General features: G+C 69.1%; 52 protein-coding genes, 1 tRNA gene and 5 pseudogenes (1 of these 58 only partly in view). 46 read left to right on the top strand and 12 right to left on the bottom strand.

The annotated features are described in order from the left end of the window. Window positions 1–75 precede the first annotated feature (75 nt). Window positions 76–729, top strand: a pseudogene (snpA, locus tag C4B68_RS12630) (snapalysin); the annotation flags it as partial. Window positions 730–1,309: 580 nt separating this feature from the next. On the opposite strand, the pseudogene C4B68_RS43190 reads toward snpA, so the two are convergent. Together C4B68_RS43190 and C4B68_RS12620 are read right to left on the bottom strand one after the other, a co-directional pair. Then, window positions 1,310–1,465, bottom strand: a pseudogene (locus C4B68_RS43190) (IS3 family transposase); the annotation flags it as partial. A gap of 409 nt (window positions 1,466–1,874) precedes the next feature. Next, a complete protein-coding gene (locus C4B68_RS12620; protein WP_099499915.1) occupies window positions 1,875–2,273 on the bottom strand; it encodes a hypothetical protein in 399 nt (132 codons plus the stop codon). Between the two features lie 323 nt (window positions 2,274–2,596). Between C4B68_RS12620 and C4B68_RS12615 the strand changes: the two genes are divergently transcribed. Beyond that, on the top strand, window positions 2,597–2,950 hold the full coding sequence (locus tag C4B68_RS12615) for a hypothetical protein (protein WP_099500036.1): 354 nt from the start codon (window positions 2,597–2,599) through the stop codon (window positions 2,948–2,950). Window positions 2,951–3,207: 257 nt separating this feature from the next. Here the strand turns inward: C4B68_RS12615 and C4B68_RS41850 are convergent, their stop codons facing one another. Beyond that, window positions 3,208–3,372: a hypothetical protein gene (locus C4B68_RS41850; protein WP_167459079.1), complete on the bottom strand. Its 165-nt coding sequence runs from the start codon at window positions 3,370–3,372 to the stop codon at window positions 3,208–3,210. A 402-nt stretch (window positions 3,373–3,774) separates the two neighbouring features. Between C4B68_RS41850 and C4B68_RS12610 the strand changes: the two genes are divergently transcribed. The 4 genes from C4B68_RS12610 (at window position 3,775) to C4B68_RS41315 (ending at window position 5,853) form a co-directional block, all read left to right on the top strand. Further along, window positions 3,775–4,314 (top strand): YdbT family protein, encoded by a 540-nt coding sequence (locus C4B68_RS12610; protein WP_099499916.1) that lies wholly within the window; start codon window positions 3,775–3,777, stop codon window positions 4,312–4,314. Window positions 4,315–4,721: 407 nt separating this feature from the next. Continuing rightward, window positions 4,722–5,054, top strand: a complete 333-nt coding sequence (locus tag C4B68_RS12605; RefSeq protein WP_099499917.1) for a hypothetical protein — start codon at window positions 4,722–4,724, stop codon at window positions 5,052–5,054. Further along, complete coding sequence (locus C4B68_RS12600; protein WP_143674275.1) at window positions 5,051–5,383, top strand: hypothetical protein; 333 nt, start codon at window positions 5,051–5,053, stop codon at window positions 5,381–5,383. The genes C4B68_RS12605 and C4B68_RS12600 overlap by 4 nt, the downstream gene beginning before the upstream one ends. Next, the gene (locus tag C4B68_RS41315) at window positions 5,380–5,853 is read left to right on the top strand and encodes a hypothetical protein (RefSeq protein ID WP_143674277.1); all 474 of its coding nucleotides are present in this window, start codon (window positions 5,380–5,382) and stop codon (window positions 5,851–5,853) included. The genes C4B68_RS12600 and C4B68_RS41315 overlap by 4 nt, the downstream gene beginning before the upstream one ends. 475 nt (window positions 5,854–6,328) lie before the next feature. Here C4B68_RS41315 and C4B68_RS12590 read toward each other — a convergent pair whose 3' ends face one another. Beyond that, on the bottom strand, window positions 6,329–7,069 hold the full coding sequence (locus tag C4B68_RS12590; RefSeq protein WP_099499920.1) for a GntR family transcriptional regulator: 741 nt from the start codon (window positions 7,067–7,069) through the stop codon (window positions 6,329–6,331). Between the two features lie 204 nt (window positions 7,070–7,273). Here C4B68_RS12590 and C4B68_RS12585 point away from each other — a divergent pair, with 204 nt between their 5' ends. Both C4B68_RS12585 and C4B68_RS12580 read left to right on the top strand, forming a co-directional pair. After that, window positions 7,274–7,621, top strand: a complete 348-nt coding sequence (locus C4B68_RS12585) for an SCO3933 family regulatory protein (RefSeq protein WP_099499921.1) — start codon at window positions 7,274–7,276, stop codon at window positions 7,619–7,621. Then, a pseudogene (locus C4B68_RS12580) lies at window positions 7,621–8,762 on the top strand (FtsK/SpoIIIE domain-containing protein); the annotation flags it as partial. The gene C4B68_RS12585 and the pseudogene C4B68_RS12580, both read left to right, overlap by 1 nt. A gap of 662 nt (window positions 8,763–9,424) precedes the next feature. Here the strand turns inward: C4B68_RS12580 and C4B68_RS12575 are convergent. Continuing rightward, entirely contained in the window at window positions 9,425–9,829 is a 405-nt protein-coding gene (locus C4B68_RS12575) for a RidA family protein (protein WP_099499922.1), read from the bottom strand. A gap of 173 nt (window positions 9,830–10,002) precedes the next feature. Between C4B68_RS12575 and C4B68_RS12570 the strand changes: the two are divergent. Further along, window positions 10,003–10,586: pseudogene (locus tag C4B68_RS12570) on the top strand (malonic semialdehyde reductase). 77 nt (window positions 10,587–10,663) lie between these two features. After that, the gene (locus tag C4B68_RS12565; RefSeq protein WP_099499923.1) at window positions 10,664–11,158 is read left to right on the top strand and encodes a cupin domain-containing protein; all 495 of its coding nucleotides are present in this window, start codon (window positions 10,664–10,666) and stop codon (window positions 11,156–11,158) included. Between the two features lie 144 nt (window positions 11,159–11,302). Here C4B68_RS12565 and C4B68_RS12560 read toward each other — a convergent pair whose 3' ends face one another. From C4B68_RS12560 to C4B68_RS12555, 3 genes and pseudogenes are all read right to left on the bottom strand, one after another. After that, window positions 11,303–12,772 (bottom strand): SpoIIE family protein phosphatase, encoded by a 1,470-nt coding sequence (locus C4B68_RS12560; protein ID WP_240634318.1) that lies wholly within the window; start codon window positions 12,770–12,772, stop codon window positions 11,303–11,305. A gap of 230 nt (window positions 12,773–13,002) precedes the next feature. Beyond that, window positions 13,003–13,356, bottom strand: a pseudogene (locus C4B68_RS43180) (PAS domain-containing protein); the annotation flags it as partial. A gap of 289 nt (window positions 13,357–13,645) precedes the next feature. Then, window positions 13,646–13,717, bottom strand: a tRNA-Arg gene (locus C4B68_RS12555). A gap of 200 nt (window positions 13,718–13,917) precedes the next feature. Between C4B68_RS12555 and C4B68_RS12550 the strand changes: the two genes are divergently transcribed. From C4B68_RS12550 to C4B68_RS12425, 26 genes are all read left to right on the top strand, one after another. Continuing rightward, a complete protein-coding gene (locus C4B68_RS12550) occupies window positions 13,918–14,415 on the top strand; it encodes a response regulator (protein ID WP_373682189.1) in 498 nt (165 codons plus the stop codon). Between the two features lie 334 nt (window positions 14,416–14,749). Beyond that, a complete protein-coding gene (gene nrtL, locus C4B68_RS12545; RefSeq protein WP_099499924.1) occupies window positions 14,750–15,727 on the top strand; it encodes an ArgS-related anticodon-binding protein NrtL in 978 nt (325 codons plus the stop codon). A gap of 16 nt (window positions 15,728–15,743) precedes the next feature. Continuing rightward, the gene (lysA, locus tag C4B68_RS12540; RefSeq protein WP_099499925.1) at window positions 15,744–17,135 is read left to right on the top strand and encodes a diaminopimelate decarboxylase; all 1,392 of its coding nucleotides are present in this window, start codon (window positions 15,744–15,746) and stop codon (window positions 17,133–17,135) included. A 135-nt stretch (window positions 17,136–17,270) separates the two neighbouring features. Beyond that, a complete protein-coding gene (locus C4B68_RS12535; RefSeq protein ID WP_099499926.1) occupies window positions 17,271–18,563 on the top strand; it encodes a homoserine dehydrogenase in 1,293 nt (430 codons plus the stop codon). 6 nt (window positions 18,564–18,569) lie between these two features. Next, window positions 18,570–19,628 carry a threonine synthase gene (thrC, locus tag C4B68_RS12530; protein WP_099499927.1) on the top strand — a complete coding sequence of 353 codons (1,059 nt, stop codon included), beginning with the start codon at window positions 18,570–18,572 and terminating at the stop codon, window positions 19,626–19,628. A gap of 402 nt (window positions 19,629–20,030) precedes the next feature. Beyond that, window positions 20,031–20,960 carry a homoserine kinase gene (gene thrB, locus C4B68_RS12525; protein WP_099499928.1) on the top strand — a complete coding sequence of 310 codons (930 nt, stop codon included), beginning with the start codon at window positions 20,031–20,033 and terminating at the stop codon, window positions 20,958–20,960. A 388-nt stretch (window positions 20,961–21,348) separates the two neighbouring features. Continuing rightward, window positions 21,349–23,460, top strand: coding sequence for a transcription termination factor Rho (rho, locus tag C4B68_RS12520; RefSeq protein WP_099499929.1), 2,112 nt, complete (start codon window positions 21,349–21,351; stop codon window positions 23,458–23,460). Window positions 23,461–23,627: 167 nt separating this feature from the next. Further along, entirely contained in the window at window positions 23,628–25,439 is a 1,812-nt protein-coding gene (locus C4B68_RS12515; protein ID WP_099499930.1) for a trypsin-like serine protease, read from the top strand. A gap of 208 nt (window positions 25,440–25,647) precedes the next feature. Further along, window positions 25,648–26,787 (top strand): LCP family protein, encoded by a 1,140-nt coding sequence (locus C4B68_RS12510; protein WP_099500038.1) that lies wholly within the window; start codon window positions 25,648–25,650, stop codon window positions 26,785–26,787. Window positions 26,788–26,944: 157 nt separating this feature from the next. Continuing rightward, the gene (rpmE, locus tag C4B68_RS12505) at window positions 26,945–27,166 is read left to right on the top strand and encodes a 50S ribosomal protein L31 (protein ID WP_059130001.1); all 222 of its coding nucleotides are present in this window, start codon (window positions 26,945–26,947) and stop codon (window positions 27,164–27,166) included. Between the two features lie 202 nt (window positions 27,167–27,368). After that, window positions 27,369–28,445 (top strand): peptide chain release factor 1, encoded by a 1,077-nt coding sequence (gene prfA, locus C4B68_RS12500; RefSeq protein ID WP_099499931.1) that lies wholly within the window; start codon window positions 27,369–27,371, stop codon window positions 28,443–28,445. A 46-nt stretch (window positions 28,446–28,491) separates the two neighbouring features. Beyond that, window positions 28,492–29,337 carry a peptide chain release factor N(5)-glutamine methyltransferase gene (gene prmC, locus C4B68_RS12495; protein ID WP_099499932.1) on the top strand — a complete coding sequence of 282 codons (846 nt, stop codon included), beginning with the start codon at window positions 28,492–28,494 and terminating at the stop codon, window positions 29,335–29,337. 56 nt (window positions 29,338–29,393) lie between these two features. After that, complete coding sequence (locus C4B68_RS12490) at window positions 29,394–30,041, top strand: L-threonylcarbamoyladenylate synthase (RefSeq protein ID WP_099499933.1); 648 nt, start codon at window positions 29,394–29,396, stop codon at window positions 30,039–30,041. Continuing rightward, window positions 30,038–30,703, top strand: coding sequence for an arsenate reductase/protein-tyrosine-phosphatase family protein (locus tag C4B68_RS12485; protein WP_099499934.1), 666 nt, complete (start codon window positions 30,038–30,040; stop codon window positions 30,701–30,703). The genes C4B68_RS12490 and C4B68_RS12485 overlap by 4 nt, the downstream gene beginning before the upstream one ends. Window positions 30,704–30,975: 272 nt before the next feature. After that, the gene (locus tag C4B68_RS12480) at window positions 30,976–32,214 is read left to right on the top strand and encodes a serine hydroxymethyltransferase (protein ID WP_099499935.1); all 1,239 of its coding nucleotides are present in this window, start codon (window positions 30,976–30,978) and stop codon (window positions 32,212–32,214) included. A gap of 129 nt (window positions 32,215–32,343) precedes the next feature. Further along, the gene (locus C4B68_RS12475) at window positions 32,344–33,708 is read left to right on the top strand and encodes an MraY family glycosyltransferase (RefSeq protein WP_099499936.1); all 1,365 of its coding nucleotides are present in this window, start codon (window positions 32,344–32,346) and stop codon (window positions 33,706–33,708) included. A gap of 295 nt (window positions 33,709–34,003) precedes the next feature. Continuing rightward, complete coding sequence (locus C4B68_RS12470; RefSeq protein ID WP_099499937.1) at window positions 34,004–34,441, top strand: Cg1360 family ATP-synthase-associated protein; 438 nt, start codon at window positions 34,004–34,006, stop codon at window positions 34,439–34,441. A 210-nt stretch (window positions 34,442–34,651) separates the two neighbouring features. Then, window positions 34,652–35,488: a F0F1 ATP synthase subunit A gene (gene atpB, locus C4B68_RS12465; RefSeq protein WP_167459303.1), complete on the top strand. Its 837-nt coding sequence runs from the start codon at window positions 34,652–34,654 to the stop codon at window positions 35,486–35,488. Between the two features lie 74 nt (window positions 35,489–35,562). Beyond that, entirely contained in the window at window positions 35,563–35,793 is a 231-nt protein-coding gene (gene atpE / locus C4B68_RS12460; RefSeq protein WP_031039373.1) for an ATP synthase F0 subunit C, read from the top strand. 41 nt (window positions 35,794–35,834) lie between these two features. Next, the gene (locus tag C4B68_RS12455; protein WP_099499939.1) at window positions 35,835–36,380 is read left to right on the top strand and encodes a F0F1 ATP synthase subunit B; all 546 of its coding nucleotides are present in this window, start codon (window positions 35,835–35,837) and stop codon (window positions 36,378–36,380) included. Continuing rightward, on the top strand, window positions 36,377–37,192 hold the full coding sequence (locus C4B68_RS12450; protein WP_099499940.1) for a F0F1 ATP synthase subunit delta: 816 nt from the start codon (window positions 36,377–36,379) through the stop codon (window positions 37,190–37,192). Before C4B68_RS12455 ends, C4B68_RS12450 begins: the two co-directional genes overlap by 4 nt. A 130-nt stretch (window positions 37,193–37,322) precedes the next feature. Beyond that, on the top strand, window positions 37,323–38,912 hold the full coding sequence (atpA, locus tag C4B68_RS12445; RefSeq protein WP_099499941.1) for a F0F1 ATP synthase subunit alpha: 1,590 nt from the start codon (window positions 37,323–37,325) through the stop codon (window positions 38,910–38,912). A 21-nt stretch (window positions 38,913–38,933) separates the two neighbouring features. Further along, a complete protein-coding gene (locus C4B68_RS12440) occupies window positions 38,934–39,848 on the top strand; it encodes a F0F1 ATP synthase subunit gamma (RefSeq protein WP_099499942.1) in 915 nt (304 codons plus the stop codon). Further along, window positions 39,848–41,284 carry a F0F1 ATP synthase subunit beta gene (gene atpD, locus C4B68_RS12435; RefSeq protein ID WP_099499943.1) on the top strand — a complete coding sequence of 479 codons (1,437 nt, stop codon included), beginning with the start codon at window positions 39,848–39,850 and terminating at the stop codon, window positions 41,282–41,284. The genes C4B68_RS12440 and atpD overlap by 1 nt, the downstream gene beginning before the upstream one ends. A 192-nt stretch (window positions 41,285–41,476) precedes the next feature. Then, the gene (locus C4B68_RS12430; protein ID WP_099499944.1) at window positions 41,477–41,851 is read left to right on the top strand and encodes a F0F1 ATP synthase subunit epsilon; all 375 of its coding nucleotides are present in this window, start codon (window positions 41,477–41,479) and stop codon (window positions 41,849–41,851) included. Window positions 41,852–42,012: 161 nt separating this feature from the next. After that, window positions 42,013–42,459 (top strand): DUF2550 domain-containing protein, encoded by a 447-nt coding sequence (locus C4B68_RS12425; protein WP_099499945.1) that lies wholly within the window; start codon window positions 42,013–42,015, stop codon window positions 42,457–42,459. A 46-nt stretch (window positions 42,460–42,505) separates the two neighbouring features. Here C4B68_RS12425 and C4B68_RS12420 read toward each other — a convergent pair whose 3' ends face one another. Further along, window positions 42,506–44,341, bottom strand: coding sequence for a glycoside hydrolase family 18 chitinase (locus C4B68_RS12420; RefSeq protein WP_099499946.1), 1,836 nt, complete (start codon window positions 44,339–44,341; stop codon window positions 42,506–42,508). A gap of 178 nt (window positions 44,342–44,519) precedes the next feature. On the opposite strand from C4B68_RS12420, the gene C4B68_RS12410 reads away from it, so the two are divergent. The 5 genes from C4B68_RS12410 (at window position 44,520) to C4B68_RS12390 (ending at window position 48,058) form a co-directional block, all read left to right on the top strand. After that, window positions 44,520–45,023 carry a hypothetical protein gene (locus C4B68_RS12410; protein ID WP_240634316.1) on the top strand — a complete coding sequence of 168 codons (504 nt, stop codon included), beginning with the start codon at window positions 44,520–44,522 and terminating at the stop codon, window positions 45,021–45,023. Between the two features lie 80 nt (window positions 45,024–45,103). Further along, the gene (locus C4B68_RS12405) at window positions 45,104–45,871 is read left to right on the top strand and encodes a response regulator transcription factor (RefSeq protein ID WP_099499947.1); all 768 of its coding nucleotides are present in this window, start codon (window positions 45,104–45,106) and stop codon (window positions 45,869–45,871) included. Then, complete coding sequence (locus tag C4B68_RS12400; RefSeq protein ID WP_099499948.1) at window positions 45,868–47,355, top strand: sensor histidine kinase; 1,488 nt, start codon at window positions 45,868–45,870, stop codon at window positions 47,353–47,355. The genes C4B68_RS12405 and C4B68_RS12400 overlap by 4 nt, the downstream gene beginning before the upstream one ends. 77 nt (window positions 47,356–47,432) lie before the next feature. Further along, entirely contained in the window at window positions 47,433–47,834 is a 402-nt protein-coding gene (locus C4B68_RS12395; RefSeq protein WP_099499949.1) for a hypothetical protein, read from the top strand. Then, window positions 47,834–48,058 carry a hypothetical protein gene (locus tag C4B68_RS12390; RefSeq protein WP_099499950.1) on the top strand — a complete coding sequence of 75 codons (225 nt, stop codon included), beginning with the start codon at window positions 47,834–47,836 and terminating at the stop codon, window positions 48,056–48,058. The genes C4B68_RS12395 and C4B68_RS12390 overlap by 1 nt, the downstream gene beginning before the upstream one ends. A 184-nt stretch (window positions 48,059–48,242) precedes the next feature. On the opposite strand, the gene C4B68_RS12385 is transcribed toward C4B68_RS12390, so the two are convergent. Next, window positions 48,243–48,815: a cob(I)yrinic acid a,c-diamide adenosyltransferase gene (locus C4B68_RS12385; RefSeq protein ID WP_099499951.1), complete on the bottom strand. Its 573-nt coding sequence runs from the start codon at window positions 48,813–48,815 to the stop codon at window positions 48,243–48,245. Window positions 48,816–49,024: 209 nt separating this feature from the next. Here C4B68_RS12385 and C4B68_RS12380 point away from each other — a divergent pair, with 209 nt between their 5' ends. From C4B68_RS12380 to C4B68_RS12370, 3 genes are all read left to right on the top strand, one after another. Then, window positions 49,025–49,873, top strand: coding sequence for a 3-hydroxyacyl-CoA dehydrogenase family protein (locus tag C4B68_RS12380; protein WP_099499952.1), 849 nt, complete (start codon window positions 49,025–49,027; stop codon window positions 49,871–49,873). Between the two features lie 190 nt (window positions 49,874–50,063). Continuing rightward, window positions 50,064–50,387, top strand: a complete 324-nt coding sequence (locus tag C4B68_RS12375; protein ID WP_031040714.1) for an STAS domain-containing protein — start codon at window positions 50,064–50,066, stop codon at window positions 50,385–50,387. 439 nt (window positions 50,388–50,826) lie between these two features. Then, a complete protein-coding gene (locus C4B68_RS12370; protein ID WP_099499953.1) occupies window positions 50,827–53,373 on the top strand; it encodes an ATP-binding protein in 2,547 nt (848 codons plus the stop codon). A 63-nt stretch (window positions 53,374–53,436) separates the two neighbouring features. Here the strand turns inward: C4B68_RS12370 and nucS are convergent, their stop codons facing one another. Further along, window positions 53,437–54,108: an endonuclease NucS gene (gene nucS, locus C4B68_RS12365; protein WP_099499954.1), complete on the bottom strand. Its 672-nt coding sequence runs from the start codon at window positions 54,106–54,108 to the stop codon at window positions 53,437–53,439. 290 nt (window positions 54,109–54,398) lie between these two features. Between nucS and C4B68_RS12360 the strand changes: the two genes are divergently transcribed. Then, on the top strand, window positions 54,399–54,791 hold the full coding sequence (locus tag C4B68_RS12360) for an SCO5389 family protein (RefSeq protein WP_099499955.1): 393 nt from the start codon (window positions 54,399–54,401) through the stop codon (window positions 54,789–54,791). A 123-nt stretch (window positions 54,792–54,914) separates the two neighbouring features. On the opposite strand, the gene C4B68_RS12355 is transcribed toward C4B68_RS12360, so the two are convergent. After that, window positions 54,915–55,943, bottom strand: coding sequence for an LLM class flavin-dependent oxidoreductase (locus C4B68_RS12355; RefSeq protein ID WP_099499956.1), 1,029 nt, complete (start codon window positions 55,941–55,943; stop codon window positions 54,915–54,917). A 454-nt stretch (window positions 55,944–56,397) separates the two neighbouring features. On the opposite strand from C4B68_RS12355, the gene C4B68_RS12350 reads away from it, so the two are divergent. Next, window positions 56,398–56,542, top strand: partial view of an ATP/GTP-binding protein gene (locus C4B68_RS12350; protein ID WP_099499957.1) — the 5' end (the start) only. Its footprint extends 188 nt past the window's final position; only the first 145 of its 333 coding nucleotides appear in the window; it begins with the start codon at window positions 56,398–56,400; its stop codon lies off the right edge, out of view.

The raw sequence follows: 56,542 nt of genomic DNA, 5'->3' as shown, positions 1-56,542 counted from the left end.
TCACGCAGAGTCGACCGCGCAGTGTCGACCGCGCACCGGGCGCTCGGCGTCACCGAGTGAGTAGGAGCCCCCCACATGAAGTCGTCCCGAACGTCCCCGAGACTCTTCGCCCTCGCTCTCGGCCTGGGTCTGGCCTCTAGCGCGCTGGGCGCGGCGGTGCCGGCGAGCGCCCAGACGGCCGCCACCCCGTCCGCTTCCGCCGGTACCTCCGTGGCGCGGTACGACGGGTCGGTTGAGGAGGCCGCGAACAACAAGGCGTTCTTCGAGGCTGTGCTCAAGTCGGTCGCCGAGAAGCGCGCCGCCCAGCCCAGCGCGCAGGCGGTGACCCTCTACTACGACGCCTCCAAGGCGCCGAGCTTCCGTTCGCAGATATCGAGCTCGGCCTCGGTCTGGAACAGCTCCGAGTCCAACGTCAAGCTCGAGGAGGCTTCGAGCGGTGCCGACTTCTCCTACTACGAGGGCAACGACCCCCGCGGGTCCCACGCCTCCACCAACGGCCACGGAAGCGGCCAGATCTTCCTCGACTACACCCAGATCCAGCAGAACGACTCGATCCGCGTCGTCACCCACGAGACCGGGCACGTGCTGGGCCTGCCGGACAACTACAGCGGGCCGTGCAGTGAGCTGATGTCGGGCGGCGGCGCCGGCCCGTCCTGCACCAACCGCTACCCGAACGCCACCGAGCGCGCGCGTGTCGACGAGCTGTGGGCCAACGGACTCGCGCAGGCTCCGAGCACGGGGAACCAGCCCGCTGAAGACCCGAGCGCTGCACCGTCGGCGCCGCCCGTGGCCCCGGGTACGGTGAACCAGCCCGCTGACGGCCCGAGCGCTGCACCGCCGGTACCGCCCGTGGCCCCGGGCACGGTGAACCAGCCCGCTGACGGCCCGAGCGCTGCACCGCCGGTACCGCCCGTGGCCCCGGGTACGGTGAACCAGCCCGCTGACGGCCCGAGCGCTGCACCGCCGGTACCGCCCGTGGCCCCGGGTACGGTGAACCAGCCCGCTGACGGCCCGAGCGCTGCACCGCCGGTACGGACCGTTGCGCCGGGCCACGGTCCGGGGCGTCCGCTTCACGGCACGCCCTGGAGTTGATTGCGTTCCCACTCATCGCGCGCCCAGGCGTGAGTTCGGGTGGTAGCTCACTATTCGATCTCGATGATCGCCTGGCAGAGGATCGTCTAGCTAGCGAGCTCTGACCTACTGCGTGGTGCGTTGAGCAATATGGAGAGATCGAATGCTAGGAGGCTCCCAGCTCATCTCGTGCTGCCGCAAGGAAGGGGTCTGGTGCAGGTTTGGGTGACAGGTTCGGTCACGCGGCCTGGAGGGCCGGTGTGGTCATGACGGTCTCGAATTCGACGGGGGTCAGCCGGCCGAGCGAGGCTTGTCTGCGGCGCCGGTGATGGGTCCTCTCGATCCAGGTCACGATCGCGATCCGCAGTTCCTCGCGACCCGTACGACGTCCTCGCGGAACTCTTCCGGATAAGGCTTGGGCACAGCGACATCCTTCCCACCCGCCCCACAGGGCAAGCCAGTTCAGATGTCACCCGATCGTGCACCAGACCCATGCAGGGGTTCTAACACTCGGGGCTGACAGTCGCGATCATGTCCCGGGTTAGGTCGAGGGCACCTAAACGACCTGGTCGAGTCAACGAGCGGTGCACCCCGTTAGTCGGGGGCACCGCCCGCGATTGCTGTGAACTTGGAGCTGTGGCCTCATGTCGGCGACGTCGGTCGACCGGCTGTGGTTCTCGGCTGGTGGTCCGCCGAGGTTCGGCGCTGTTCGCGCCTGTTGGTGTCAGGCGTTGGTGTCAGTCACAACCTGTGTACTTGACAAGTGGGCCTTTCCCCCCTCAAGCCGCATCGACAGCGGCGTTCTAGACTTTGCAGTAGTAGTACCGGGAGTTGGGGTTGAGTGTCGCTGCTGACTCTTCGGTGTCGCCGGGACCGAGCTGTATGACCAACTCCGGCGAGGTAACGCTACCGTCGCCGTTGTAGTCGTAGTAGAGGTGGATATGCCAACTATCGCTGCGGTTGCGGACGTAGTAGTTGCCAATGGCACCGGGGTACTGAAATCCATCGCCGCCGCAGCTGGGAACACCGGCACCGAGGCTGAGGTCGACGTTCGTTATGTTGCCGTTCGGCTGGTACCAGCACAGACGTGTGCTGTTGCAGCTGGTGGAAGCCTGCGCCGGCGCAGCGCTGAGCGCGCCGAGCGCCATGGCGGCGGCAGCGATGCCCACGACGGCCTTCGGCCGGTTTCGCTTGGCGATCAAGACTTTCCTCTCCATCGTTGCGGCCGCGCGACGGTGCCGGGCGGCAGTCTCACGCGGTACCCGCGCAACGGCGCTCGGTCGGAGCACCCTGACGTGAAGTGATCATGCCATATAGGCCCCCGGGATCACCCCGAAAGGCTTATGAGCTGTGTGCACTCGGCAGGATTCGAACCTGCAACCTTCTGATCCGTAGCTCTAGCCGGATCGGGCGGCGACGGTCATTCCGGCCGCTACGGGGCCCCGGAGGGGCGGTAGCGGACGGGGGCGGTTGCTGGGGTTGCGGTACTGCGCTGCGGTACCGCAGGATCGCGACGGGGGTGACCATGGACCGGCACGTGTTGATGCGGCTGTTGGCGGGCGACGACGAGGCCTCTGCGGCCGCCCTGGCTGTCCTCCAGAGCGGCGCCACGTACGTTGTGTGGGATCGGACTGTTCCCGCGGAACGGCATGCCGGGGTCTATGCACTCCGCCTTCGGCGCATGCGGCTGAAGGGCGTTGAACCTCTGGGGCTGGAACGGGCGGTGGAGCTCCTCCGCCAGCATGGCCGGCCGGTGCGCGGAGGGATGATCGAGTCTGCCGATCGGACATGGACCTTCCTGCTCTTTCTCACCGAAGACGGCAGCACACTGGTGGCCTGCGCCGGCGTGCAGCGGGTGGTTGAGAAATCACCGCTTTAGGAGCGAGGTGGGGCGGTCTGGGCCTGACCTCGGACTCATTGCCCTGGGCGGAGTCCGGCACCACGTACTCCTGCGCACCCTGATTCCCCGTGGGACCCCGCCCGTTCTGGCACGAATGTGGCACACCCGCTGTTCGTCCCGAAGCAATGCGCGCGACCATGCGACCTGCGGCCCAACCGTCTGTGGCCTGCGAGGACTGTCCGCGAGAGTCCGTGGTTGTGCGCCCGAGTGCGGGTCGTTGTAGCGCAGTCAGACACTCAGCCGGCATCGAGCAGCTCAGCGAGGGCGAGCGCCGCTATCACGGAGAAGAGCCGCGCCTTCCTGAGGTTCCGTCCAGTGGTCTTGCGGTCCAGTTCCCAAACGAGCACCACGATGCAAAGCAGGTACAGGGGGCCCCGCAGCAGGAAAACGATGTCGTGCACGGGCCCTCTAGCGACCTTCGAACGGGCGAGAAGGCTATCCCTAGGGTCGGTCACGCAGACGGTGGGCCCTAGTTTGGAAGAGTGCGTATGCGGATCCGTGCTCACCTGGCGCGATGTTGTCCTGCGCGAACGCAGGCAGCTCGCCGTTGTTCCCCACGGCTCCCCATTGGTTGCTGACCGTTCGGGCACGGAGGGGGCACAGCACCTCAGGCCATGAAGTTCCTTTCGGCGCAAGCGTCGGTTTCGTCGGTCTCAAGATCCACGGCCACGGCAAGTGGCTGGACGAGTTCTCCAGAGCGCTTGCTCAGCTCTCACGAGTAAGCAGATGGACAGCGCGCCCCTGGTCCGCCATGCTGCCTTGGCGGTGAGGGGCCAGCGCCGGCCGCATTGAGGTGGGGATCGATGGAGCAATCGCAGGTCGCAGCTGTGCCGTCGGAACGCGTCCGTTACCGGTTGACGCGCCTCCAACGCCTGCTGCCCGTGCTGCCCAACATCGTTATCGTCATGGCCTTCCAGGTCTTGATCTGGTTGGACGGGGGACCGTTCGGTCCTCTACTTGTCTCAGGACTGCTCTTCTGGGGTGTTCTGCCGGTTCTGATCACCTTGCTGCCCTTCGGGGTCACTCTCACGCCATCGGCGGCCATCGTGCACAACCTCCGCCGTCGGACGATCCCGTGGTCGAACGTCCAAGCCATCCGGATCGAGTCTTTCTTCGGAAGCCGGACCGTCGTGATCTACGAAGCGGGCGGCCGCTGTACCCGCATGCGGGCGCCAATCACCGGGTTCCTCAGCTGGGATCGCAGTTTCGAGGAGAAGTTCCACACCATCGGTAGGTGGTGGCTGGATCACCGCGGCCCGGACTGGGCTCCTGTCCCGCCGCCGGGGCTGCAGTGGGGTGGCCCACCGGCGTCCGACGGGAACCCTTACGCGCCTCCGGCGTAGTCAGCAGCTGATCCACGCACCCTCCGGGTGGCGGAGACTCAATGACTGGGCCAAGCCACGGGGCGTCGCCATAGGTTGGAACAGCCCCCGTGCCGGACACAGGCTTGAAGGTCTGGCCTCATCCTTATCAGGTCGATCATGGGTCGCCGTCGACTTCGGTCAAGCCACTCTGAGCGGCGGCTGGCTGGCCGCCGAGGTTCGGCGTTGGTCGACGACGTTCGCGCCTATTGGTGTCAGGCGTTGGTGTCAGGGATCTGGGCGGCCTTGGCAAAGCGCCACGTCCAGTGCTGGCGACATAGCTCAAGTTCAGCTCAGAAAGGAGATCATCTGCTTGATGTGCGCATGACTGATCCGTAGTGTCCTGGTTGCCGCCCGTGACCAAGGCGGATACCTAAATAGGGGAACACATGGGCTTCGGCATGCGTCGAACCGCTCTCGCGTCCGGCACCGCGCTCCTGCTCTGCCTGGGAACCGTGGGCACTGCCATCGCGGACGAAGAGCTGCCCTCGCCTGCGGCAGGCGACCTGGAGCAGGCCGTGACCACAGATGACGTTGCGGTGCAGGACGGGGACGACATCAACGACCGTCCTGGCTGGGAGGACGGCGAGGCCACCGGTGTCGTGAGTCCTCACTACTGTGACGGCCCGCAGACCTGGATCGAGATCACGTCAAAGAAGAACATCACGTACCGGCGTGGTGGAACGGCACGAAGTACAAGGATGGCCCTGGCGGCACCATGATGGTGAGCGTCACCAAGGGCGGCACGGTCTCCATGGAGATCTCAGCCGGCGCGGAAGCCGAGGCCGGCGTGGTACTTGCCAAGGCCAAGTCGAGCATCAACGTCAAGGTGGCTGGAAGCGTGACGGTAACGACCGGGCACAACTACACCCACAACATCGCGACGCACAAGTACGGCCACTTGCAGTACGGTTCGTGGGGCTACAAGATCTCGTGGAAGAAGTGGCGGCGCAGGGGCGACGGGTGCGGCAGCCCGACCCTCGTCAAGAGCGGCACGGCTACTCTGCCGACGAGTGAGACGGGCTGGAAGTATTGGGAGACCTCCTCATGAGGCCGGCATCCAAGTGGCTCCTTGGCACCGCACTGGTTCCCGTGCTCTGCCTGGCGGCGTGTACCTCTGATAAGGACCCTGCGCCGGATCGCTCCGCGGCACCGTCTCATCAGTCCAGCGCGGGACCGTCAGCGGAGAAGAAGCTCACTGAACAGGCGCAGTCAGCCCTCGATTCCGTCACCAAGCAGGATGAGTCGATGGTTGAGTCGGGGGTGGAGCGAGTATCCGACGGAATTCACACGCAGCCCGACCTCTCCGCTGGACACGCCTACAAGCTGACGGTGGTCTGCGCCGGGAAAGGCACAGCGGAGATCACTTTCACTCCTCGAAAGACCGCGGCGAGGAAGGCCGTTTCGTGTGACCGATCGGTCGTGTCTGAACGCTTCACGGCCGGCAAGCAAGTACGCATCGACACGCAAGGCAAGCCTGAGGCGAGCGGAATGATCGCCTGGCGACTGAACTCCGTATGATGCACCGTCCCGGGGCTCGGGCTCTTACAAGAGGCCGAGCCCCCTCTCGCGTCCTTGGCGGCAACCATCGCGGCTGATGATGCGGCTAAGACGTCACCGGTTTCCTCCATTGGCATCCGGAAGGGCGTGCGAGCTCCCGCCACTTGCCCTGCAGCAACGCTCTAGCTCTCCCACGACCCTCCCCAGCCCCCATCCCCTACGCCACGACGCACCCGCAGACGGGAACGGCGCCCCCTCCATCCCGGTGCCGACCGATCCCGCGCCGGAGGCACTGTTCTGGCCGTGGCCGCGCTATGCGGTGATCGACTCATGGCCACCGGCCCTATCCACATGTGGGCGCGCGTCGGCGCAGCGCGGGCGGAGCGGGCCGGAGGCAGGAGCGGCGCCCGCAGCGGAGCCGGGAGCGCGCCCGGCGGAGCGGAGCGCAGCCGGGTGCCTTGATGACGTAGAGAAGGTCTGAGCCAACCGGGGTCTGCTACAGCCTGAACGAGAGTTCCAACTCGTCGCCGGGTAGGTGGAATTCCTCTAGAGCCAGGGGCTTGTCCGCCTCCGCGAGTGTCACGCGCAGGACCTGGAGGACCGGGACCCCCTCTGGGAGTCGGAGAGCCTGGGCTTGGTCGGGTAGGGGCATGCGGGTGCGGACGTACTCCGTGAAGTGGAGTTCGTGGCCCAGGTCGGCGAGAGCGGTGTAGAGCTCCGGGGCCGGCGGTGGGGCCTCCTCCTCGTACTTGGTGTCGATGAGTACGGAGAACGGGACGTACGTCCGGTGGAGCTGGCGCAGGCGGCCTTGGTCTGCTGTCTGTAGCGCGTCGTACGTGACCATCGGCTCGCCCGGCGGGACGCGGAGTAGAACCGCCAGGGCCATCGGGGCGTCGGTGCGGGTGGCTACGGGGGGCTCGGCGTCGGTCCAGCGGATTCCGTCGGCCTCGACGTAACGGGCCTCGGGGGTCCTGCGTACGCCGCGCGGGCGGGTGAGGCTGGGGCGGCCGTGAGGGGAGCGGGCGAAGGTGCCGCGGCCCATGATGGCCTCGACGAGACCTGATGCCCTCAGTTCCGTGAGCCCTTGACGCACTGTGGGGCGCGTCACGCCGAACTGTTTCGCCAACACCTCTTCCGATGGGAGCGGTTGGCCGGCCGGGAAGGTGCCGTTCAGGATGCCTTCGCGCAGGTAGTCGGCGATCTGCCGGTACTTCGGCTGCGTGTTCTTCGGCGGCATGCGGGCCCTCCGTGGCCGTGGCCTCTTCGGCTGTTCATCGTCGTAGACAGCTTGCCCACGATCGTGGACAGCTTCCCGCATCGCCAGGTCTGTTGACAACCCGTACTACGGGTTGTCCACTCTGGAGCAGTCACCCGTACTACGGGTGGTCTAGCAACCCGGAGGAACGTCCTTCGGGTGCCAGAGATGAGGAGATCCGAAACAGTGGCAAGCCTTCCGATAGACACCGCGAAGTTCACGGGGATCATCTGCGCCGTACCCCCGGCTCCGCGGGTTGCCAACCGTGAGACCGGTCAGCTCCGTGTTGACCGCGAGACCGGCAAGACCATGTACCAGGTCGGCCTTTGCCTGATGGCCGGAGCGTCGGCGGACGTCGTCAACGTGAGCGTGGCCGGTGAACCGGCCGGAGTGCAGCTCGGCATGCCGGTGGCCGTGCGGGACCTGGTCGCCACGCCGTGGGAGAACGACGGGCGGCACGGCGTCGCATTCCGTGCCGCGGAGATCCGGCCCCTGAACGCTCCCGCTCCGGCGGGCAAGGGGGCTGGGCAGTGATGTATCTGGCCTCCACCACTTCGGCTGGTGCGACCTGGCCGAGTTGGGTTCTGGTGGTGGCCGCAGTGCTGGTGTCGGGTCTGCTGATCGCGGGCCCGGCCCTGCGCCGCCGCTACCCCGTGGCCTGGTGGCTCTTATTCGGCTTCCCTGCCACAGCCTTCCGGGTCGTGCGGACCTGGCGGCTCCTGATGGCCGGGTGTGGGCTTGCCGTGAGCCGCCGACCGGCGCTGACGGTCGTGTCCGGGCTCGTCGGCAACGGGGCACCTCCGCCGCAGCCGCGTGTACCTCGGCGCGGTCTCATACGTCCGACCTTCGGCGGATTCGCGGTGCTGGTACGGCTTCTGCCGGGCCAGGTGCCGAAGGACTTCGTCAAGGCGGCACCTGCGATGGGGGAGAGCTGGCAGGTACACACGGTGCGGGTGACCGCCTGGAAGCCGGGGGTCGTACGGATCGTCGCGTCGGCGGCCGACCCGTTGGCCGTCCCTCGGGTGCCGAAGCAACGAGGGCCCGGCCATTTGCTCTGGGTGACCGTGGGCGCGCTGGAGACCGGTGCTGCGTGGGTCGTTGACCTGCGACGTGTGCCGCACTGGCTGATCGTGGGGGCCACCCGCTCCGGCAAGTCGACGCTGATCAACGCACTGGTGGCGGGCCTCGCTCCGCAACCCGTCGCCCTGGTCGGGATCGACTGCAAGGGCGGCATGGAACTGTCCCTCTACGAACCGCGGTTGTCCGCCCTGGCGACGAACCGAGAGCAAGCCGTTCGGCTGCTGACTGCGCTCGTAGACCTGACCCTCGACCGCATGACCGTCTGCCGGACGGCCCGTGTCCGCAGCATCTGGGGGCTCCCGGAGAAGGAATGCCCGGTCCCATCGTCGTGATCGTCGACGAGATCGCGGAACTGTTCCTCGTGGCGAGTCGGAACGAGAAGGACGAAGCGCAAGCGGCAGGCACGACGCTCATCCGGATCGCTCAACTCGGTGCGGCCCTCGGAGTGTTCCTCGTCGTCGCGGGCCAACGCGTCGGCTCCGACCTTGGGCCCGGTGTCACCGCCCTGCGGGCCCAGTTGGGCGGTCGGGTGTGTCACCGCGTGGCCGACCCCGGCACGGCCGAGATGGCGCTCGGCGATCTCAACCCCGACGCGCAACGCGACGATGCCCGCAGTTTTCGCGGTACCAGGCAGGGCAGCGGAACAACTGTTCATTGAGTTCGGTACAAGCAAACCCCGATACTTCGTACCGGAAGCCCGCCAGTACCGGGTCTCAATTGAAGCCCTCTTGGGGCATCGGAACGACTGGCGCCCGCTTGTGACCTTCACCTGGCACGCTGATCGCCTCGTTAACCCAACGAGCTACATCGCATACCGCAATATCGCAGACGTGCTAGAGGGCCACGGCCCCGACGTGGCAGAGGCGAGACTGAACGCCATAGCGGCCAGTGTGGTGGCGCAGGGTGGCAAGCCGGACGGACGGAAGCCACAGGACCCCTGAGTCCTGTGACTGAGGTGTGTCGCGTGTATCGCAGATAGTGCGCGAACAGTGAGAGAGAGTGAGAAAGGGCGGGAGTCAGTGAGAGGAACTCCCGCCCTCTTTTGGAGGTTTGCTGAAGGGGCGCGCAGCCTCCGGCGGACCGGCTCCGCGGTCCGGTGCGTGGTCGATTCGATCGGGGTCGGCTCAGTGGGGTGCTGCATGAGGCCTGCCTTAAGAGACAGGTTGGACCCACGCTCCTGGCCGCTGCTGCGGCCAGGAACGGCACGAGAGGTACGGCAGCCCGACAGATGAATGATGGAGCCAGGTCGACTCCGACTTATGGCTTCACGTCGAGACGCACGAGCGCGCCGATCTCCACCAACTGGTCTGGTAGTGCCAGGTCAGAGACACCCATGACCGTGCTGGTGGGCCAGTGCTCCCCGAAGTACTCGGCGTGAAGGCGTGCCGTCGTGTCGAAGTTCTCCCGCAGGTTCCTCACCAGCACCGTGCTCTCCACGATTTGGCTGCGCTCGGCCCCGAAGTGCTTCAGCACCAGGTCCAGATTGGCCAGCGTGGTTTTGACCTGGAGCTCGAAGTCGCCGGCACCCACGAAGTTGCCGTCACGGTCATGGGACACCTGACCAGACACGTACACCGCGTCACCGACCTGGATTGCCTGGCTGTATCCGTAGAGCGACTCCCACGGCATACCAAAACCGAATCTCTTCGCCTGAACAGGCATGACTCACTCCCTAGTGCTCTTAACGCGGTCGAACTTCAGCGATTGACTCGCCGCGTGAAACAAGCTTCTTGCAGTTGGCGATCTGGTCGCGCTTCTCCGGGATGGTGCAACGAATGCGGCGTCAGCGCAGGTAGGCGCGCTTCGCGCTGGAGCCTTAGAATGGTGGAGTCCTCATGTCCCTGCTGCTCGATCCCGCTGCCCAGGACCTCCTCTCCGCAAAGCCCGTACCGCGGACACATTCAGCGATCCAGTCACGGACGAGCAGATGCGGGCCATCTATGACCTGGTCAAGTACGGCCCGACCGCCTTCAACCAGTCCCCGCTGCGCATCGTCCTGGTCCGTACGCCCGAGGCGCACGAGCGTCTGCTGGCTCACGCATAGCCGAGGGCAACAAGGCAAAGGCAGCCATGGCACCGCTGTCCGCGATCCTCGCCAATGAGTTCCACGAGGGTGCTGCCGAAGCTCGCGCCGTTCGCGCCCGACGCGAAGGACACGCACTTCGCCGAACGTGCGGTGCGCGAGGAGGCCGCCACACTCAACGGTGCGCTGCAGGCGGCGTACTTCCTCATAGGCGTGCGCCGCCGGGCTTGTTGCCGGGCCCATGTCCGGATACGACGCCGGCGGGGCATGCGGAAGGAGTTCCTCGACGAGAAACATGCCCCACTGATGGTCGTCAGCATCGGCCGCCCCGGTCCGAGCCCCTGGTCTCTCCGGCTGCCGCGGCTCTCCTATGAGGAGGTCGTCGCGACGGCCTGACCCGTCCCAGCTTCTCCCGCCTCACCCACAGGCCCCTCCTGTGCGGTGCTACTCCGCCGCCCCGAAAGGAAGTCGCCATGTCCTACCCAGAGCCCCGCTACCTCGGCGAAAGGGGCCAGGTCAGCGCACTGTTCCGACCTGCACCCCCGCAGCCCGACACCGGCTTCGGCGGCACCAACATCAGCTACGTGGCCAAGCAGGAGAACACCAACGGCGAGTTCGGCCTGTACAAGATCGACATGGGGCCGAAGGCCATGGGCGCCACGGAACACTTTCACCGTACGATCTCCGAGTCCTTCTACGTCCTGTCCGGCGAGGTCCGGCTCTACAACGGCGAACGCTGGGTCACAGGAGGCGAGGGAGACTTCCTCTATGTACCGGCCGGCGGGCTGCACGCCTTCCAGAACGACAGCGACGACCCAGTGTCGCTGCTGCTGCTCTTCACACCAGGAGCTCCCAGAGAGGAGTACTTCGAGAAGCTGGAGGAGTACTCACAGCGCGGCCCCGAAGAGTTGAAAGCCTTCCGGGTCAGGCACGACCAGTACAACACCACCGACATGCTCGACGACTAGGCTGCACTGAGTGCTGCGGTCCCTGCGTCACACGCCCGGGACTGCCCGAAAAGAGGGCGCACGGTCCGCGTCCGGGATGCGGTACCAGTCCATGGAGGTCACGTCCTGCTGCACTCGACCTGCCTCACGCGCTGGTTGATTGGGTTAGAGAATCTGCTCGGCCCAGACCGTCTTGCCGTCGAGGGAGTAGCGGACACCCCAGTTCTGCGCGAGTTGGGCGACAATGAAAAGGCCGCGCCCGCCTTCGTCGACCGTCTTCGCATGGCGCAACCGCGGCGCGAGGGGATTGCCGTCGTGGACCTCGCAGGTGAGGGTGCGGTCCTTGATGAGCCGCAACCGCAGAGGCGGGGTGCCGTAGCGGACGGCGTTGGTGACCAGTTCGCTGACGATCATTTCGGTGGTGTAGGTGGTTTCCTCATCCACTCCCCAAAGGGCTAGCTGGTGTTGGGCGTGAGCGCGCGCCGTGGCGACAGCTTGGGGGTGGTTGTCGAGCTGCCACGTGGCGACCTGGTCGGCGGGGAATGGGTGGGTGCGGGCGAGGAGCAGGAAGACGTCGCCGTGGCGGGTGTCGTTCCGCAGCCGGTAGAGCACGTCATCGCATAGATCCTGCAGTGGCCGGCCAGGGTGGGCCAGCACCCGTTGGAGGGTGTCCGGGGACGGGGAGGTGTGCAGGAGGGATGCGGTGTAGAAGGCGAGGACGCTGCCATCGGCGACAGGGATAGTGGTGGCGGCGAAGGGGGGTCCCTCGGCACTGCCCAGAGGGGGTCCGGCGGGCAGGTCGGGGATCTCGGTCCTCCCGTCGGGATGGGCGATGACGGGTGGGGGGTGGCCGGCCAGGGCGATGGTGCAGGTCTGGGCGAGCGGGTCGTAGACCGCGTACGCGCAGGTTCCCCTGAGCGGCATGCGGTCGCCGGGCGGCAGAGCTGCGCGTTCCTGGGCCAGGCTGATGGCGGTGTCGTTGAGGCGTGCGAGGAGCTCGTCGGGCTCCAGGTCGAGCGCGGCCAAGGAGTGGCAGGCGGTCCGCATCTGTCCCAGGGTGGTGGCCGCGTAGATGCCCTGGCCGACGACTTCGCCGACCTCCAGCGCGGTGCGGGCGCCGGACAGGGCGAAGGTGTCGAATCCGCCGCCTCCGCCCACCTCGGACGGCACGTGCAGGTGCGCGGTCTCCACCGTGGTCTGCGACGCCGGGCGGGGGAGCAGCACGTGGCGCTGGATTGTCGAGGCGATGGCGTGTTCGCGGGTGTAGCGGCGGGCGTTGTCGATACACAGCGCGGTGTGAGCGGCGACTGCGAGGGCGAGGGTGACGTCGCCGGTGTCGTAGAGGTTGGCCTGGTCGGTGCGGTACAGGCTGAGCAGCCCCAGCACGGTTCCACGCAGCGTCAGGGGTGCTGTGATCAGGCTGTGGGCACCGGATGCGCGGATCGCCTTGCCGCGCTGTGGGACCGCTGCCAGCCAGGGTGTGTCGGGGCCCAGGGTGACAAGGCGGGGCTTGAGGTCGGCCAGCGTCTGGGCGTAGGGCGTCGGGAACGGCAGAGCGCGCACGTCACCCACCGGATGTGCGTGATTCTGCTCGTCGCCGCCGCTGTGGCCGAAGGCGGCACGGCGCAGCGGCACCTCCCGTCCCAGAGGACTCGGCGGAGGGCCTCGCCACGTATCACTGCGTCCACCACTTCCACCACGGCGATGTCGGCGATGTCCGGCACCAACTCCTGCACCACTTCCTCGCAGGTGGCCACCACGTCGAGGGTCTGTCCCACGTGCTCGCGCACCGAGCCGAAGACGCGCAGGCGGGCTCGCGTCTTTTCGCGTTCGGTGACATCGAGCATCTCCACCAACACCCCCAAGGTCCTCCCCTGCGAGTCCTCCAGGCGAGATACCGAAACGGAGAACAGGTACTCCGGCCCCGGCGCGCTCTTCGGACGCACCCCCACCAGTCGCCCCCGTGCGGGAGCGCCGCTCTCCAACACCCCGCGCAGCATCGCCAGCACCTCACCGGGTGCGGAAAGGTCGTATACGTCGGTGAGGTGTCGGCCCGTGATCTGTACAGGGGGTGTTTCGTGCAGAACCGGCCTGTTGACGTTGATCCGCAGGATCCGCAGTTCCGTGTCCAAGATCAGCAGGCCGGTAGGGGATTCGTGGAACAGAGCTTCGAATGCTGCAGCATCCGCGACGGGCGAGACGGCTTCGTTGTGCGCCACGGCAATCCACCTCCACCATCCAGCCTGCTCCCGGCTCCCACGCGCCGCTCGCTCCCTCGCTTCGCGAGACGTGTCGGACGTCGGGGGCGCCAGATGCAGGTCTGGGTGGCCGGCCTGCTCGCCTGGGTTGTCATCTGAGTTTGTCGGAGGTGTGTCGCGCGTATCGCAGATAGTGCGCGAACAGTGAGAGACAACGAGAAAGAGCGGGAATCAGTGAGACTGACTCCCGCTCTCTCAACATCGGCATCCGCCCTGATCAGAGCTTGATTCTTGCTGACTGATCGGCGAGTGCCCCCGGCAGGATTCGAACCTGCGCACACGGCTCCGGAGGCCGTTGCTCTATCCCCTGAGCTACGGGGGCGCGTCGGGCGTGGTGTTCGCGGCGACGGGTAGAACCCTACCAGCTCTTTTGCGGGTGGCCGGCATGGGTTTGCGTGGGGGAGGGGCGGGGACTGCGCGGGCGCGGGGTGGGGAGGCCCGCAGGGGGTGGAAGTGGGGAAAACCCGGACGCGGCGGTGGGTGCGGACCTACTCTCGAGTTGTGTCAGGCGCGTCCGGTCGGGTGCTTGTTGTGGACGACAACAAGGTCATCCGGCAGCTGATCAGGGTCAACCTCGAGCTGGAGGGTTTCGAGGTGGTGACCGCGGCCGATGGTGCCGAATGCCTGGATATCGTCCATCAGGTGCGGCCCGACGTCGTGACCCTTGATGTCGTCATGCCCCGGCTTGACGGGTTGCGGACCGCCGCCCGACTTCGCGCCGATCCCCGGACCCGGAATGTTCCCCTCGCCATCGTGAGTGCCTGCACCCAGTACGAGGTCGAGTGCGGGCTTGATGTCGGTGTCGACGCCTTTCTCGCCAAGCCCTTCGAGCCCGTCGAACTCGTGCGGCTCGTATGGCAGTTGCTGGAGCAGCGGCCGTCGGCGCGTGGCGGCGGTGCGGGGGGTGCGGAGAGCGGTGCCTCACCCTCGTTCGAAGGCGCCTTCGGAGGAGCTGCCGAGGGCGCCTTCGGGGGCCCCGGCGTCGAGGAAGCCGAGCGCGCCGGACGCGCCGGTCATTGATCGACGCCGATGCCGATGCCGATGCCGATGCGATGCCGACACCGACACCGACACCGACGCCGATGCCGGAACACTATTGATCGACGCCGTGACCACCATTGATGGGCATCGGCATCGGCCCGCGCACCCGCCTCGACACCGCGATCACCGGACGGTTCGGCCGTCACTCGCGTGGCCGTAGCGTGCTCTCGCCGTGCCGTGCGACCACGCACCGAGAGTGCGGCCCTCCGCGCCCGCACCCTCCTGCCCGTCCCCTCCGCCCCTGTCCACATCCCGGACCCTCCCTCCCAAACCCACTCGCCTACCCACCCCCCTCCTCCCCTACGCTTGTCCCGTGACCCCCGTCGAGCTCTCCCGTACCGTGCTGCGCGCGGTGCGTCGTGCTGTCGATGAGGGGGAGCTGAGCGTTGCCGTGCCCGCACGTGCCGTGGTGACGGTGCCGGGGCCGGGCGGGTGCGGGGACTACGCCACGAACATCGCCCTTCAGCTGGCGCGGCCTGCCGGGCGGTCGCCCCGGGACGTGGCCGAGATCCTGCGGGCGCACCTGAGCGGCGCTGCCGGTGTCGCCGACGTCGCGATCACCGGGCCCGGGTTTCTGAACATCAGCCTCGGAAGCGGGGCGTCCGGCGCCCTCGTACGGGACGTCCTCACGCAAGGCCCTCGGTACGGGCACGGTGACGCCCTCGCCGGGCAGGTCGTCGAGCTGCGCGTGCCGTACGACACCCGCGCCGAGGTCGTCGCGGACACGCTCGTACGGATCGTCGCCACCCAGGGCGGCCGCGCCGAGGTGCGGCACGCCGAGCCGGTGAATCTGCGGCCCGTGCCCGCGCCGGAGGACCCCGCCCCCCTCGGCCCCGACGCCGCCCGCTGGGCCCTGCTCCACCCCGCGGCCCACGACCGGCCTCGGATCACCGCCGACCACCTCGTCCAGCGCGAGAGCAACCCTCTCTTCCGCGTTCGGTACGCGCACGCGCGCACCCGGGCCCTCACCCGCAACGCCGCCGCACTCGGCTACACCGGCGACCCCAGCGACCCCAGTGACGTACGCGGCCAGGACGATCTCCTCGCCGCCCTCGCCGAGTACCCCCACGCCCTCCGCGTCGCTGCGACCCACCGCGGACCCGACCGGCTCGCCCGGCATCTCGTCGGCACCGCCGACGCCCTCCTCGCCGTCCAGCACACCGTGCTGCCGCGCGGCGACGAGAAACCCTTGGCCGCCCACCGCGCCCGGCTCGCGCTCGCCGAAGCCGCCGGGACGGTGCTGGCCGGCGGCCTGTCCCTGCTCGGCATCAGTGCCCCTGACTACCTCTGAGGAAGCCCCTACAGACATGAGCCGTTCCGCACACCCCGCCGGGCCCCGTCACGCCGACGTCCTCCCCGAGGGCCACTACAGCGCCCCGCCCGCCGACCTCAACGCCCTCGACCCCAAGGTCTGGGCCCACACCGTCACCCGTACGACCGACGGAGTCGTCAGCGTCGGAGGTATCGAAGTCACCCGGCTCGCCGAGGAGTTCGGCACTCCGGCCTACTTCGTCGACGAGGCCGACTTCCGTGAGCGCGCCCGCGCCTGGCGCACCGCCTTCGGGCACGACGCCGACGTCTTCTACGCCGGCAAGGCCTTCCTCTCGCGGGCCGTCGTCCGGTGGCTGCACGAGGAAGGGCTCAACCTCGACGTCTGCTCCGGCGGCGAGCTCGCCACCGCCCTGTCCGCCGGCATGCCCGCCGACCGCATCGCCTTCCACGGCAACAACAAGTCCGAGACCGAGATCCGTACGGCCATCGAGGCTGGCGTCGGACGTATCGTGCTCGACTCCTTCCAGGAGATCGTCCGCGTCGCCCACATCGCCGAGTCCCTCGGCAAGCGGCAGCGCGTGCAGATCCGTATCACCGTCGGCGTAGAGGCGCACACCCACGAGTTCATCGCGACAGCCCACGAGGATCAGAAGTTCGGGATCCCGCTCGCCGGCGGACAGGCCGCCGAGGCCGTGCGCCGGGCCCTCCAGCTCGACGGGCTCGAACTCATCGGGATTCACTCGCACATCGGGTCCCAGATCTTCGACATGTCCGGCTTCGAGGTCGCGGCCCACCGCGTCGTCGGTCTCCTGAAGGCCATCCGCGACGAGCACGGCATCGAGCTGCCCGAGATCGACCTCGGTGGCGGGCTCGGAATCGCCTACACGAGTGACGACGACCCCCGTGAGCCCCACGAAATCGCCAAGGCGCTCAGCGAGATCGTCACCCGTGAGTGTGAGGCCGCCCGGCTCCGCACCCCGCGCATCTCCGTCGAGCCCGGGCGCGCCATCGTCGGCCCGACCGCCTTCACCCTCTACGAGGTCGGCACGATCAAGCCCCTCGACGGGCTGCGTACCTACGTCTCCGTCGACGGCGGCATGTCCGACAACATCCGTACCGCGCTGTACGACGCCGAGTACAGCGTCGCCCTCGTCTCCCGTACGAGTGACGCGGAGCCCATGCTCGTCCGCGTCGTCGGCAAGCACTGCGAGAGCGGCGACATCGTCGTGAAGGACGCGTTCCTGCCCTCCGACCTGGCTCCGGGCGACCTCATCGCGGTCCCGGCGACCGGCGCGTACTGCCGGTCCATGGCCAGCAACTACAACCACGCGCTGCGCCCCCCGGTCGTCGCCGTGAACGACGGCGAGGCCCGGGTGATCGTCCGCCGTGAGACGGAGGAGGACCTCCTGCGTCTCGACGTCGGCTGACCCAGGCGGAAAATCTCCTGCGTCCGCCTGCCAGAAAAATGAAATAGACGTCTCACGATCCGGACTAGGGGCAGAAACCCCCGTCCGGTGAGTGAGACTGGACCAACCGATGACGGTATGAGGAAACGAGGTCGGATGATGCGTACGCGTCCGCTGAAGGTGGCGCTGCTGGGCTGTGGGGTTGTCGGCTCAGAGGTGGCGCGCATCATGACGACGCACGCCGATGACCTCGCCGCGCGCATCGGAGCCCCCGTCGAGCTGGCCGGAGTCGCCGTACGGCGGCCCTCCAAGGTGCGCGAGGGAATCCCGGCCGAGCTCGTCACCACCGACGCCACCGCGCTCGTCAAACGCGGGGACATCGACGTCGTCGTCGAGGTCATCGGCGGTATCGAGCCCGCCCGCACGCTCATCACCACCGCCTTCGAGCACGGCGCCTCCGTCGTCTCCGCGAACAAGGCCCTCCTCGCCCAGGACGGCGCCGCCCTGCACGCCGCCGCCGGGGAACACGACAAGGACCTCTACTACGAGGCCGCCGTCGCCGGTGCCATCCCGCTGATCCGGCCGCTGCGCGAGTCCCTCGCCGGCGACAAGATCAACCGGGTCATGGGGATCGTCAACGGGACGACCAACTACATCCTCGACAAGATGGACTCGACCGGGGCCGGGTATCAGGAGGCCCTCGACGAGGCCACAGCGCTCGGGTACGCCGAGGCCGACCCGACCGCCGACGTCGAGGCCTTCGACGCCGCCGCCAAGGCCGCGATCCTCGCCGGAATCGCCTTCCACACGCGCGTGCGCCTCGACGACGTTTACCGCGAGGGCATGACCGAGGTCACCGCCGCCGACTTCGCCTCGGCGAAGGAGATGGGCTGCACCATCAAGCTGCTCGCCATCTGCGAGCGGGCCGCGGACGGCGGGTCCGTCACCGCGCGCGTGCACCCCGCGATGATTCCGCTGAGCCACCCGCTCGCCAACGTGCGCGGCGCGTACAACGCCGTGTTCGTCGAGTCGGATGCCGCCGGGCAGCTCATGTTCTACGGGCCCGGCGCGGGCGGCGCCCCGACCGCCTCCGCCGTCCTGGGCGACCTCGTCGCCGTCTGCCGCAACAAGCTCAGCGGTGCGACCGGGCCCGGCGAGTCGGCGTACGCGGCCCTGCCCGTCTCGCCCATGGGCGATGTCGTCACGCGCTACCACATCAGCCTCGACGTGGCCGACAAACCGGGTGTTCTCGCCCAGGTGGCCACCGTTTTCGCCGAGCACGGTGTCTCGATCGATACCGTTCGGCAGCAGGGCAAGGACGGGGAAGCCTCCCTCGTCGTCGTCACCCACCGTGCGTCCGACGCGTCCTTGAACGGGACCGTCGAGGCGCTGCGCGGCCTCGACACCGTGCGGGGCGTCGCCAGCATCATGCGGGTTGAAGGAGAGTAACCAGCAATGACCCACCAGTGGCGCGGAATCATCGAGGAGTACCGGGACCGGCTGCCGGTATCCGACAGCACGGAGGTCGTGACGCTCCGCGAGGGGGGTACGCCGCTCGTGCCCGCGCAGGTGCTCTCCGAGCGCACGGGCTGCGAGGTCCACCTCAAGGTGGAGGGCGCCAACCCGACCGGGTCCTTCAAGGACCGCGGTATGACCATGGCCATCACGAAGGCCAAGGAGGAGGGCGCGAAGGCCGTCATCTGCGCCTCCACGGGCAATACGTCCGCCTCCGCCGCTGCCTATGCCGTACGCGCCGGGATGGTCTCCGCCGTCCTCGTGCCGCAGGGCAAGATCGCGCTCGGCAAGATGGGCCAGGCCCTCGTGCACGGCGCGAAGATCCTCCAGGTCGACGGCAACTTCGACGACTGCCTGACGCTCGCGCGCGCTCTCTCCGACAACTACCCGGTGGCGCTGGTCAATTCGGTCAACCCGGTGCGTATCGAGGGCCAGAAGACCGCCGCGTTCGAGATCGTGGACATGCTGGGTGACGCGCCCGACATCCACGTCCTGCCGGTGGGCAACGCGGGCAACATCACGGCGTACTGGAAGGGCTACACCGAGTACGCCGCCGACGGCATCGCCCGTCGGACCCCGCGCATGTGGGGTTTCCAGGCCTCCGGTTCGGCGCCGATCGTGCGCGGCGAGGTCGTCAAGGACCCGTCGACCATCGCCACCGCGATCCGCATCGGCAACCCGGCCTCGTGGCAGTTCGCGCTGGCCGCGCGGGACGAATCGGGCGGTCTCATCGACGAGGTGACGGACCGTGAAATTCTGCGCGCCTACCGCCTGTTGGCCGCGCAGGAGGGTGTCTTCGTCGAGCCCGCGTCCGCCGCGTCCGTCGCCGGTCTGCTGAAGGCCGCCGAGCGGGGCCTCGTCGACCCGGGCCAGACGATCGTCTGCACGGTCACCGGAAACGGCCTCAAGGACCCCGACTGGGCCGTCGCCGGCGCCCCGCAGCCGGTCACGGTCCCGGTGGACGCGGTGACGGCGGCGGAGCGGCTCGGCCTGGCGTAAAGCCGCCAGGCGCAAACCCGCCAGCCGTAAGTCGCCGGGCGTCGATCAGGCAGCCGGCCGCCGGGCGGCAACCCGCCGCCGTAAAGCCGCCGGACGGCAACCCAGGGCGCCCGGCGCGGGCGGACACCGTCACAAGCCGACGGAAACCGCCCAGCGCCCGGGCCATCCCTACGGCAAGCCGACAGGGGGGTGCACGGGGGGCTTACGACACGCATCGTGCGCCTCCTGTGCGCCCTATGTCGCCACAGAACCTTCCTTCGATAGGCTGTAGCGAACCCGTCTGCCGCATATGCCGCGGTGCCGCGCCGTCCTTGCGGCCTGAGGGTCTCCCCGTACGTATCGAATGTCCTTCGACTCGAATCTCATTCGACAATCTCGCAGCTCAAGGAGAGTCATCGAGCGATGGCCGGTCCAGCGTTCCGCGCCGCCGCCGTCCGGGTGCGCGTCCCCGCCACCAGTGCCAACCTCGGCCCGGGCTTCGACGCCCTCGGCCTGTCACTGGGGCTGTACGACGACGTGGTCGTCCGGGTGGCCGACTCCGGGCTGCACATCGACATCGCAGGTGAGGGCAGCGAGACGCTCCCTCGTGACGAGAGTCACCTCCTCGTACGTTCCCTGCGCACCGCCTTCGATCTGCTGGGCGGACAGCCGCGCGGGCTCGAGATCGTCTGCGCCAACCGCATCCCGCACGGGCGGGGCCTCGGCTCCTCCTCCGCCGCCATCTGCGCCGGCATCGTCGCCGCCCGCGCCGTGACCATAGGCGGCGACACCAAGCTGGACGACACCGCGCTCCTGGAGCTCGCCACCGAGATCGAGGGACACCCCGACAATGTCGCGGCCTGTCTGCTCGGCGGTTTCACGCTCTCCTGGATGGAGGCCGGCGCAGCGCGGGCGATCAGGATGGAGCCCGCCGATTCCATCGTTCCGGTGGTTTTCGTACCGGGAAAGCCGGTACTCACCGAGACCGCGCGCAGTCTGCTGCCGCGTACCGTGCCGCATGTCGACGCCGCCGGCAACGCGGGCCGCGCCGCACTGCTCGTCGAGGCCCTGACCCGGCGCCCCGAGCTGCTGCTGCCCGCCACCGAGGACCGGCTGCACCAGGAGTACCGCGCCCCGGCCATGCCGGAGAGCGCCGCCCTCGTGGAGCGCCTGCGCGCCGACGGCATCCCTGCGGTGATCTCCGGCGCCGGTCCCACGGTGCTCGCTCTCGCGGACGAGGCGTCGGCCGACAAGGTGGCCGATCTCGCAGGTCAGGGCTGGGCCGCCAACCGGCTGGACCTCGATGCCCAGGGGGCGAGCGTGCTGCCGCTCGCACCTGTCGGTGTCAATTAGCGGCGGACGGTTGCCGGATTTGGAGAGGGGGAATGTTTGTTGGATCCGGTAGTGTTAACCTCAAGTCAGCACCCGAGCCCACCATGGCGAGGTGCTTCGTGTCCCCGTCCGGGACATCCATTCTTCCGGGAGCCTCCCAAACTGCTTTGTGCCATGCATTGGGTGCTATGCGCTGAGCAGTGCTGAGCACGCTCCGGAACCGGCGAGACCATGCCGATGACACCGCAATTCAGTGCCACGGCTCCGGAATCGTCATCACCAGATATGTCTTCCGCCGCTTTGGCGGACCACCGCCCCGGCACGGTCCACACAGCAAGGACCAAAGCCGGACAGCACAACCGGTCGCCGAGCCAGACAGGCCGACGTCCGCTCCAGGGAAGGACCCTTCGTGAGCGACACCACCGATCTGATGGGCGCACGTGTCGAGGAGACCGTTGCCGCGCCCGCCACGGACGCCTCTGCGCCTGCCACCGGTGCCGGCTCCCGGCGGCGCCGCGGTACCGGCCTTGAGGGCATGGTGCTGGCCGAGCTGCAGCAGGTCGCATCCGGCCTCGGCATCAGGGGCACCGCGCGTATGCGCAAGAGCCAGCTGATCGAGGTCATCAAGGAGGCGCAGGCTGGGGGCACCTCCCAGGCCCTTTCGGGCTCTGGGGGAGGGGGAGCCCCGGCCAAGGCCGCGTCCTCTCCCGCCGGCGAGGCCACCGAGGCCAAGCCGAAGCGCCGGGCCACCTCGAAGGCTCGTACGGGCGATGAGGCCGCCGCGGCCGAGAAGCAGGCGGCGGAGCCCGCCGCCGAGAAGGCCGTGGCCCAGCAGCAGATCGAGATCCCCGGCCAGCCGGCTGGGGGCCCCTCCCGCGATGGGGGTACCTCCCGCGCGAGCGAAGCCGAGCGTGGGGGAGAAGCCGAGCGCGGCGGAGACGACGCTCCCGCGGAGCGCCGCCGTCGCCGTGCCACCGCCGAGGCGGGCAGCCCCGAGACGGTCGCCGGCGAGGCGAAGAGCGAGCCGAAGGCCGAGACCCCGGTCCAGGCGCAGGGCGAGGACAAGGCCGACGCCGAGGGCGCCGACGGCCGTCAGGGCCGCCGTGACCGCCGTGACCGCGACCGTGGCGGCCGTGACCGCGACCGTCGTGGCAAGGGCGACGAGCAGCAGGGCGGCGGCCAGCAGCGCCAGGACCGCCAGGACCGTCAGCAGCAGGGCGGCGGCCGTCAGGACCGCCAGCAGCGCGACACCGGGCCGCGGGCCGATGAGGACGGGGACGACTTCGAGGGTGGCCGCCGCGGCCGTCGCGGGCGCTACCGGGACCGCCGGGGCCGTCGTGGCCGCGACGAGATCGCCGAGCCGCAGCTCGCCGAGGACGACGTCCTGATCCCCGTCGCGGGCATCCTGGACATCCTCGACAACTACGCCTTCATCCGTACGTCGGGCTACCTGCCGGGCCCCAACGACGTTTACGTCTCCCTCGCCCAGGTCCGCAAGAACGGCCTGCGCAAGGGTGACCACGTCACCGGCGCGGTCCGTCAGCCCAAGGAGGGTGAGCGCCGCGAGAAGTTCAACGCGCTGGTCCGCCTGGACTCCGTCAACGGCATGGCGCCCGAACACGGCCGTGGCCGCCCGGAGTTCAACAAGCTGACGCCGCTGTACCCGCAGGACCGCCTCCGCCTGGAGACGGACCCGGGCATCCTCACCACCCGCATCATCGACCTCGTTGCGCCGATCGGTAAGGGCCAGCGCGGTCTGATCGTGGCCCCGCCGAAGACCGGCAAGACCATGATCATGCAGGCGATCGCCAACGCGATCACGCACAACAACCCCGAGTGCCACCTGATGGTCGTCCTGGTCGACGAGCGTCCGGAAGAGGTCACCGACATGCAGCGGTCGGTCAAGGGCGAGGTCATCTCCTCGACCTTCGACCGCCCGGCCGAGGACCACACCACGGTCGCCGAACTGGCGATTGAGCGTGCCAAGCGTCTTGTGGAGCTGGGTCACGACGTCGTCGTGCTGCTCGACTCGATCACGCGTCTGGGCCGTGCGTACAACCTCGCCGCCCCGGCCTCCGGCCGCATCCTGTCCGGTGGTGTCGACTCGACGGCCCTCTACCCGCCGAAGCGCTTCTTCGGTGCGGCGCGCAACATCGAGGACGGCGGCTCGCTGACCATCCTCGCGACCGCGCTCGTCGACACCGGGTCCCGCATGGACGAGGTGATCTTCGAGGAGTTCAAGGGCACCGGCAACGCGGAGCTCAAGCTCGACCGGAAGCTCGCCGACAAGCGCATCTTCCCGGCGGTGGACGTCGACGCGTCCGGTACCCGTAAGGAAGAGATCCTGCTCGGCAACGACGAGCTCGCCATCGTCTGGAAGCTGCGCCGGGTGCTGCACGCGCTCGACCAGCAGCAGGCGATCGAGCTGCTGCTGGACAAGATGAAACAGACGAAGTCGAACGCCGAGTTCCTGCTTCAGATCCAGAAGACCACGCCGTCGCCGGGCAACGGCAACGACTGAGGTCAGCAGGTCAGCCTGCAAGAACCGCTGAGGGCCGCCCCCGTCACCCAGGTGACGGGGGCGGCCCTTTGTGCGACCTAGAACAGGTGTACGATCACGCTTCTTGAACTTCTGCTGAAGCAGATATGAACTCTTGACTCTGAGGGGGGACTTGAGTGGATACACCCATGTCCGGGGGCGGTCGCCACAGACGCCGTATACGGATCGCCGTCCCGGTCGTGGCCGCCGGTCTGGCCGCCGCCGTCGCGGGGACGCTGCTGATGTCGTCCGCGAACGCCGCATCGCCCCTGCCGACGCCGCCCGCCCAGCCCGCCACCTCGGCGCCCACCCTGGCCGAGCTGAAGGAGCGGGTCACGGGCGCCCTCGCCGGTGACGACACCGCGGGGGAGACGACCACGAAGTCGTCCCTGAGCGCGAGCACGAGCACGAGCACGAGCGGCTCCACTGTCGACGCGAAGATCATCGGCGGCACCACGACGACCATCACGTCCGCGCCGTGGATGGCCCAGCTCTGGTACTACGACGACCGGGGCACCACCAGCGAGAGCGACGACCTCGGCTTCTTCTGTGGCGGCTCCGTCGTGTCGCCGACGAAGATCCTCACCGCCGCGCACTGCCTCAAGGGTTACGACTGGAAGGCCAACGGCGCCGTCGTGACCGGCAGCACGCAGCTGCCGACCTCCGACTCCTCGGGCGGCACCGACCTGCACGGCGGCACCGTCGCCGGTGTCGCCCGGCAGTGGAACCACCCGTCGTACAGCTCGACGACCATCGACAACGACATCGCGGTCCTCACGCTGGCGACCCCCGTCACCGCCAAGCCGATCCGCATAACGACGTCCGGTGACACCGCCTCGTACGCGTCCGGCACCCAGGCCACGGTCTACGGCTGGGGCCGCACCAGCTCCACCAGCCAGGACATCTCCCAGATCCTGAAGACGGCCACGCTGCCCATCAAGTCCGACACCACCTGCGCGGGCGCCTACGGCAGCGACTTCGTCAAGGGCCACATGGTCTGCGCGGGTGCCCCGGCGACCGGCAGCGACAGCGGCACCACCTCGGCGTGCAACGGCGACTCCGGCGGCCCGCTGATCGTCGGCGGCCGTATCGTCGGCGTCGTCTCCTGGGGTGTCCAGGACTGCGTCGCGAAGGGCGCGTACAGCGTCTTCGCGAAGGTCAGCACGTACGTCGGGGCCGCGTACCCGCGCGTTGACGACACCAACCTGAGCGGTGACCACAGGGCCGACCTGTTCCTGCGCCGTGCCTCCGACGGCACCGGCTACGCGGCGGACTCCAAGGGCACCTCGTTCTCCCCGGTCCGGAACCTCGGCAGCTTCAAGGGTCTCAACGTCGTGCTGCAGTCCGACCTCAACCGGGACGGCTACCAGGACTACGTGGTCCGCCAGACCACCACGGGCGACGTCTACTGGCTGCACTGGGTCCGCTCGACCGAGAGCTGGGCCAACGACCAGATCTTCGACAACTGGAAGACCCGCACCCGTATCGTCGCCCCCGGCGACGTGACCGGCGACGCCCTGCCCGACCTGCTCTCGGTCGACTCCGGCGGGGTCCTGTGGATCTACCCGGGCAAGGGCAACGGCACCTTCTCGGCGCGCGTCCAGGTCCGCTCCGGCTGGAACCAGTACAACTCCCTGCGCGGACACGGTGACTTCACCGGCGACGGCAAGGCCGACCTGATCGCGCGCAGCCGGACCGGCTCGTACGTCTACCTGTACAAGGGCACCGGCAAGGCCGGCAGCGAAGCCTTCTCCAGCCGCATCAAGGTGCGCACGTGGGGCGACTACAACGCCTTCGACGCCCCCGGTGACGTGACCGGCGACGGCAAGGCCGACTTCATGGCCCGTACGCCTGGCGGCACGCTCTACCTGTACCCGGGCACCGGCAAGGCGACCAGCGAGATCTTCGCCACAAGGATCTCCGTCGGCACCGGTCACCAGCAATACGACATTTTCGGCTGACATCGCAGGTGAGCGGGGTTTTCCCGGATTGACCGATGACACAGGGTGCCCACCGTTTTACGCGGTGGGTGCCCTGCTTTGTGCAACCCTTTCCCGAGTTTCCCCGTCTGACCGTACAGAGCGAGCATGGAGCGGTACGCGGTCACGACAGGGCGGGTCCCGGCCCTGAAAGCAAGGGGTAACCGAAGCAACGAGGACTGAGGTGCACATGCCTGCCGAGAGCACGCCGGAACCCGGCATACCAGGGGAGTCCGGCACGAGCGCCCGGCGTCGCCGCGCCAAGGGCCGCCGCCGCAAGCCCCGCAGCACGCGCAGCAAGGCACTCCTCGTCACGGCCTGGACCGCGGCGGGCATCGTCGTGCTGGGGGGCGCGGGCGCCGGGTTCGTGTACTTCAAGCTCAATGGCAACATCAAGAGCGTCGACATCAACCAGGTGCTCGGCACCGACCGGCCGACGAAGGTCGACAACGGCTCCGAGAACATCCTGGTCCTGGGCTCCGACACCCGCTCCGGCGGCAACGAGAAGCTGGGCGGCGGCACCGACGACGGCACCGCCCGCTCCGACACGGCGATGATCGTGCACGTCTACGAGGGCCACAAGAAGGCCAGCGTGGTCTCGATCCCCCGCGACACCCTGATCGAGCGGCCCTCCTGCACCGACGCCGACGGGGTCACGCACGACGCGGCCTCCGACGTGATGTTCAACTCCGCGTACGCCACCGGCGGGGCGACCTGCGCGGTGAAGACCGTCGAGTCCCTGACCGGCATCCGCATGGATCACTACGTCGAGGTCGACTTCAGCGGCTTCCAGAAGCTCATCGACGAACTCGGCGGGGTCAAGGTCACCACGACCGAGGACATCGACGACCCCGACAGCCATCTGAACCTGACCGCCGGTACGCACAAGCTCACCGGCAAGCAGGCGCTCGGCCTGGTCCGCACCCGGCACGGCGTCGGCGACGGCTCCGACCTGGGCCGCATCCAGCTCCAGCAGGCTTTCATCAAGGCCCTGGTCAACCAGGCCAAGCAGGTCGGCGTCCTGTCCAGCCCGAAGAAGGCGTACGACCTCGCCATGACCGCGACCAAGACGGTCACGACCGACTCCGAGCTCGGCTCGGTCAGCAACCTCGCGTCCTTCGCCAACGGCCTCAAGGGCATCAGCTCGTCGAACATGACCATGGTGACGATGCCGGTCCAGTACGACGCCGAGGACGCCAACCGCGTCCTCATCGACAAGGACAAGTCCCAGCTGGTCTGGAAGGCCCTGAAGAACGACCGGGCGATCCCGAAGGCGGCCACCGAGGGCACGGCCACGGGCACCGCGAAGGACGTCGTGAGCGCCGGCTGACACGCACGGGGCCCCGGCCGGCACGCCGGGAATAGATCACCCATCCCCCCGGTTTTGGGGGATGGCGCCAGTCCTGGCAGACTGGTACGTCGGCTCCGGTTCACGCTCCCGCAATCCGCGGCGGCGACCCGGCGCCCTCCCGAAACTAGGAGACACCTTGAAGCGCGACATCCACCCCGAGTACGTCGAGACGCAGGTCAGCTGCACCTGTGGCGCGTCGTTCACCACCCGTAGCACGATCGGCAGCGGCACCATCCGTGCCGAGGTCTGCTCCGAGTGCCACCCGTTCTACACGGGCAAGCAGAAGATCCTCGACACCGGTGGCCGTGTGGCCCGCTTCGAGGCCCGCTTCGGCAAGGCTGCCGCTGCCAAGAAGTAGCGAGCCCACAGCGCCGGTCTTCGGTGCCCCCTGCACGGGGGCGCCGGGACCGGCGCTTTGCGGTGCAGCCCCCTCCCCCACTCTCGGCTTGTCCCCCAGTGCCTTAAGGGCCTGGGAGGTACCCCCAGAGCGGGGGGACCCCCATGCCGTACCTACGTCCCCGAGCCCATGTGGAGCTGGGGACAGCCCATTGGAGCCGGAGATGTTCGAGGCGGTCGAGGAACTCATCGGCGAGCACGCCGATCTGGAGAAGAAGCTCGCTGACCCGTCGGTCCACGCCGACCAGGCCAACGCGCGCAAGCTGAACAAGCGCTACGCCGAGCTGAGCCCGATCGTCGCGACGTACCGCTCCTGGAAGCAGACCGGGGACGACATCGAGACGGCGAAGGAACTCGCGGCCGACGACCCCGACTTCGCCGCCGAGGTCAAGGACCTGGACAAGCAGCGCGAGGAGCTCACCGAGAAGCTCCGGCTGCTCCTCGTCCCGCGCGACCCCAGCGACGACAAGGACGTCATCCTCGAGATCAAGGCGGGCGCGGGCGGCGACGAGTCGGCCCTGTTCGCCGGCGACCTGCTGCGCATGTACCTGCGCTACGCCGAGCGCGTCGGCTGGAAGACCGAGATCATCGACTCCACCGAGTCGGAGCTCGGCGGCTACAAGGACGTCCAGGTCGCCGTGAAGACCAAGGGCGGCCAGGGCGCCACCGAGCCCGGCCAGGGTGTCTGGGCCCGCCTGAAGTACGAGGGCGGAGTGCACCGCGTGCAGCGCGTGCCGTCGACCGAGTCGCAGGGCCGTATCCACACCTCCGCGGCCGGTGTCCTGGTCACGCCCGAGGCCGAGGAGGTCGACGTCGAGATCCACGCGAACGATCTACGCATCGACGTCTACCGCTCCTCCGGGCCCGGCGGCCAGTCCGTCAACACGACCGACTCCGCGGTGCGCATCACGCACATTCCCACCGGAGTCGTCGCTTCCTGCCAGAACGAGAAGAGTCAGCTGCAGAACAAGGAGCAGGCGATGCGTATCCTGCGCTCCAGGCTCCTCGCGGCGGCGCAGGAGGAAGCCGAGCGGGAAGCCGCGGACGCGCGCCGCAGCCAGGTCCGTACCGTCGACCGCTCCGAGAAGATCCGTACGTACAACTTCCCGGAGAATCGCATCTCGGACCACCGCGTCGGCTTCAAGGCGTACAACTTGGACCAGGTCCTGGACGGCGACCTCGACTCGGTGATCCAGGCGTGCGTCGACGCGGACTCGGCCGCGAAGCTCGCCGCCGCGTAACAGCGGTACACAGAAGACGACAACAGCTCAGCCCCGGAGGACCAGCGTGAACCTGCTGCTTGCGGAAGTGGCCCAGGCCACCCAGCGGCTGGCCGACGCCGGCGTGCCCTCGCCGCGCAATGACGCGGAGGAGCTCGCCGCGTTCGTGCACGGCGTCAAGCGGGGCGAGCTGCACACGGTCAAGGACGCGGACTTCGACGCCCGCTACTGGGAGGTGACCGCGCGCCGCGAGGCCCGCGAGCCGCTCCAGCACATCACCGGGCGGGCCTACTTCCGTTACCTGGAACTCCAGGTCGGGCCAGGGGTGTTCGTGCCCCGGCCGGAGACCGAGTCCGTGGTCGGCTGGGCCATAGACGCCGTACGCGCCATGGATGTCGTCGAGCCGCTGATCGTCGACCTCTGCACCGGCTCGGGCGCCATCGCGCTCGCTCTCGCGCAGGAGGTCCCGCGCTCGCGCGTGCACGCCGTGGAGCTGTCCGAGGACGCCCTCCAGTGGACCCGCAAGAACGTCGAGGGGTCCAGGGTCGACCTGCGCCAGGGAGACGCCCTGGCGGCCTTCCCGGACCTCGACGGCCAGGTGGACCTGGTGATCTCCAACCCGCCGTACATCCCGCTGACGGAATGGGAGTACGTCGCTCCGGAGGCCCGGGACTACGATCCCGAACTCGCCCTGTTCTCAGGGGAGGACGGACTCGACCTCATCCGCGGCATCGAGCGCACCGCGCACCGGCTGCTGCGCCCCGGCGGCGTCGTCGTCATCGAGCACGCCGACACCCAGGGCGGGCAGGTGCCGTGGATCTTCACCGAGGAGCGGGGCTGGGCCGACGCGGCCGACCACGCGGACCTCAACAACCGGCCGCGGTTCGCGACCGCCCGCAAGGCGATGCCGTGAGCACGCGCAGTCCAGGAACTTCGACTCAGCAGTACGTGTACGAGGAGGCCCGCTAAATGGCACGGCGATACGACACCAACGACGCGACCGACCGCATCACCGGTCTGCGTGAGGCAGCGTCCGCCGTCCGCCGTGGCGAGCTGGTGGTCCTGCCGACGGACACGGTGTACGGCGTCGGCGCCGACGCGTTCTCCTCGGAGGCCGTCGCCGATCTCCTCGAAGCCAAGGGCCGGGGGCGCAATATGCCCACCCCTGTCCTCATCGGCTCCCCGAACACGCTGCACGGCCTCGTCACGGACTTCTCCGAGATGGCCTGGGAACTGGTCGACGCGTTCTGGCCGGGCGCGCTCACGCTCGTCGCCAAGCACCAGCCGTCCCTGCAGTGGGACTTGGGGGACACCCGGGGCACGGTGGCCATCCGTATGCCGCTGCACCCGGTCGCCATCGAACTGCTCACAGAGGTGGGCCCGATGGCGGTCTCCTCCGCCAACCTCACGGGACACCCGGCTCCCGAGGACTGTGACGCCGCGCAGGAGATGCTCGGCGATTCCATCTCCGTCTACCTGGACGGCGGCCCGACCCCGGGCATCGTCCCCTCCTCGATCGTCGACGTGACCGGCAAGGTGCCTGTGCTGCTGCGCGAGGGTGCCCTGTCGGCGGAGGAGCTCCGGAAGGTCGTACCCGACCTCGAGGTGGCGAATTGACAGCCCCTGACGCGGGGCGTGGCATAGGCACGGGGATCACGGGGACCGGTGGGTCCTCCAGGGGGTCCTTCCGCATCCTCCACGTCAGCACTGGCAACGTGTGCCGCTCGCCGATCACCGAGCGGCTGACCCGGCACGCCCTGGCGGACCGGCTCGGCGATCCCCTGTGGGGCGGCCTCATCGTGGAGAGCGCGGGCACCTGGGGCCACGAGGGCGCGCCCATGGAGGCCAACGCCGAGATGGTCCTCGCCGACTTCGGCGCGGATGCCTCCGGCTTCGTCGGCCGCGAGCTCCTTGACGATCACGTCATCCGTGCCGACCTGGTCCTCACGGCCACCCGCGACCACCGGGCCCACGTCATCTCCATGGGGCACTCTGCGGGCCTGCGCACCTTCACCCTGAAGGAGTTCACCCGCCTCGTCCGCGCCATAGACACGGCAACCCTGCCTCCCCTGGAGGACGGCGTGGTCGAGCGCGCCCGCGCCCTGGTGCGGGCCGCCGCCGCGCTGCGCGGGTGGCTGCTGGCTCCGACGGCGGAGGCGGACGAGGTGTTCGACCCGTACGGGGCGCCGCTGCCGTTCTTCCGGTCTATCGGGGATGAGATCAATGAGGCGCTGGATCCGGTGGTGACTGCGCTTACCGGGGTGCCCGCCCGTACGTAGGCTGCCGCCGGCGTTTCCTTGCACGGTGCCCGGCGCTGTCGGCTGTGCCCACCCTCCCCCACTCTCGGCTTCTTCCCCAGTGCCTTAAGGGCCTGGGAGGTACCCCCAGAGCGGGGGGACCCCCATCGCCCTGCGGAACGACTGCCCACAGCGGTAAACGACTGCCCACAGCGGTAGCGGCCGCGCCCGGCGAGGCGTAACACCGGGCGTCCCACCGGTCCCGGTTCTACATTGGACGTAGCGTCCCCCCCCGCCGAGGTCCGGAGTCCACCATGCCGGTCGCACAGATGCTTGCCGCGGATGTTCTGAGTCGACAGGACCCCGTGCTCGCCGAGATTCTGCTCAGTGAGCTGGACCGGCAGTCGACGACGCTGCAGTTGATCGCGGCCGAGAACTTCACCTCGCCGGCCGTGCTGGCCGCGCTCGGGTCGCCGCTGGCGAACAAGTACGCCGAGGGGTATCCGGGCTCCCGCTTTCACGGCGGATGCGAGATCGTCGACGTCGCCGAGCGCATCGCGGCCGACCGGGCCAAGGCCCTGTTCGGCGCCGATCACGCCAATGTGCAGTCGCACTCGGGGAGTTCGGCCGTCCTCGCCGCATACGCCGCCCTGCTGCGCCCCGGGGACACCGTGCTGGCCATGGGACTGCCCTTCGGCGGGCACCTCACGCACGGGTCGCCCGCCAATTTCTCCGGGCGCTGGTTCGACTTCGTCGGGTACGGCGTGGAGGCGGAGACCGGGCTCATCGACTACGACCAGGTGCGCACCCTCGCGCGGACGCACCGGCCCAAGGCGGTCGTGTGCGGGTCCATCTCCTATCCTCGGCACATCGACTACGCCGCGTTCCGTGAGATCGCCCACGAGGTGGGCGCCTATCTCATCGCGGACGCCGGCCACCCCATCGGGCTCGTCGCGGGCCGAGCGGCGCCCAGTCCGGTGCCGTACGCCGATGTCGTGTGCGCGACGACCCACAAGGTGCTGCGCGGGCCGCGCGGCGGCATGATCCTGTGCAAGAGCGAGCTGGCCGAGCGCGTGGACCGGGCCGTCTTCCCGTTCACCCAGGGCGGCGCGCAGATGAACGCGATCGCCGCCAAGGCCGTCGCGTTCGGCGAGGCGGCGACCCCGGCCTTCACGGCGTACGCGCATCAGGTCGTCGCCAACGCCCAGGTGCTGGCCGACGAGCTGGGCGAGGAGGGGCTCGCCATCACCACGGGCGGTACGGACACGCATCTGATCACCGCCGATCCGGTGCCGCTCGGCGTCGACGGACGCACCGCCCGCGGGCGTCTGGCCGCCGCCGGGATGGTCCTGGACTGCTGTGCGCTGCCGCACGGCGACGCCCGCGGCCTGCGGCTCGGTACGGCCGCCCTGACCACCCAGGGGATGGGAGAGGCCGAGATGGCGCGGATCGCCGTCCTGATCGCGGGGGTGCTGCGGGAGGACATCGACGCCAGGTCGGCGCGTGAAGAAGTGCGGGAGCTCACCGGCAGATTTCCGCCGTATCCGGGCTGACCGGGGGTAGGCGTCCACGCATGCACAGCCACTCGTGCAACCATCGTCGCTACCCGGAAGTCCCCAACCATATGCGCGCATCGCTAGGGTGTGGGGCTGAGATGGCCAGCGAGACCTGTGGGGAAGCCCGTGCGTGAATACCTCCTGACGCTCTGCATCACGGCCGCGGTGACGTATCTGCTGACAGGGCCGGTACGGAAATTCGCGATCGTGGCCGGAGCCATGCCGGAGATCCGTGCGCGCGATGTGCACCGGGAACCCACTCCGCGGCTGGGCGGTATCGCGATGTTCTTCGGGCTGTGCGCGGGCCTGCTGGTCGCGGACCACCTGACCAACCTGAGCGAGGTCTTCACGCAGTCGAACGAGCCGCGCGCGCTGCTCTCGGGAGCGGCGCTCATCTGGCTGATCGGCGTCCTGGACGACAAGTTCGAGATCGACGCCCTGATCAAGCTGGGCGGCCAGATGATCGCCGCCGGTGTCATGGTCGTGCAGGGTCTGACGATCCTGTGGCTGCCGATCCCCGGCGTCGGCCTGGTCGCGCTGACCCAGTGGCAGGGGACTCTCCTCACCGTCGCCCTCGTCGTGATCACCATCAACGCGGTGAACTTCGTCGACGGCCTCGACGGTCTCGCCGCCGGCATGGTGTGCATCGCGTCCACCGCGTTCTTCCTGTACGCGTACCGCATCTGGTACTCGTACGGCATCGAGGCCGCCGCCCCGGCGACGCTCTTCGCGGCGATCCTGATGGGCATGTGCCTGGGCTTCCTGCCGCACAACATGCATCCGGCGCGGATCTTCATGGGCGACTCCGGCTCGATGCTGATCGGTCTGGTGCTGGCCGCCGGTGCGATCTCCATCACGGGGCAGATCGACCCCGACGCGATGAACCTGTTCTCCGGTTCCGAGCGCAACACCGTGCACCAGACGGTGCCCGTCTACATCCCGCTGCTGCTGCCGCTGACGATCATCGCGGTCCCGGCCGCCGACCTGGTGCTGGCCATCGTGCGGCGCACCTGGCGCGGCCAGTCCCCGTTCGCCGCCGACCGCGGGCATCTGCACCACCGCCTCTTGGAGGTCGGGCACTCGCACAGCCGCGCCGTCCTGATCATGTACTTCTGGTCGGCGCTGATCGCCTTCGGCGCCCTCGCCTTCTCGGTCAACTCGGCGTCCATGTGGATCGTGCTCGGCATCGCGGCACTCAGCGCGGTCGGTCTCGTGCTGCTCCTGCTGCCGCGCTTCACGCCGCGCGCCCCGCGCTGGGCCGAACACCTGGTGCCGCCGCGCTACCGCCGTAGCAAGGCCCCCGCGGCCGTCCCGGCCGGGGCGTCCGCCGCCTTTGGCGCGGAGGCGACGGAGGGGGCTCCCGAGGAGCCGCTGGAGGCCCACGAGCCCCGTACCCCGGTCGCCGCAGGAGCCTCAGGAGTCAACGGAGCGAGCGCGATCGGCCCCCGCTCGCGCTTCCTGGATCGACGCAAAGCCGGATCGTCGCGCTGACGCAAGGTAAGAACCCGACCAAAGTGGACACGTCGTCGGGGAAGCAAAGTCCCCCATTACCAGACAACTCGGCCACTGTCCTGCACGGAGGCGCAGCTTCACCCTCATGTGTGACGGCGAGCACACCAACCAGGTAAAGACCTCATCAAATAGTTTGTGATACCGTTCACGAGAACCCGGGACGGAGCCGAAGGACCCTAGTGCGAAGGTCCTTTGGCGTGAGGTTCTCTCTCAGCCCGGGACTACGCTCGTCCATGACGACACCCTGCCCCCCTTAGCAAGCGGAGTTGCCGCCATGCCGTCCAATGACGCCCGGATTCTCCTTCAGGCCGCTGTGCCCACAGCTGCCGTCGGCGCGATTGCCGCCGCCGTCAGCGGCGTGGTCGCCGGCGGCAAGGGAGCGATCGGGGCGGTCGTCGCGACGCTGGTCGTGATCCTCTTCATGGGTCTCGGGCTCTACGTTCTGCAGCGCACCGCCAAATCGCTTCCGCACCTGTTCCAGGCGATGGGCCTCATGCTCTACACGGCGCAGATTCTTCTGTTGTTCATCTTTGTCGCCGCGTTCAAGAACACGTCGCTGTTCAACCCCAAGGCCTTCGCCATCACGCTCGTCGCCGCCACCCTCGCGTGGATCGGCGCTCAGGCGCGTGCCCACATGAAGGCCAAGATCCTCTACGTCGAACCGGACTCGTCGACGGGCGAACAGCCCGAAAAGACGGGGCGCTCGTCGTGAGAGGTAGGGCCGGGATAAGGGCGCACAGGAGACCCTGCTATCGTCCGGTGCCAACTGCGGCATCGCGGGCGCGGGCATCTGAGCTGACGCCTGCTCAATCGCGAGGCTTGATGCCCCACAGCCGCCCCCACATCCGTAACACCAGTCCAGTGCCGAACCGCGGCCGTGCGCCGCGCCGACACAACGAGGTTGCCGTACCTATGCGCCACGCTGAAGGAGCCCGCGGTGAGTGCTGACCCGACGCAGGTGCTCGCCTTCGAGACCGACTGCCACATCTTCGACGGCTGTGGCTTCCCGGCTCCCGGCCTGCACTCGTTCCTGTTCGAGCCCCTCTGGGGCAATGCGGACAGCAACGTCTACTTCAACAAGACGATGCTGCTGGCGCTGCTCGGCTCGATCATCGTCGTCGGCTTCTTCTGGGCCGCCTTCCGCAAGCCGAAGGTCGTCCCGGGCAAGCTGCAGATGGTCGCCGAGGCGGGCTACAACTTCATCCGGCGCGGAGTCGTCTACGAGACCATCGGCAAGAAGGAGGGCGAGAAGTACGTCCCCCTGGTGGTCTCGCTGTTCTTCTTCATCTGGATGATGAACCTCTGGTCGATCATTCCGGTCGCCCAGTTCCCGGTGACGTCGATCATCGCGTACCCGGCGGTCCTGGCCCTGATCGTCTACGTGCTGTGGGTCTCGCTGACCTTCAAGCGCCACGGCTTCGTGGGCGCGTTCAAGAACTTCACGGGCTACAACAAGGACCTCGGTCCGGTGCTGCCGCTGGCCATGGTCATCGAGTTCTTCTCGAACCTGCTGGTCCGTCCGTTCACGCATGCCGTCCGACTCTTCGCGAACATGTTCGCGGGCCACACCCTGCTGCTGCTCTTCACGATCGCCAGCTGGTACCTGCTGAACGGCATCGGCATCGCCTACGCCGGTGTCTCTTTCATCATGGTCATCGTCATGACGGCGTTCGAGCTCTTCATCCAGGCGCTGCAGGCGTACGTGTTCGTGCTCCTGACCTGCACCTTCATCCAGGGCGCACTCGCCGAGCACCACTGAGCCTCCGCCCTACCAACCCCGCAGACGTCCGGTGGCCAACCCCCACCGGTCCGTACAGAAAAGGAAGAACTGGCATGTCCCAGACCCTTGCCGCTGTTTCCGGTTCGCTCGGCTCCATCGGCTACGGCCTTGCTGCCATCGGTCCCGGCGTCGGCGTCGGCATCATCTTCGGTAACGGCACCCAGGCCCTGGCCCGTCAGCCCGAGGCTGCCGGTCTGATCCGCGCCAACCAGATCCTCGGCTTCGCCTTCTGTGAGGCGCTCGCCCTGATCGGTCTGGTCATGCCGTTCGTCTACGGCGTCTGATCGACCGATCAGCAACAGCCCACTAGACGAAAGGCACTGATATGAGCCAGCTGCTCAATATCGCGGCAGAGGAGATGGAAAACCCTCTCATCCCGCCGATTCCCGAGCTCGTCATCGGCCTGCTCGCCTTCGTCATCGTCTTCGGCTTCCTCGCCAAGAAGCTCCTCCCGAACATCAACAAGGTTCTGGAGCAGCGCCGCGAGGCCATCGAGGGCGGTATCGAGAAGGCCGAGGCCGCTCAGACCGAGGCCCACAGCGTTCTTGAGCAGTACAAGGCTCAGCTCGCCGAGGCCCGTCACGAGGCCGCGCGACTGCGCCAGGAGGCGCAGGAGCAGGGCGCCACGCTCATCACCGAGATGCGCGCGGAAGGCCAGCGGCAGCGTGAGGAGATCATCGCCGCCGGTCACGCGCAGATCGAGGCCGACCGCAGGGCCGCGGCTCAGATGCTGCGCCAGGACGTCGGCCACCTGGCCACCGACCTGGCCGGCCGGCTCGTCGGCGAGTCCCTCGAGGACCACGCCCGGCAGAGCCGCGTGATCGACCGTTTCCTCGATGAGCTCGACGAGAAGGCCGAGGCCACGCGATGAACGGAGCGAGCCGCGAGGCCCTGGCAGCCGCACGTGAGCGTCTCGACGCGCTGACGGACTCGACGTCCGTCGACGCGACGCAGCTCGCCGACGAGCTGGCCGCCGTCACCGCGCTGCTCGACCGCGAGGTGTCGCTGCGTCGGGTCCTCACCGACCCGGCGCAGCCCGGCGAGGCCAAGGCCGAACTGGCCCAGCGCCTGCTCGGCGGCCAGGTCAGCGGTACCACCGCGGACCTGGTGTCCGGCCTGGTGCGTTCCCGCTGGTCGCAGTCGCGCGACCTGGTGGACGCGCTGGAGGAGCTGGCGGACATCGCCGACCTCACGGCCGCCCAGCAGGCGAACACGCTGGACGACGTCGAGGACGAGCTGTTCCGGTTCGGCCGGATCGTCTCGTCGAACACCGAGCTGCGTGCCGCGCTGACCGACCGCACCGCCGGCAAGGCGGCCAAGAGCGAGCTGCTGCGCAGCCTGCTCGGCGGCAGGGCCAAGGCGACGACCGAGCGTTTGGTGACGCGCCTTGTGACCGCGCCGCGCGGACGTAGCCTGGAAGCGGGACTCGAGTCCCTGTCCAAGCTCGCCGCCGAGCGTCGCGACCGTGTGGTCGCCGTGGTCACCTCGGCGGTCCCGCTGAGCGACGGACAGAAGCAGCGCCTCGGCGCCGCTCTGGCGAAGCTCTACGGCCGTCAGATGCACCTCAACCTCGACGTCGACCCCGAGGTCATCGGCGGGATCCGGGTGCAGGTCGGTGACGAGGTCATCAACGGTTCGATCGCGGACCGTCTTGACGACGCCGGCCGCCGCATGGCCGGCTAGCAGTCAACTTCATACGTAGTAGTACTTACGGCCCTCGTTGGGCCGTGCAGAGGATTCACCTCTCTTAGGGGGGAGTCCCCATCCCCCCAAAGTGAAACTTCGGGCCCAACAAGGAGAGCAGGGAACCCAGATGGCGGAGCTCACGATCCGGCCGGAGGAGATCCGGGACGCGCTGGAGAACTTTGTCCAGTCGTACAAGCCGGACGCGGCCTCGCGCGAGGAGGTCGGTACGGTCACCCTTGCCGGCGACGGCATCGCGAAGGTCGAGGGCCTGCCCTCGGCCATGGCCAACGAACTGCTGAAGTTCGAGGACGGCACCCTCGGCCTCGCGCTCAACCTGGAAGAGCGCGAGATCGGCGCCATCGTCCTCGGTGAGTTCAGCGGTATCGAGGAGGGCCAGCCGGTGCAGCGCACCGGTGAGGTTCTGTCCGTCGCCGTCGGCGAGGGCTACCTCGGCCGCGTTGTCGACCCGCTCGGCAACCCGATCGACGGCCTTGGCGAGATCGAGACCACCGGTCGTCGCGCCCTCGAGCTGCAGGCCCCCACGGTCATGCAGCGCAAGTCCGTGCACGAGCCGATGGAGACGGGCTACAAGGCCGTCGACGCGATGACCCCGGTCGGCCGCGGCCAGCGTCAGCTGATCATCGGTGACCGCCAGACCGGCAAGACCGCCCTGGCCGTTGACACGATCATCAACCAGCGTGACAACTGGCGCACCGGCGACCCGAAGAAGCAGGTCCGCTGCATCTACGTCGCCATCGGCCAGAAGGGCTCCACCATCGCGTCGGTCCGCCGCGCGCTGGAGGAGAACGGCGCGCTGGAGTACACGACCATCGTCGCCGCCCCGGCGTCCGACCCGGCCGGCTTCAAGTACCTGGCGCCCTACACTGGTTCGGCCATCGGCCAGCAGTGGATGTACGAGGGCAAGAGCGTCCTCATCATCTTCGACGACCTCTCGAAGCAGGCCGACGCCTACCGCGCCGTGTCCCTGCTGCTGCGCCGCCCGCCGGGCCGCGAGGCTTACCCGGGTGACGTCTTCTACCTGCACTCCCGTCTGCTGGAGCGCTGCGCGAAGCTCTCCGACGACATGGGCGCCGGTTCGATGACGGGTCTGCCGATCGTCGAGACCAAGGCGAACGACGTGTCGGCGTTCATCCCGACCAACGTCATCTCCATCACCGACGGCCAGTGCTTCCTGGAGTCCGACCTGTTCAACGCCGGCCAGCGTCCGGCCCTGAACGTCGGTATCTCGGTCTCCCGTGTCGGTGGCTCCGCCCAGCACAAGGCGATGAAGCAGGTCTCCGGCCGTCTCCGCGTGGACCTCGCCCAGTTCCGTGAGCTGGAGGCGTTCGCCGCCTTCGGTTCCGACCTGGACGCCGCGTCGAAGGCCCAGCTGGAGCGCGGTCAGCGCATGGTCGAGCTGCTCAAGCAGCCGCAGTACCAGCCGATGCCGACCGAGGACCAGGTCGTCTCCGTGTGGGCCGGTACCACCGGCAAGATGGACGACGTGCCGGTCGCGGACATCCGCCGCTTCGAGAAGGAGCTCCTGGAGTACCTGCACCGCAAGGAGCAGGGCCTCATGACCTCCATCAAGGAGGGCGGGAAGATGTCCGACGACACGCTGACCGCTGTCGCCGACGCCATCGCGGACTTCAAGAAGCAGTTCGAGACCTCGGACGGGAAGCTTCTCGGCGAGGACACTCCGTCCGCTGCCAAGTGACGTAAGGAAGGGACCTGACTCATGGGAGCCCAGCTCCGGGTCTACAAGCGTCGCATCCGATCCGTCACCGCGACCAAGAAGATCACCAAGGCGATGGAGATGATCGCCGCCTCGCGCGTCGTCAAGGCGCAGCGCAAGGTGGCGGCCTCCGCGCCGTACGCGACCGAGCTCACCCGCGCGGTCAGGGCGGTCGGTACCGGTTCGAACACCCAGCATCCGCTGACCACGGAGGCGAAGACGGCGACCCGTGCCGCGGTGCTGCTCCTCACGAGCGACCGCGGACTGGCCGGCGCCTTCAACGCCAACGCCATCAAGGAGGCGGAGCAGCTGACCGCCCGCCTGGAGGCGGAGGGCAAGCAGGTCGACACGTACATCGTCGGCCGCCGCGGTATCGCCCACTACAACTTCCGTGAGCAGCCGATCACGGATCAGTGGACGGGCTTCACCGACGAGCCCACTTACGCGGATGCCAAGAAGGTCGCGGCTCCGCTGATCGAGGCCATCGAGAAGGACACGGCGAACGGCGGCGTGGACGAACTCCACATCGTCTACACCGAGTTCGTCTCGATGATGACGCAGACGGCGGTCGAGAGCCGCATGCTGCCGCTCAGCATCGAGAAGGCCGCGGAGGAGGCGCCGAGGGGCGAGATCCTGCCGCTGTACGAGTTCGAGCCGTCGGCGGAGGACGTCCTTGACGCCCTGCTGCCGCGGTACGTCGAGAGCCGTATCTACAACGCGCTGCTCCAGTCGGCTGCCTCCAAGCACGCCGCCACGCGCCGCGCGATGAAGTCGGCGACCGACAACGCGGGAGACCTGATCACCTCGCTCTCCCGTCTTGCCAACGCGGCCCGCCAGGCCGAAATCACCCAGGAAATCAGCGAGATCGTCGGTGGCTCCGCAGCCCTTGCCGACGCGACCGCGGGGAGTGACAAGTAATGACGACGACTTCTGAGACGGCCGTTGCCACGGGCCGCGTCGCCCGGGTCATCGGCCCGGTCGTCGACGTGGAGTTCCCCGTCGACGCGATGCCGGAAATGTACAACGCCCTTCACGTCCAGGTGGCCGACCCGGCCAAGGCCGGCGAGAAGAAGATGCTGACCCTGGAAGTCGCCCAGCACCTGGGTGACGGCCTGGTCCGCACGATCTCCATGCAGCCCACCGACGGTCTGGTCCGCCAGGCCCCGGTCACCGACACCGGCGACGGCATCACCGTCCCGGTCGGTGACTTCACCAAGGGCAAGGTGTTCAACACCCTCGGTGAGGTGCTGAACGTCGACGAGCAGCACGAGGGTGAGCGCTGGTCCATCCACCGCAAGGCCCCGAACTTCGACGAGCTCGAGTCGAAGACCGAGATGTTCGAGACCGGCGTCAAGGTCATCGACCTTCTCACCCCGTACGTCAAGGGTGGAAAGATCGGTCTGTTCGGTGGTGCCGGCGTCGGCAAGACGGTGCTCATCCAGGAGATGATCTACCGCGTCGCCAACAACCACGACGGTGTCTCCGTGTTCGCCGGTGTCGGTGAGCGCACCCGTGAGGGCAACGACCTCATCGAGGAGATGTCGGACTCGGGCGTCATCGACAAGACCGCCCTTGTCTTCGGTCAGATGGACGAGCCCCCGGGCACCCGTCTGCGCGTGGCCCTGGCCGGTCTGACCATGGCGGAGTACTTCCGCGATGTGCAGAAGCAGGACGTGCTGTTCTTCATCGACAACATCTTCCGCTTCACCCAGGCCGGTTCCGAGGTGTCGACCCTGCTCGGCCGTATGCCCTCCGCGGTGGGCTACCAGCCGAACCTGGCCGACGAGATGGGTCTCCTCCAGGAGCGCATCACCTCGACCCGTGGTCACTCGATCACCTCGATGCAGGCGATCTACGTCCCCGCGGACGACCTGACCGACCCGGCCCCGGCCACCACGTTCGCCCACCTCGACGCGACGACGGTTCTGTCCCGTCCGATCTCGGAGAAGGGCATCTACCCGGCCGTGGACCCGCTGGACTCCACGTCCCGCATCCTGGACCCGCGGTACATCTCGCAGGAGCACTACGACTGCGCCATGCGCGTCAAGAACATCCTGCAGAAGTACAAGGACCTCCAGGACATCATCGCGATCCTCGGTATCGACGAGCTCGGCGAAGAGGACAAGCTCGTCGTCCACCGTGCCCGTCGCGTGGAGCGCTTCCTGTCCCAGAACACCCACGTCGCCAAGCAGTTCACCGGCGTGGACGGTTCGGACGTGCCGCTGTCCGAGACGATCGCCGCGTTCAACGCGATCTGCGACGGCGAGTACGACCACTTCCCGGAGCAGGCGTTCTTCATGTGCGGTGGCATTGAGGACCTCAAGGCCAACGCCAAGAAGCTCGGCGTCTCCTGAACCTCGCGTTCATGAAGGGGGGCGGGTGCGTCCCGCCCCCCTTCATACGCCTACGCAGCATTTCCCGGGGGATAACCCCCGGACCCCCAGCCGAGCGCTGGGGCGGGGTCCGGCACTTGAGTGCTCTGCGCCCTACTAGACTTAGACCCAACACCCGGCGGCCATGCCGGGTGGTGACCCGAGGAGCCCACCTTGGCTGCTGAGCTGCACGTCGAGCTCGTCGCCGCGGACCGCAGTGTCTGGTCCGGCGAGGCCACCCTGGTCGTCGCGCGTACCACGTCCGGCGACATCGGCGTCATGCCCGGTCACCAGCCGCTGCTCGGTGTGCTGGAGTCGGGCCCGGTGACCATCCGTACGAGTGATGGTGAAACGGTCGTCGCTGCGGTGCACGGCGGTTTCATCTCGTTCGCGGACAACAAGCTGTCGCTGCTGGCCGAGATCGCCGAGCTGTCGGACGAGATCGACGTCCAGCGCGCGGAGCGGGAGCTCGAGCGCGCGAAGGCGGAGGGCGACGAGACCGCCGAGCGCCGCGCGGACGTCCGCCTGCGAGCGGTGTCGGCGCGCTGACTGGGGGTATCTCCCAGGCCTTTCGGGGCACTGGGGGAGCACCGTGTGATGCTTGGCCTCAGCCGCGGTTGGGACCGGATGACTCCGGCCCTGGCCGCGGCTGAGGCGAATCCGGAAGTTTTTTCTTTTCCGTTACCTAGGAGACGAGGAGGTCGGTGTCGATGGTCCTCGCTCTGACTGTGTGCGGATTGGTAGTGGCCCTCGTGGTGCTGGGGCTGTTCGTCTTCGGCCTCCGCCGCCGGCTGATCCAGCGCTCGGGTGGCACCTTCGACTGCAGCCTGCGCTGGGACGTCCCCGAGAAGGGTGACCCCAGTGGCAAGGGCTGGAGCTACGGAGTCGCCCGCTACAACGGGGACCGCGTCGAGTGGTACCGCGTCTTCTCCTACGCCCCCCGCCCGCGCCGCGTCCTGGAGCGCTCGGCGATCGAGGTGGCGGGCCGCCGCGCCCCCGAGGGCGAGGAGGAGCTGGCCCTGCTCTCCGACGCGATCGTCCTCGCCTGTCTGTACAGGGGCACGCGTCTGGAGCTGGCGATGAGCGAGGACGCACTGACCGGATTCCTCGCGTGGCTGGAGGCGGCCCCGCCCGGACAGCGAGTGAATGTGGCCTGAAAGGGAGGGACCACATTCACTCGCTGGGTTGTGAGCTGGGTTGTGACTAGTTCAGTCCGCTGTTGATGGCGCTCACCAGCTCGCCATTGCCGGTGTCACCGCTGAACTCCCAGAAGAAGGCGCCGCCCAGACCCTGGGTCTTTGCCCACGCCATCTTCGTACCGATGGTGGCCGGAGTGTCGTAGGACCACCAGTTGCTGCCGCAGTGCGCGTACGCCGTACCGGCGATCGTTCCGTTGGCCGGGCAGGACGTCTTGAGGACCTTGTAGTCCTCGATGCCCTGCTCGTACGTGCCGGGGGCCGGGCCCGTGGCCGTGCCGCCGGGCGCGGACTGGGTGACGCCGGTCCAGCCGCGGCCGTAGAAGCCGATGCCGACCAGCAGCTTGCTCGCGGGTACGCCCTTCGCCTTGTACTTGGCGATCGCGTCGGCCGTCGTGAAGCCGGCCTGCGGGATGCCGCTGTACGAGGTGAGCGGGGAGTGCGGGGCGGTCGGGCCGTCCGCGTCGAACGCGCCGAAGAAGTCGTACGTCATCACGTTGTACCAGTCGACGTACTGGGCCGCGCCCGCGTAGTCCGCGGCGTCGATCTTGCCGCCGGAGGAGCCGTCGGCGGTGGTGGCGGCCGTGACCAGGTAGTTCGAGCCGAACTTGGTGCGCAGCGCCGACATCATGTTCTTGAAGGCCGACGGGCCGCTGGTGTCGCAGGACAGACCGCAGGCGTTCGGGTACTCCCAGTCCATGTCGATGCCGTCGAACACGTCGGCCCAGCGCGGGTCCTCGACCAGGTCGTAGCAGGACTGCGCGAAGGCCGCCGGGTTCTGTGCCGCCTGGCCGAAGCCGCCGGACCAGGTCCAGCCGCCGAAGGACCACAGGACCTTGATGTGCGGGTACTTGGCCTTCAGCTGGCGCAGCTGGTTGAAGTTGCCGCGCAGCGGCTGGTCCCAGGTGTCGGCGACGCCGCTGACGGACTGGTCGGCGGTGTACGCCTTGTCGTAGTCGGCGTAGGCGTCGCCTATCGCGCACCTGCCGTTCGTGACGTTGCCGAAGGCGTAGTTGATGTGCGTGATCTTCGATGCCGAGCCGGACGTCACCAGGTTCTTGACGTGGTAGTTGCGGCCGTAGACGCCCCACTCGGTGAAGTAGCCGAGCTTGACCGCGTCGCCGGTGGGCGGCGGGGTCGTGCCCCCGCTGGTGCGCACGGCGACCGCGCCGCTGACCGGTCCGGTCTGGTCGGCGGTGTCGCGTGCCTGGACGGTGTACGAGTAGTCGGTGCCGGCGGTCAGACCGGTGTCCGAGTACGAGGTCGTCGTCACCGTCGCGACCTTGGCGCCGTCGCGCAGGACGTCGTAGTTCTTGATGCCCTTGTCGTCGGTGGCCGCGCTCCAGGACAGCCTCACCGAGGTGTTGGTGATGTCGGAGGCGGTCGGGGTGCCGGGTGCGGAGGGCGCGGCGTCGCCGGGGACGCTGCCGCCGTCACAACTGGCGCCGTTCAGCTTGCAGTTGGACGGCGAGCCGGAGCCGGTGCCGTTGAAGCCGAAGGAGACGGAGGCGCCCGCGGCGAGGGTGCCGTTGTAGGACTTGTTCTTGGCGGTCCAGTGGGTGCCGGAGGACGTCACGTCGGCGTCCCACGCCGACGTCACCGACGTACCGGAGGGGAAGTCCCACTCGACGGTCCATGAACTGATGCTGGTGGTCCCGGTGTTGGTGACGGTCCACTTGCCTTCGAAACCGGTGCCCCAGTCCTGGGTCTTGATGTAGGTGGCGGTGGCGGTCGCCGCCTGGGCGGGGCTCGCGAGGCCGACCAGGCCGGCGAGCGGGAGCAGCAGGGTGACGAACCCTGCGGCGGCTCTGCGTCTGAAGCGATTGAAGCGTCTGAAGCGCATGCTGCCTCTCCTCGGGGGGTGTCGTGGGCATGGCTAAGCGCAGTGCGGCGAGAATAGAAAGGTCTGGACCATAGGTCAATGGGTCTGGACCAGTGCACTCGCGGCGGACCGCGGGCGCGCGCCCACGACCACGCCGGCCGTTGGGCTAAATCCCCAACTCCTGTGCCATTACTGCCGCTTGGACGCGGCTGCGCAGCTCCAGCTTCCCGAGGAGACGGCGAGCGTGGTCCTGCTGCTGTGCGAGCCACTCCTGGAAGTGATCCTCTTCGTGGCCACGGCGATCGACCTCAAGAACGGCGCGGACCCGGGCTGGGAGCACGGCCTCGCCGCGCTCTGCATCGGCCTCACGGTGGCGTACGGCCCTTACACGATCCGCCGGCTCGACGGCCACGCCGCCCACCGCCTCGCGGGCGCCCCGGCCCCGCCGAAGCCGCCCCGCTACGGGATGGCCCGGGCCGGGCACGAGGCGGAACTGTGGCTGCGCACCCTGCTGGCCGCCGCCGTCGCCCGCGCCCTCCTGCAGGCCCCGATCTGGTACGTCGGCGACGGCCACACGGAGTCCCTGCGGGGCTTCCAGTGGACGGCACTGCGCGCGGCCGGGATCCACGGCGTGGTGGCCCTCACCTACACGCTCTGGCCGAAGAAGGCCCCGGCGGAGGCGCGCGGTACGCTCCGCCCCTGATGGGGGCATGGCTGAGCGTTCCATCGTGGTTGCTCCCCCTGCGGCGGGCCGTACGCTCGCCAGGCGATGAGGAGGGATGCATGAGTGAGGCGGGTCCCCGCGGGGCGGTGCTGGTCGTGGACGACGACGCGGCCATCCGCCGCTCCCTGGAGCGCGGGCTCAGGCTGAGCGGGTTCGCGGTGCGCACCGCGGGCAGTGGGCCCGAGGCGCTGACGGCGATCCGGGACGCGGCGCCGGACGTGCTCGTCCTGGATGTGTCGATGCCCGGGATGACCGGCATCGAGGTGTGCGCCCGGCTCCGTGACGAGGGCCGGGACCTGCCGGTGCTCATGCTCTCCGCGCTCGACGAGACCGCCGACCGAATAGCCGGACTCCAAGCGGGCGGCGACGACTACCTGGTCAAACCGTTCGCGTTGCAGGAGCTGGTGCTGCGGCTGCGCGCCCTGCTGCGCCGCCGCCCGCCGGCCGGCCACGAGGTGCTGAGGGTGGCGGGCCTGGTCATAGACCCGGCCGCCCGTACCGCCGAACGGGACGGCCGGCTACTGGAGTTGACCCGGCGTGAGTTCGAGCTCCTGGAGGTACTCGCCCGCAACACCGGGCTCGTGCTCACCCGCGACCAGCTCCTGGAGCGGGTGTGGGGCTACGACGTCGACGTGCGCACCGATGCCGTCGACACCTTCGTCAGCTATCTGCGGCGCAAGCTGGAGGCGAACGGCGAACGGCGGCTCGTGCACACCGTGCGCGGCGTGGGCTTCGTCCTCAGGGAACAGCGAGAGCCGCGGGAGCAGAGGGAGCTGCGAGAGCCGCGAGAACAGCGGGAGCTGCGAGAGCTGCGGGAGCGGCCGTGAGACTGTCCACCCGCATCGGCCTCGCGGTGGGCTGCACCGTACCGCTCCTCGTGCTGGCCTCCGGCTGGCTACTGCTCACCCTGGTCGCCCGCGACCTGTACCGCGCCGAGGACGCCCACCTGCGCGAGCGGGCCGCGGCCGCCGTACCGGAAGCCCGCGCCCTGCTGCGGGCCTCGGCCGCAGGACGGCCCAAGGCGGCCGACACCAGGGAGCGGCAGCTCTACAGCGCGGCCCTCGACGTCGGCGTACGTGTCGTAGGACCGGACGCCACCTTCAGCGGTGGTCCCCAGCCCGGCGACTCGGTGGCGCTGCCCGCGGACGCCGCCGGACCTGTCACCGTCCGCGACGGCGGCCGCAGCTGGCGGGCCCTGTCCCGGCCCGTCAAGGGCACGCGTGTCTCGGGCACCCTGTGGGTCTTCGCGCCCGACACCGCCGACCGCACCCAGATCCGGCTCGTCCGGCGCCGCGTCGTCCTGACCGCGCTGCTCGCCGCACCCCTGTCCGGACTGCTCGCCTGGGGCGTCGCCACCGGCGCCGCCCGTCCGCTGCGCCGCCTCACCCGCCGTACCGCCGGACTCGACCCGCGCATCAGCACCGCGCGTCCGCACCACGAGCCGACCGGCGTGACCGAGGTCGACGAGCTCGCGGCCACCGTGCGCACCGTGCTCGCCCGGTACGACGAACAGGCCGCCCGCACCGCCGAGGCACTGGACACGGCCCGTTCCTTCTCGGCGGCGGCCTCGCACGAACTGCGCACCCCGCTGATGAGCATGGGCACCAACCTCGACATCCTCGCCGACCACCCCGACCTGCCCGGCCCGGACCGCACGGAGGTCCTGGCCGACCTGCGCCACGAGCATGCCCGGCTGCTCGGCCTGCTGGTGATGCTGAGGGAGCTGGGGCGCGGGGACCTGGTGGAGGCGGAGGCGCTCGGGACCGTGAACCTCACGGAGATCGCCGACGCGGCGGTGGCCGAGGCCCGCCGCCGCGTCCCGGACGCCCGGATCACCCTGGCCGCGCCGCCCGCTCTCGCCGTCCACGGCTGGGAACCCGGCCTGCGGCTGCTGTGCGACAACCTGATCGGCAACGCGCTCGCCCACGGCCGGGACGCGCAGGGCCGGGCGGACGTGACGGTCGAGGTGCGGGGCGCGGGTGTGGACGCTGGCTCATGCTCGGGCGATCAGGTCGTGATCACGGTGGACGACCGAGGACCGGGCGTGCCGCCCGAGGCCCGGCTGAGGATCTTCGAGCGGTTCCAGCGGGGCCCGGACAGCACGGGCTCCGGGCTCGGCCTGACGCTGGTGGCCCAGCAGGCCGCGCTGCACCGGGGGAGCGTCACCGTGACCGAGAGGCCGGACGGCACCGGCGCCAGCTTCGAGGTGCGGCTGCCGTCGGGCGGCGGCACACTGCCCCTGCGCCGGGACTGGCTGATCGGCACAGCCGGGGCAAACCGGTCACAGAGTTTCCCCAAGGACCGTCCCTAGCCTGCGTCGTGACGGACGGACCACATGGACGGACCCCACGAACGGACCACGGGGCCGTCCGGGAAACGGAGACGCAGATGTTCGTACGACGACGGCCGCACACCCTGCTCGTCGGGCTGGCCGCGGCCGCGCTGCTGGCGGGCACGGCGGGAGTGGCCGGGGCCGACGCCGCCCCGGCCCCGACACCGGCCGGAGACGCGGCCGAGGTGCTGTGCAAGAAGGTGCCGAAGATCGACCGGCGGATCGACCGGGCCCTGAAGCGGCTCGACGCCGGCGTCGGCACCCGCGGCTCGGTCGCCCGGCTGGAGCGGCGCGTGGACAACGCGAAGAAGGTGGGCCACGACGAGATCGCCACGTACCTCCAGGGCCGCCTGGACTTCCGCAAGTCGCTCGTTCCCACGCTGCAGGAGCGCAAGGAGGACCTGGCGGACGTCAAGACGTGGTGCGAGGACAACGGCAACGGTGCGGAGGAGAGTTGATGCGCGCGCGTAGGACAGCGGCCGCAGCGGTCCTCGTCCTGGCGGCCGTGGCCCTGACCGCGGGCTGCGCCAAGGACGACGGACCGGCGGCCACGCCCTCCTCGATGTCCCCCTCCGGCTACGCGGAGATGCAGGAGAAGGTCGCCGGCGCCGAGTCGGCCATCGGGCAGGCGGACAAGGACGCTGCCCAGGGCGAGGACGCCGCCCAGGGCGAGGACCGCTGAGCGGAGTGATACCGGCGCGGGGGCGCTGAACAGGTCACCGCTCCCGCGCCGGCACCCGGTCACCGCTCCCGCGCCGGCACCCGGTCACCGCTCCCGCGCCGGCACCCGGTCACCGCTCCCGCGCCGGCACCCGGTCACCGCTCCCGCGCCGGCACCCGGTCACCGCTCCCGCGCCGGCACCCGGTCAGCGCTCCCCGCCCGGCACCCACAGGACGTCGCCCACGTCCCTGTTGGCCGTCCGGGCCAGGATGAAGAGCAGGTCCGACAGCCGGTTCAGGTAGGTCGCGGTGAGCGGATTCATGACCTCGCCGTGGACCTCAAGCGCCGCCCACGTGGAGCGCTCCGCGCGCCGTACGACCGTGCACGCCTGGTGCAGCAGGGCCGCGCCAGCTGTGCCGCCCGGGAGGATGAAGGAGCGCAGCTTCTCAAGGCGCTCGTTGAAGCGGTCGCAGTCCGCCTCCAGCTTGTCGATGTAGAACTGCTCGACCCGCAGCGGCGGGAACTCCGGCTTCTCGACCACCGGCGTCGACAGGTCCGCGCCCACGTCGAACAGGTCGTTCTGCACCCGGGTGAGGACCTTCACGACCTCCTCGTCCAGACCGCCCAGCGCGATCGCCGTCCCGATCACCGCGTTCGCCTCATTGGCGTCCGCGTACGCCGCGATCCGCAGGTCGGTCTTGGCGACCCGGCTCATGTCGCCGAGGGCGGTGGTGCCCTGGTCGCCGGTCCTGGTGTAGATACGCGTCAGATTGACCATGAGGCCAATTTACCCGCGCCTTTCGGCGCAGGCCGGTCCGTGAAGCGCCAACCAGCGTGGAACCGCAAGGAATTAGCGCCTTGACCCTGGACGTGACGACCGTCTCACGCTTTGGGACGTGACACGCGTTACTAACCGGTCACGTAACTTCTCCCGAGCGCTAGGGTCCGCCGAAGAGGCAACTTGAACAGCGTGTAAGGGGAGTCGGAGTGGCACGGAAGCTCGCCGTCATCGGAGCCGGACTCATGGGGTCCGGTATCGCCCAGGTCTCCGCGCAGGCGGGCTGGGACGTGGTCCTGCGCGATGTCACCGACGAGGCGCTGACCCGCGGCGTCGACGGCATCAGGGCCTCGTACGACAAGTTCGTGAGCAAGGGCAAGCTGGAAGCCGCGGACGCGGACGAGGCGCTCGCGCGCATCACCGCCACCACCGACCTGGACGCGGCCGCCGACGCGGACATCGTCGTCGAGGCCGTCTTCGAGAAGCTCGAGGTCAAGCACGAGATCTTCCGGACGCTCGACAAGATCGTCCGTGACGACACCGTGCTCGCCTCGAACACCTCCGCCATCCCGATCACCAAGATCGCGGCGGCCACCGAGCACCCGGAGCGGGTCGTCGGCGTGCACTTCTTCTCGCCGGTGCCGATGATGCAGCTCGTCGAGCTGGTCCGCGGCTACAAGACGAGCGACGAAACGCTCGCCACCGCGCGGGAGTTCGCCGAGTCCGTCGGCAAGACCTGCATCGTCGTCAACCGTGATGTGGCGGGATTCGTGACAACCCGTCTCATCTCGGCGCTCGTCGTCGAGGCGACGAAGCTGTACGAGTCGGGCGTGGCCACCGCCGAGGACATCGACCTCGCCTGCAAGCTGGGCTTCGGCCACGCCATGGGCCCGCTGGCCACGGCCGACCTGACGGGCGTCGACATCCTGCTGCACGCCACCAGCAACATCTACACCGAGACCCAGGACGAGAAGTTCGCTCCGCCGGAGCTGATGCGCCGGATGGTTGACGCCGGTGACATCGGGCGCAAGAGCGGGCAAGGCTTCTACAAGCACTGAATGATCATGCGGCGCCCGACGTGCCGGGCGCCGCTATCGGCACGGAAACCGCATGTGCCTCTGGGGTGTCACTCCATGAGGTGAATTCGGTATCGGTTCGCTCACAGACGGCAACCTCTGAGCCCTTCAACCAGTCAAACGGTGCACGAAGAAAAACGCAGAGGACGAGACGCACTCTCGGGGAGCGCATATGTACATCAGGGGCGACCACGCCGAGCTGGTCGTCGGGGGCCGCCTCGACGTCCGCAGCGCGGCGGACGCCCGTACGGTCCTGCACTCGGCCGTCGACGACGGAGTCGGCGACCTGGTACTGGACCTGTCCGAACTGGACTCCTGGGACGCCACCGGGCTCGGTGTCATCATGGGGGCCCACCGACGTGCCGGGCGGTGCGGCCGACGGCTCGTGCTGCGCGACGTACCACCGCAGATGCAGCGCCTGCTGGTCGCCACCCGGCTGCACCGGATCCTGGCCATCGAGGGCGGCATCGGGGTCGAATCCCTGCCCCGGGTGTGAGGCGAGCCGATCGCTGTGGCCACTGAGACCGCTTACGCGCCCTGACCGGCGTACGGCAACGCACCGCACGCACAATCCTCACGAAGCTGTGACGTCTCGGACGGCGCGGTACCCCGGCTGTTCGTAGATACTGTGCGAAGGTTTAGGGTTCGGCTGCCCGCCGCCCGCAACCCTGAGAGCGGGCACCGGACCAGAAGCGACAGCGCGGTGTGCAGCAAGGCCGGGAGGGGCTTGGGTCCCTGTCGCCGGCGTCCCGCCTGCCGCGTGACGTCTGGCACGCACGCTCGCGGCGTTCCCGGAAGGGCATAGTGGCTCCGGCTACAAGGCCCAGCCGACGCCTTGCGATCGGACGCGCCAGATGCCGCGCGGCCCGCCTTTCGGCGGACGACGGGAGTCCGGCAACAGGACCCGCACACGACGCTTTTGGGGGGCTAGGAACATGGACCCGATCAACCGCGGACCCGAAGAGTACGGCCATGACGACGACGGCCAGGCGCCCCGCTCGCGCCCGCCGCGTGACCCGATCACCGCTGACCTGGGCCAGCACCCGCCCGCACTCGCCCGTACAGTCCAGCTCGTCTCGGGCGATTTCCTGCTCACGGTCAACCCCGTCGACGGCAGCGAGATAGAGAACTGCCCGCCCACCGAGCGCCCGCAGCGCCCGGCGAAGTTCAGCGCCGCCGAGCGCGCCGAGCTGGCCCGCGCGGCCCAGCCGCCCGTCCCGCCGGGCCCCGCACAGCCCCGGGTGCCGCTCCTGGAGCGCCAGGAGGAGCGCGAGCGGCTCGTACGCCTCCTCGCGCGCGGGCGCTCCGTACGGCTCACCGGTTCCTCCGGCTCGGGCCGCACCAGCCTGCTCGACGCCGTCGCCGACGACTGCGCGGACCTCGCGCCCGACGGCGTCGTACGCCTCTCCGGCTACCGGCGCACGGCGAGCGACCTGCTGCACGACCTCTTCACCGCCGTCTACGACGCGCCCCTGTACCGCCCGGGACGGGAGGAACTGCTCGGGCTCGTCCGCGAGATCGGCGCGGTCGTCGTCCTCGACGACGTGGAGTTCGGCGGCAGCGCGCTCGACGAGCTGCTCGACGCCACCCCCGAGTGCGCCTTCCTCATCAGCGCGACGCCCGATGTCGCCGCGCCGTCCGCCGGCTCACTCCTCGAAGAGGTGTTCCTCGGCGGGCTCGACCGCAGCGGCGGCCTCGAACTCCTGGAGCGGGCCGTCGGGCGGGTCCTGACCGAGGCGGAGTCGAACTGGGCGGGCGACCTCTGGTTCGAGTCCGAGGGCCTGCCCCTGCGCTTCATGCAGGCCGGGGCACTGCTGCGACAGCGCGACCAGCTGCGCGCCGGGATGAACGCCGTCGACGAGTACGGCCTTTTCCAGGACGTACCCGTGGACGCGCCCTTCGACGCTCCCCTGGACGGCGCGGGCGGGCCCGAGGTGCCGCTGCCCTCGCTCGGCGAGGGCGCCGCCCCCGCCGCTCTGCTCGCCTCCCGGCTCAGCGAGTCGGCCCGCGCCACCCTGCGGTTCGCGGTCGCGCTCGGCGGCGAGGTGCCGCACCAGGCACACCTGCCCGCGCTCGTGGGCGACACCCACGCCGACGCCGCCCTCGCCGAACTGGCGAGCTGCGCGCTGGTCTCCCCGGTCGGCTCCCGCTACCGGCTCGCCGCCGGTGTGCAGGCCCAGCTGGAGGCCGCCGGATACGCGGACGGCCTGGAGGACCGGGCGCTCGCCGCCACCCGGCACTACAGCTGGTGGGCCGGGCACCCCTCGGTCACTCCGGAACGGGTCTGCGCCGAGGCCGACGCGCTGCTCGCCGCGCTCACCTTCGTGGTGCCGGTCACCACGGCCCCGGTCGACGAGCAGGACGACAGCGTCGCCGTACGGCTGGCCCGCGCGGCCTCGCCCGCGTTCGCCGCGGGTCTGCACTGGAGCGCCTGGGAGCGCGCCCTGCGCTTCGGCATCGAGGCCTCGCGGCTTTCCGGTGAGGTGTCCGAACAGGCCTACTTCCACCACGAGTTGGGCATCCTCGCGCTCTGCGGCGGCCAGCTGGACCGGGCCCGCGCCGAGCTGGAGGCCTCCATCGGGCTGCGCGGCGCCCTCGCCGACAAGCGCGGCACCGTCGCCGGCCGCCGCGCCCTCGCGCTGGTCGCCGACCGTTCCGGAGCCGCGCTGCCCAGTGGGCGCACGGCGGCGGGGGAGGAGGTGCCCGACGCGCGGCACGAGGAGTCGGCGTCGCCCCCCGGTGGCGTACCGGCCGCGTTCGCACTGCCCCAACCGCCCGGCGACCCCACGACCTTGGTCACCCGCCGGGCCGAGCCGGGCGGTTCCACGCCGAAGCGCGGGGGCTTCGCGGGCCGTCTGGTCACCGGCACCCGGCGCAATCTGGTGGCCGCGGGCTCCGGCGCGCTCCTCGCCGCCGTGCTCGGCACCGTGGTGACGCTCGGCGCCACCTCGGACCACAACAACGAAACCCCGTCCGAGAAGGTCGGCGTCAACCCCTCGGCCAGCCCGGGCGCCGACGACGACGGCCTGGGCGCGGACAGGGCCAAGAAGGGCGACGACTCCGACAAGGGTGCCGCGGCGACGCCCACGGATCCGGGCCCTGACGGCACGCTCGGGACGACGGACGATCCGACGCCGTCGGACACGGACTCCTCCGAGCCGTCCGACGACCCGGGCGGGTCGAACAGCTCGGGTACGTCGTCGAAGCCGCCGTCCTCCTCGAAGCCGCCGTCCTCGTCGAAGCCCCCGTCCTCGTCGAAGCCCCCGTCCACTTCGAAGCCGCCCACGAGCACGTCGCCGGATCCGACGGAGCCCGACCCGACGACGCCCGACCCGACGCCCACCACGTCGACGGAGCCGACCACGTCGGACTCCGCGAGCGGCCCGGCGTCGAGCGCTCCGGCCAGCACGACGGCCAGTGCTCCGGAGGGCAGTGTTACCAGCGCTCCGGTGAGCGGCACCGCCTCGGGCGCGGTGATCTGAGAACAGGCGAGGGGGCCGGGTCCGCTGCGGCGGACCCGGCCCCTTCTGCTGTCGTGGTGACGGTCAGAACAACCGCAGCTTGTCGTCCTCGATGCCGCGCAGCGCGTCGTAGTCCAGGACCGTGCAGCCGATGCCGCGGTCGGTGGCGAGGACGCGGGCCTGCGGCTTGATCTCCTGGGCGGCGAAGATGCCGCGGACCGGCGCGAGGTGCGGGTCGCGGTTCAACAGCTCCAGATAGCGCGTGAGTTGCTCCACGCCGTCGATCTCACCGCGCCGCTTGATCTCCACCGCGACGGTCTGCCCCTCGGCGTCCCGGCACAGGATGTCCACCGGGCCGATGGCCGTCATGTACTCGCGGCGGATGAGCGAGTAGCCCTCGCCGAGCGTCTCGATGCGGTCCGCGAGCAACTCCTGAAGGTGCGCTTCCACGCCGTCCTTGATCAGACCGGGATCCACGCCGAGCTCGTGCGAGGAGTCGTGGAGGATCTCCTCCATCGTGATGATGAGCTTCTCGCCCGCCTTGTTGATGACGGTCCAGACGCCGTCCTCGTCCCCGGACCCCTCCTTGAGGGTGCAGGGCGGAGACATCCAGTTGAGGGGCTTGTACGCCCGGTCGTCGGCGTGGATCGAGACGCTGCCGTCCGCCTTCACCAGGATGAGGCGGGGGGCCGACGGAAGATGGGCGGTGAGCCGGCCCGCGTAGTCCACGGAGCATCGGGCAATGACGAGACGCATGGTCGGCAACGCTACTCGACGCCCGCCCGTCCACGCGATTCGCCCACCTCAGGGCCCCTCCGCACCCACCCGCTCTCCCCTGGAACATGCCAGCGGCAACCCCTGGTCAGGTTGGCTGATTGTGTGCCCACGGAGGCTCTCCTGTGTGTGCATTCTCCTGGTGTGGTCACGGTCCGTTGCTTACCGTATAAACGGGAGGTCGCGGCGCGTGTACTGAGCGTGTTCGATATCGCGAACTCCCTTCCCTGTCCGTCAGCCCCCGCTCCACTGGGGGTGCGAGAGGAGAACCCATGTCGCTCGACGTCTCACCGGCCCTACTCGAACAGGCCGAGCGAGGCGAGGTCGGCGAAGCTGAATTCGTCGACTGCGTCCGGACCTCCCTGCCCTACGCGTGGGAGATGATCAGCTCCCTGGTGGCCCAGCTGAAGGTGGACGGCGGCAACTTCGCCGACAACCAGACGCCCCCGCCGGACGAGCAGGCACGTGGCCAGCTGCTGCGTGCGCTCGCGAGTGACGCGATACGCGGCGCGCTGCAGCGGCACTTCGGAGTGCGGCTGGCCTTTCAGAACTGCCACCGGGTGGCGGTGTTCCCACTGGACGCCTCGGTGGACGACTCGCTGGCACGCTTCACCTCGGTCCGCAGTCAGGTGCTGAACCAGTCCCCGGAGTTCCGGGACTGCTGAGCCGGAGACGCCGCACTGCTTGCCGCTCCGTACGCGGGAGGTGCATCTGTACTGGGGCGGCAAGCTCCCCGCGTATCCCGTCCGTTGAAAGGGGCCGGACGGCCCGCTTGAGGCCGCGGCCGGTCACTTGAGGTGGGGCAGCACCTCGGCCCCCAGACGTCGTACGTTCTCCTCCGTCGCCGCCAGGTCTCCCGAGCCCTCGACGAGCAGGGCGAAGTGTGAGATGCCGGTCCGCTCCGAGGTGGCCGCGAGCCGGTCGGCGCACAGCCGGGGAGTGCCCACCGGGTGCAGCCCGCAGAGCAGTTCGGTGTACGCCAGAGGGTCGCGCATCGTGCGGGCGCGGCCGTCGACCGTCACATGGGCGTCCAGCCCCTGCTTCAGCCAGCCCGGCATCGCCTTGACGAGCGTCTCGACGGCGTCGGTTCGGCGGTCCGCGATCTGGCAGACCCCGGCGGACACATGGGCCGCCGCGGAGATCTCGTCCCCCGGGAGCCCGGCCGAGCGCGCGAACTGCCGCCACAGCGCGACCATTTCGGCCTTCTCCTCGTCCCCGACATGCATGCCGAGGAGCATCGGCAGCCCGCGCTCGGCCGCGCGCCGTACGCTCGCCGGTGAGGTGCAGGCGACGAGGACATCGGGCCCGGGGACGCCGCTCAGCGACTCCGACGGCCTGGGGACGACGGGGACTTCGCGGAAGGCGAACCGCTCCGAGGTGCCGGCGACGGACGGTTCGCGCAGCCAGCGCACCAGCAGATCGAGTGATTCCGGGAACCCCTCCTCGTACGCCCTCAGTCCCGTGCCGAAGACCTCCAAGTCGACCCAGGGGCCGCCGCGTCCGACGCCCAGCGTGAACCGCCCGCCGGACGTGAGATGCAGCAGCGCGGCCTGCTCGCCGAGCGCCACGGGGTGGACGGTGGGCAGCACACTGACCGCCGTGCCGACCCGGATCCGGCGTGTGCGGCCGAGGAGGTACGCGGCGAGCGTGACGGCCGACGGGCAGGTCCCGTACGGCACGAAGTGGTGCTCGGCCAGCCATACCGCGTCGAGCCCGGCCTCCTCGGCGACCTCGGCCGACCGCACTGCGCGGTGCAGGGCCTCCCCCTGGCCCTGTCCCGGGAACTGGGCCGCCAGTACAAAACTTCCTACGTGCATCGCACTTCCTGCTTCCTCGGCTCCGACACGGAGCTCCCCCACCCGGCATAACCGCATGACACGTGACGAAGTCACGGCCTGGCGGAGAGATTTGCGGATTGTCTGCGAATTGAGCCGCCCGGTGGGGGATCTGTGCGGGTTGGTGGAGTACGCGTACCCCGGTGCGCGCCGCGTAGGCTGGACCAGGTCCTGTCGTCAAACTCCCGTCGTTCGCCCGGAGGGCGGGCCTCGCGCCCGCCGCGGAGCGGCTGATGTCGCTGTAGGTGCGTGCTCTCGGCGTGCCGGGCCCTGGCCCTCGTACTGGATGTACTCGGGCCTGGGCCCGGCGCGGCGAGTGGGGGCACCTCCCACGCCCTCAAGGCAGTGGGGGAGCGTGCATGGAGCCGCGGGGCAGACGGAGGTTTGACGACAGGGCCTAGGCCCCTGCTCCCTGTATAGCTCCGTGAGGTGTCCCGTGTCCCCGCGTCGCAACCGTTCGAAGGGCGCCGGCTCGTCCGGCAGGAGCGCGGATGACGACCGGTCCGACCGTTACGGCGGCTGGCAGTCCACGGAGAACTGGCAGGGCGAGGAGTGGAGTGTGCGTCATGTGGCGGGCGCGA

Source organism: Streptomyces dengpaensis (genome assembly GCF_002946835.1).
Classification (GTDB): Bacteria; Actinomycetota; Actinomycetes; order Streptomycetales; family Streptomycetaceae; genus Streptomyces; species Streptomyces dengpaensis.
The sequence above is the reverse complement of the archived record's forward strand: the minus strand, read 5'-3'. Positions and strand labels throughout refer to the sequence as shown.

Bases quoted from the DNA above. Each gene is read 5' to 3' on its own strand.
- C4B68_RS12615 (WP_099500036.1), top strand. From the start codon at position 2,597: ATGGACCGGCACGTGTTGATGCGGCTGTTGGCGGGCGACGACGAGGCC.
- C4B68_RS12610 (WP_099499916.1), top strand. From the start codon at position 3,775: ATGGAGCAATCGCAGGTCGCAGCTGTGCCGTCGGAACGCGTCCGTTAC.
- C4B68_RS12605 (WP_099499917.1), top strand. From the start codon at position 4,722: ATGGGCTTCGGCATGCGTCGAACCGCTCTCGCGTCCGGCACCGCGCTC.
- C4B68_RS12600 (WP_143674275.1), top strand. From the start codon at position 5,051: ATGATGGTGAGCGTCACCAAGGGCGGCACGGTCTCCATGGAGATCTCA.
- C4B68_RS41315 (WP_143674277.1), top strand. From the start codon at position 5,380: ATGAGGCCGGCATCCAAGTGGCTCCTTGGCACCGCACTGGTTCCCGTG.
- C4B68_RS12590 (WP_099499920.1), bottom strand. From the start codon at position 7,069: ATGCCGCCGAAGAACACGCAGCCGAAGTACCGGCAGATCGCCGACTAC.
- C4B68_RS12575 (WP_099499922.1), bottom strand. From the start codon at position 9,829: ATGCCTGTTCAGGCGAAGAGATTCGGTTTTGGTATGCCGTGGGAGTCG.
- C4B68_RS12565 (WP_099499923.1), top strand. From the start codon at position 10,664: ATGTCCTACCCAGAGCCCCGCTACCTCGGCGAAAGGGGCCAGGTCAGC.
- lysA (WP_099499925.1), top strand. From the start codon at position 15,744: ATGAGCCGTTCCGCACACCCCGCCGGGCCCCGTCACGCCGACGTCCTC.
- C4B68_RS12535 (WP_099499926.1), top strand. From the start codon at position 17,271: ATGATGCGTACGCGTCCGCTGAAGGTGGCGCTGCTGGGCTGTGGGGTT.
- thrC (WP_099499927.1), top strand. From the start codon at position 18,570: ATGACCCACCAGTGGCGCGGAATCATCGAGGAGTACCGGGACCGGCTG.
- thrB (WP_099499928.1), top strand. From the start codon at position 20,031: ATGGCCGGTCCAGCGTTCCGCGCCGCCGCCGTCCGGGTGCGCGTCCCC.
- C4B68_RS12515 (WP_099499930.1), top strand. From the start codon at position 23,628: ATGTCCGGGGGCGGTCGCCACAGACGCCGTATACGGATCGCCGTCCCG.
- C4B68_RS12510 (WP_099500038.1), top strand. From the start codon at position 25,648: ATGCCTGCCGAGAGCACGCCGGAACCCGGCATACCAGGGGAGTCCGGC.
- prfA (WP_099499931.1), top strand. From the start codon at position 27,369: ATGTTCGAGGCGGTCGAGGAACTCATCGGCGAGCACGCCGATCTGGAG.
- C4B68_RS12490 (WP_099499933.1), top strand. From the start codon at position 29,394: ATGGCACGGCGATACGACACCAACGACGCGACCGACCGCATCACCGGT.
- C4B68_RS12480 (WP_099499935.1), top strand. From the start codon at position 30,976: ATGCCGGTCGCACAGATGCTTGCCGCGGATGTTCTGAGTCGACAGGAC.
- C4B68_RS12470 (WP_099499937.1), top strand. From the start codon at position 34,004: ATGCCGTCCAATGACGCCCGGATTCTCCTTCAGGCCGCTGTGCCCACA.
- atpE (WP_031039373.1), top strand. From the start codon at position 35,563: ATGTCCCAGACCCTTGCCGCTGTTTCCGGTTCGCTCGGCTCCATCGGC.
- C4B68_RS12455 (WP_099499939.1), top strand. From the start codon at position 35,835: ATGAGCCAGCTGCTCAATATCGCGGCAGAGGAGATGGAAAACCCTCTC.
- C4B68_RS12450 (WP_099499940.1), top strand. From the start codon at position 36,377: ATGAACGGAGCGAGCCGCGAGGCCCTGGCAGCCGCACGTGAGCGTCTC.
- atpA (WP_099499941.1), top strand. From the start codon at position 37,323: ATGGCGGAGCTCACGATCCGGCCGGAGGAGATCCGGGACGCGCTGGAG.
- C4B68_RS12440 (WP_099499942.1), top strand. From the start codon at position 38,934: ATGGGAGCCCAGCTCCGGGTCTACAAGCGTCGCATCCGATCCGTCACC.
- atpD (WP_099499943.1), top strand. From the start codon at position 39,848: ATGACGACGACTTCTGAGACGGCCGTTGCCACGGGCCGCGTCGCCCGG.
- C4B68_RS12425 (WP_099499945.1), top strand. From the start codon at position 42,013: ATGGTCCTCGCTCTGACTGTGTGCGGATTGGTAGTGGCCCTCGTGGTG.
- C4B68_RS12420 (WP_099499946.1), bottom strand. From the start codon at position 44,341: ATGCGCTTCAGACGCTTCAATCGCTTCAGACGCAGAGCCGCCGCAGGG.
- C4B68_RS12405 (WP_099499947.1), top strand. From the start codon at position 45,104: ATGAGTGAGGCGGGTCCCCGCGGGGCGGTGCTGGTCGTGGACGACGAC.
- C4B68_RS12395 (WP_099499949.1), top strand. From the start codon at position 47,433: ATGTTCGTACGACGACGGCCGCACACCCTGCTCGTCGGGCTGGCCGCG.
- C4B68_RS12390 (WP_099499950.1), top strand. From the start codon at position 47,834: ATGCGCGCGCGTAGGACAGCGGCCGCAGCGGTCCTCGTCCTGGCGGCC.
- C4B68_RS12385 (WP_099499951.1), bottom strand. From the start codon at position 48,815: ATGGTCAATCTGACGCGTATCTACACCAGGACCGGCGACCAGGGCACC.
- C4B68_RS12375 (WP_031040714.1), top strand. From the start codon at position 50,064: ATGTACATCAGGGGCGACCACGCCGAGCTGGTCGTCGGGGGCCGCCTC.
- C4B68_RS12370 (WP_099499953.1), top strand. From the start codon at position 50,827: ATGGACCCGATCAACCGCGGACCCGAAGAGTACGGCCATGACGACGAC.
- nucS (WP_099499954.1), bottom strand. From the start codon at position 54,108: ATGCGTCTCGTCATTGCCCGATGCTCCGTGGACTACGCGGGCCGGCTC.
- C4B68_RS12360 (WP_099499955.1), top strand. From the start codon at position 54,399: ATGTCGCTCGACGTCTCACCGGCCCTACTCGAACAGGCCGAGCGAGGC.
- C4B68_RS12355 (WP_099499956.1), bottom strand. From the start codon at position 55,943: ATGCACGTAGGAAGTTTTGTACTGGCGGCCCAGTTCCCGGGACAGGGC.